The following is a 54,508-nucleotide window of genomic DNA, read 5'->3' as shown; positions in this document are numbered from 1 at the left end:
CAGGAGACAAAACATGGCAATTGATCTGCCACCGGTAATCCCGCCCGCTGCAGCCAGCGCGGATGCTGTGATAGAAGCCCGCCGCAATGAAGGCGGTGTTCAGGCCACCATCGATGGCGTAGCCGTCAAGGTGTATGGCAACCAATACCTCAGCGACAGCGATCTGGTTGCGGTACTGGAAAGCGCCGCCACACCGGCGGAAGCGGTCATTAAACTGGCCAAGCGTTACTACGAAGACGGCCACCTGCTGGTCAGCGTGAACTATGCCCGCCTGCTCGACAGCATCGCCATCATCGTCCACCAGAAATCCCTGAACCAGGTAGTTGGTGCAGAAGAGCTTTCAAGCTATTTCAAAGGCCTGGAAGGCGACAGCGATCTGAAGATGAGTGAATTTCATCGCGCCAAGGTTCTGGCAGATCTGCGCAGCCGCCGCGCTGGCTACAACTACGAAATCAGCTACACCGAGCAGGGGCTGAACGCGGTAGATATGGTCCTCACTCGCACAGCCGTAGAAAATCACAAGGCCACCGAGTTTATTGTTGAAGCCAACAACAAGGGCAGCCGCTTTTTGGGCCGCTACTTCGGCCTGGCTGGCGTGAAGCACAAAACGGAATCCGGTACGCAAATCAGCGCGTCATACCAGACCGCATTCACCGATCTGGGTGAATCCCGCGACGGTGAAGAGCTGAATCAAGTCAGCGTCAGCGTTGACCACCCCTTCGCACAGGGCCTGTATGGTATCGACCTGAACTATGTGGACTACCTGCGCGAACCCGAGGTGGCCACCGTACAAGCTGGTGACTGCTTCGACCTGCTGGGAATCCCGCTGTTCTGCCAGCCCAATCAGATCATCAATAAGGGTGTTGAACTGGACGCAGAAATTATCCAGGCCACCCTCCGCGGCGAGCAGGTACTTTACAGTACCCCCTGGAAACAGTTCAGCCTGACCCAGCGCATTGAGTTTGTGGATTCAACCATTGAGCGCAAAGACAGCGGCGAGATGATTCTGGATGAGAATTATCAGGTACTGGAACTCGGCGCGCGTTACAGCCAAAACCGTTACCAAAGCAAGGGACACAACGCATCGCGCTTTGCCGCGAACCTGCGTCTGCGTGGTGGCTTTGGGGATGGCGGTACGCTGGACAGCTTCGATGAATACCGCGAGCCCTTTGACACGGCAGGTGTTACGCCGCCTGACGTTGCCGCTGCGGCACGTACTGCAGAATTCATCGCACTGTTGCCCTCGGCCAGCTACGAACAACGCATTGCCGATGGTTTGACCTTCAAGGCCAACGCCCGTGGCCAGCTCAGCGACTCACAGCTGCCTCAGCAGCAGCAATTTGTATTGGGTGGCATGGATACCCTGAGCGCTTACCTGCCCGGCGTATTGATTGGTGACGAGGGTTACCACCTGAGCATGGCGCTGGATAAGGCCATCGGCGAACTGGCCGGTATCCGTATTACACCGTCGGTATTCGCCGAAATGGGTGCCAGCCGTTATCAAGACGCCAGCGGCGAGCTGGGCGACATGCAGTCACTGGCTGATGCGGGTCTTCGTGTGAAATTTGAATACGGCAAATGGCTGTACTCTGAAGTGGTTGCCGCGGCTCCCGTCTACGACGATGTTGCCGATGAAGACTTCATCGAGCGCCTGGAAGCCGACTTCTACTGGCGTCTGCGCATGACCTTTTAAATCGCCGCGCCCCGAATGGGGCAAAGCATTGTTTTCGAGCCGCCCTGCTCCGCAGTTGGCGGCTTTTTTTATTCCGTGGTGTCCAGCATGTAGCTGCGAAGCGGCGGAATGCCGTTGAACTCCACCGAGCTGTAGCTGGTGGTGTACGCGCCCGTCGACAGCCAGTACAGGCGATCCCCCTCCTGCAGGTTCAAGGGCAGGCGGTAGCGATGATCCTCGTAGAGAATATCCATGCTATCGCAGGTCGGCCCGGCGATAATCACTTCTTCATCCTCACCGCCCTCGCGATCCCAACGCAGCGGATACTGTATTGCTTCGCCAATGGCCTCTATCAGGCCACCGAACAAGCCCACGTCGAGATACACCCAGCGATCCAGGGAGTCCTGTGACTTGGTGGAAATCTGCACCACCTCACTCACCAGCACACCGGCCTCGGCAACAAGCGACCGACCCGGTTCGATAATCACCCGCGGCGGCGTGTCACCAAAGTCCTCCTCAAGGAAGCGTCGAATCGCGCTACCGTAGGCGTCGATATCCTGTTGTCGCTGCTTGTAATGCGCGGGCATCCCTCCGCCCATATTCATCATCTGCAGCTGGATACCCGCATCAGCCAACTGGTCAAAAATAAAACGGACCTTGCCAATCGCTGCGTCCCAGCTACTGATATCCCGCTGCTGCGAGCCGACATGAAAGGAAATGCCGTAGGGTTCCAGTCCCAGCTCCCGTGCCAGCAGTATCAGCTCCACGGCCATATCGCGCTGACAGCCAAATTTTCGCGACAGCGGCCAGTCGGCGGTTTCCGAGCCTTCCGTCAGTACCCGGATGTACACCTTGCTGCCTGGCGCGAACTTTGCAAGCTTTCTGATGTCTGACTCACAGTCACTGGCAAACAGCCGCAGTCCCTGCTCGTAGGCAAAGGCAATATCCGAGGCTTTCTTAATGGTATTGCCGTAGCTCATCCGCTCCGCGGGTATCCCCAGGGTTTGCAGCTTTTGCAGCTCGAAGATGGAAGCAATGTCGAAATTGGCTCCCAACGACGCCAGACAGCGAATCACCGCTTCATCGGGGTTCGCCTTTACGGCGTAGTAAATATCGGCGAACGGAAAGGCCCGCTCCAGCTCCGCATACTTCTCGCGCAGGGTTGGCAGATCAAAGATCAGGCAAGGCGTGGGCTTATCCGCCGAAAACTGGTGTATACGCTGCCAGGCAGCACTGGACAGCAAATCTTGTGACATGTCGTCGCCTCTATAGTGGCCGGGGCGAAAAAACGCGCAGTCTAGCGCAATGCGCAGTAATTTGCGCGGCTGTCACAAGCCTGCAATGCAGTAACGCCACTATTAACGGGCAAGAGGATACAGACAAAAGAGAAAACATCAGGAGATGTAACGTGCCAGCGGGCACGAAGGAGAAAAAGATGAACAATCAACAGACTGAAATTAACGTAAAAAATCTGTGCAGCCGCAAGCTGTGGGAACTACTGAAAAACGCCGAGTGGCAGACAGCCAGCGAGCGCTTCGCCATTGAACAGGAGCTGTCAGGGCGCCGCCACTACCTCGAAGAGCTGCAAACGCTCAGCGTGAAAGAAACCATGCATTAAGCAATACCAGATAGGGGATCAGTCCCAGCAGCGTATAGGGCAATATCGATGCCCAAAACTGCAACTGATCCTCGCAGGCACGGTGCAGGGCCAGACTCAAACTGGCCGGCACCTGCCGAGGCTCAAGACCGCTCTCCGGCACCGACAACGCCACCCCCGCCAAAATCCCGCTCTTCAGCAGCGCTGACGAGAAACTCTCTCCCCCATCCACAGCCCTCGACAATTTGTCGTAGCGAGGTTTGATCGGTGATTCCGGCATACGCCGGGCAGACTGTTTCAACGCCTGAGGCAGAGAGAACCCGGCTGCAAGACACTCGCCCAAATGATTGACGTAGTGATAGTGCTGATAGCGCTCCAACGCCCCCCCGATTCCCGGTACGGCGTACAACATATTTAGGGCTTTCTCCCGTCCGGCATTCCAGCGGTTAATCGCGGCCAGCACCACCGCCCCCAGTACTAGCGGCAGCATCCCCAGCACCGCAGACGTCAAGGCAGCAACCGCCGGCAGAAATCCGGTAAGAAACAGCACCAGTGGCACTAGCAGGGCAAAACCGACCACCAGGATCAGCGGTAAGCGGGCAGCCCGACGCAGTCGCTGTTGAAACTCCGTCTGCAGGCGATAGTGTTCAGCCAACCGCAGGTACACATTACCAAGCTTGCCGACCGCCAGGCCCAGCCGCATGAAACGCAATTCCCACTCGCGAAACAGTCCACCATCGCGCAGCTCGTCAAACAACAGCTGTTGACCGTCAGCGAACTGATTCGCCAGCGCATCCAGTTGCGCCCGCTGCGCGGCCAGCTCTCCCTTGCTGAGCAAGCCAATCAGTTGTTCCCAGTTGCTGCCCTCAGCCTGGCTGGCGTCATACAAGGACTGAAAAAGCACAAAGCGCTGGGCAGAGGAATCGGCAGCCATAGGTCTCCAAAAATCGGATATTGTCCGTGCCAGATGACAGTTTAGGTGGGGTTGGCGACGGGAAAGCCCTATACTCTAGCACAGCTTATTTGACTCACCGTACGCTCGCTGGAAACGTGTGTACGACTGCCGGAAGCCATCATGATCATCCGCCTGATAATTGCCGCCGCCGTTCTCTATGGCTTGTTCCGTTTCGTGAAATACGTGCAGAGCAAACCCGAAAACGAACGCCGTTCCTATTACATCACACTGCTGATTGGCCTTGCTGCCGCCGGTTTGGTACTGCTGTCTGTGACCGGCCGCGTGCACTGGCTGGCGGGCCTTATCGGCGGCGCTATGCCCTTCGTCCGCCAGTATGTAATGAATCATGTCTACAAAAAACTGAGCGCCTCGAATGGGAATGAGCAGCAGGAAGCGCCCCGCAAAGAAACTCCGGCGGTTGATATGAACGAATCTCAGGCCCTGGCAATACTCGGTCTGAAAGCCGGAGCAAGCGTCGACGATATTATCCGCGCCCACCGCAGTCTGATGCAGAAACTCCACCCGGATCGCGGCGGCAACGACTACCTGGCCAGCCAGCTCAATGCCGCCAAAGAACTGCTGCTGAAAAACCACGCCTGAGCCTCTTGCCCGTCCCCGAGAACAGGCTAAAATGCCGACATTGCCACAGTAGAGAGGCCTCATGAGTCAGGTATTTGTTATTCAGAATCAGCACGGACACTTCTTCGGCAAGCAGAAGGACTGGGTAGATGGCCGCGACCGTCGGCTGCTCTATCGCACACCTCATCGAGATGAAGCGGTCAATCACGTATTTGAGCAGAGCAGCAAGGATATCGAGCTGCGCGCCAGCGTGCTGGAGTGCGAACTGGACGACAATGCTCAGCCGCAGGTCGAGGCAGGGCCACCCCTGCTCAAGGAGGCGGAGGACAGCGTTGCTGACACGCCAGAAAGCCACGAGGAGAATTCCCCCGGCGCTTGAAACCTGGCGACAAAAGCCCCATCTAATACAACGATTCAATTACTCGGGACACCCTGAACATGATGCGCATTCTGCTTTTCCTGGCAACGAACTTGGCGGTTCTGGCCGTAGCCAGTGTCACCCTGAGCCTGCTGGGCGTCAGCAGTTACATGGCCAGCAACGGCGTTGATCTTGACCTGCGCGCCCTGCTGATTTTCTGTGCCGTTTTCGGCATGAGCGGCTCACTGATTTCGCTGCTGCTATCCAAGTGGATGGCCAAACGTGCCACCCGTACACAAATCATTACGCAGCCCCGCAATCAGCACGAGCGCTGGCTGATGGAGACCGTCGCGGAGCTTTCCCAGAAGGCTGGCATCAAAATGCCGGAAGTCGGCATCTTCCCGTCGCCAGCCGCCAACGCCTTCGCCACCGGCTGGAACAAAAATGCCGCGCTGGTCGCCGTGTCTGAGGGCTTGCTGCAACAAATGCGTCCCAATGAAGTAAAAGCGGTGCTCGGCCACGAAATCGGTCACGTTGCCAACGGCGATATGATTACCCTCAGCCTCGTTCAAGGGGTGGTCAACACCTTCGTGATGTTCTTCGCCCGAATCATCGGTCACACCGTTGATCGCGTCGTATTCAAAACCGAGCGCGGACACGGCATCGGCTTCTATATCACCACGTTTATCGCTGAAATGGTGCTGGGCCTGCTGGCGTCAATGATCGTTATGTGGTTCTCCCGCTTCCGGGAATTCCGCGCGGATGCGGCCGGTGCCAGCCTGACCAGCAAGGGCGATATGATTGCCGCCCTGCAGCGTCTGCAAGCCCAGCAGGGGCTTCCCAATGACATGCCAGACGAATTGACCGCCTTCGGTATTCGCACCGGGCAGAAGCGCGACTTCGCCGCGCTGTTCAGCTCGCACCCGCCGCTGGAGAAACGCATCCAGGCGCTGCGCGAAGGCCAATGAGCCGACAGGCTGCCGCGACCGATCTGCTGCGCACCCTCCACGATATGGGGGCGGCGCAGCTCAGCCCCGGTGCCTCCGGCAACATCTCTGTGCGTGTCGAGGGCGGCATGCTGATCAGTGCCAGCGGCGCGGTGGCCGCCACTGCCAGCAACGACGACCTTGCCTTTGTCCCCACCCACTGCCGCTCTCTCGAGCACTGGCCTGACGATCAACCCCGCCCATCCAGTGAGTGGCGTATGCACCAGGCCCTGTACAGCAGCCACCCAGAGGCCATGGCCGTGGTTCACTGCCACTCCCTTCACGCCACTGCGCTTGCCTGTCAGCGACGCCGTATCCCGCCCTTTCACTATATGGTTTCTATTGCCGGCGGCGACGATATTCCCTGCGCCGACTACGCCTTATTCGGCAGCGAGGAACTCAGTCAGATTGTCTGCAAGACCCTGCAACAACGACGCGCCTGCCTCATGGCCAACCACGGCCAGATCTGCATCGGCGACTCCCCGGCAACCGCCCTCGCCCTCGCCAGAGAAGTGGAGTCACTGGCGGCCTGTTACCTCGCCAGCCTCCAAAATGGCGAACCGGTTTTGCTCACCCCGCAAGAAATGGCCGACGTCTATCAGGCCTTCTCCCATTACGGCCTGCGCCTCAAAGACTAAAGACCGGCTCCACCCTGAAAAACGTAACTATTAGCCACGCATTATGTCGACTGCCGCTATTGTCCGTCACGAAAACAATGGTAATCTCTGGTGCAACGCACTAATTGCGTGCAACAGCCGCACTGTAATAATGCGTTAACGGCGAAGCCGTTATAACAACAAGGATCTTTTAAACAGTTTGCCCAGAGCGGGCACTATGGAAATTTCGGGGAAAAGCTATGAAGAAAACGATTCTCGCCATCGCCGTTGCTGCTGCCAGCGCCGCCGCTACAGCCGACTACCAAGGTGAAGTGGGTGTTGCTTACGGACAGGGTGAAGCAAACTCAACAGACAACGACGTAGTTGCTTTTGGCGGACGCTACAACTTTGAAATGGTCGACACCAGCAAAGGCCCTCAAGCGGAAGCCGCCTTTCTGGACAAGAGCTCTTCAGCAGGTCTTTACTACCTGAGCACTGAACCAGATGCAGCCGGCGCTGACGATGAAGATGACATCGGAGTGGATGTCCGTGTAGTAACTGCCGACAACCTGATTATAGAAGCAGCCTACAGCCAGTTTGACGATGGCAGCGACGACGCTGACACCGTCTCTATCGGTGTGGGTACCTATCTGAACGACACGACAGATATTGTTGTGACTTACTCAACGACTGATGCAGATCTTGTTGACATCGATGCTTTAAACTTGGACCTGCATAGCGTTATGAAGCTGCAAGGTACTGCCAGCTTGGCTTATGATTTGGGAGCGTCTTATATCGACGCTGAAGATGACGATGGCTATACATTGGCTGCAGGCGCTACCTACTACATCGACAACAACCTGGGTTTCAGCTTGGCTTACGACATTTTGGATGTTGACGTTTACGACACCAACACGCTGTCTATCGGTGTTAGTTACTTCCCCATGCCCGAAGTTGAGCTGGAAATTAACTACTTCGATCAAGGTGGTGATGATGAAGCTGACGGTATCCTGCTGGGTGCCGCTGTACGCTTCTAAGCACTTGCCAAGAAATATGTCGTAAAACGCAAAAGGGCCGCTATAGCGGCCCTTTTTTATTGTCTGCCACCCGTCAATCCACAGCGGGATAGTCGGTGTACCCCTCCGGGCCGGGCGTATACAAGGTGCTGAGATTGATCTCTGTCAGCGGCAGCCCCTGTTTGAAGCGCTTTGGCAAATCCGGGTTAGCAATAAACGCTCGCCCAAAAGATACGGCCGCGATCGCAGCGCCATCAATCGCCTGCTCGGCCTCGTCGAGTGAATAACTGTCATTCACCATCAGCGGCCCATCAAAATGCGCTTTGGCCAGCGCAATATTGTCCTGCAAGGCCGGCATGCGAATAACATGGAGATACGCCAGCCCCATAGGGCTGACAGCCTCCAGTAAGGCCCCAAACGTTTCTGCCGGATCGTCATCATGCAGATCGTTGAAGGGATTACCCGGACAGATACGCATTCCGACCCGATCCGCGCCATCGACAGCCGCCATTGCCGCCAGCAGTTCCAGTACAAAACGCAGGCGATTCTCAAGACTCCCGCCGTAACGGTCGTCACGCTGGTTGGTGCCTGTCGACAGAAACTGGGCAGGCAGATAGCCGCTGGTGCAGTGCAGCTCAACACCATCGAAACCCGCGGCATAAGCGCGGCGTGTCGCGTCGGCATAGTCGGCGATGGTTTGCTGAATATCGGCCTCGGTCATGGCTTCAGGCTCTGCAAACCCCTGCATGCCGCCTTCCGTGTATATCTTGCCCTTGGCCGCAATAGCCGACGGTGCGACAGTTCTCGCCCCCTCCGCCTTGTTGTCAGGGTGAGCAACGCGCCCACAGTGCATCAACTGTAAGACGATCTTGCCGCCACGCTGATGAACGGAATCACAGATATCGGCCCAGGCCGCCTGCTGCGCATCGGTGTACAGGCCCGGCGTTCGGCAATAACCTTTGCCTTCCGCATTCGGATGCGTGCCTTCGGTAATAATCAGCCCAGCCGACGCCCGCTGAGTGTAGTACTCGCGCATCAGGGCATTGGGCATATCACTGTCCGGCTCCGCCCGCGAGCGCGTCATCGGCGCCATAACAATACGATTGTCCAACACCAGGCGCCCCAGTGTGACCGGTTCAAATAACGTCATCAGCGCACCCGAATTCGTGGCGCGGGGGTACCCCGGCGCATACATTTTAAAAACTCATCTACCGGCGCAGGCGCTGCCACTTCCGGCAAGCCCTCGGGGCGTTGTTGCCAGAACTCCTGCCAGCTTGGAAAGAGATCGTGAAAGGCACCGTGATACGGTTCCCGTCCGGGCCACCGCATCTTCATGTCGCCGATTGGGGGCTTGTTCAGATCGGTGGCATACCAATAACACGGCAGGCGACGGCGGAAATACCAGCGGCCATCAATGCGCTCGTAATCGTCCCAGTACAGCATCTGCATGATCACCCATTCACCGCCGCACTCGTGTTCATTTTTGGAATACACCACGCCCACCGCGTGATCGGCATCCTCAAACTCAATAATGTGATTACCAAGATGGTGAGACGTACCGGTAAATTGCAGACGCAGCGTATCGTCAAGCCAGGCTTTCAGGTGGGCACGCCCACTCTGTTCACGACTGACTTTGATATCCGCAGCAAAGAGGTTCACATGAGCATCGAGATCACGCATGTCCAGCGACAGCGCATACTTGGCGACGAGCTGACGAATCTCATCCAGTGACTCGAGGCGGTCAATTCGGGCTTCCAGTATCTCGCTCACGCCTTGTCCTCCCAGCGTGCACTGCCGGTGTTCAACTCGGCCATGCGTCCGCCATCCACATTCAGCTCTGTGCCGGTAATGTAGGAAGCCTCATCGCTCGCCAAAAACAGAATCGCATTGGCGCACTCGCGCGGGTCGCCGATTCGACCCAGCGGAATGGTCTTACCGGTGGCATCCTGTGCCTCTTTATCCGGATTGACGCTTTCCAGCGCGGGCGTCAGAAAGGCCCCCGGCAATACCGTATTCACCCGAATGTTCGGCGCCCATTCAATTGCCGCACTTTTGCTCAATGCGATCACAGCTGCCTTGGAGGCACTGTAAGCGGCCGTGGCCACGGCCCCGGCCAGTGCACAGACGGAGGAGACATTCACCACCGCGCCGCGATTTTTCTTCAATTCTGGATAGGCCTCTCGCATCAGAAACATCGCACCATCGAGAGACACCGAGAAATTTTGACGCCAGGCTTTCGTGCTGTGACTCGACAGCATACCCGGCACCATAAGCACAGCGTTGTTCACGACAATATCGAGACGGCCGTATGCAGCCAGCGTCTCGGCCACCAGCGCTTTAACGGCCTCTTCATCGCTGACGTCGACAGACAGGGGCAGACATTCCCCCCCCTGCGCCCGTATCGCCTGCGCAACACCCTCCAGCGGCTCCATGCGGCGGCTGCAAATCACCACCTTCGCCCCTTCTTCGGCAAAGCGCATGGCTGTTGCCGCGCCAATCCCCTGTCCGCCACCCGTCACAATGGCCACTTTCCCATCCAAGCGTTTGTTCATTGTCTCTCCTGATTTATTCCGTCAGTTCGCAGTCGTCACGCCCGCGCTGGTACACGCAGCGACCGCCTATCCAGGTTCGCTCCACCTTGAATGCCAGCAGTGCCTCGGCCCCCTCGGTGGGGTCGCGATCCAGTTGCACAAGGTCGGCTTGCTTACCCACTTCCAGCGAGCCCAGTCGCAGCTCCTCAAAACTTTGCCAAGCCGCATCAATGGTGACCGACCTCAGCGCCTGCCAAATATCCACCCGTTGCTCTTCACCCAAAACGGCGCCACTGCGCGTCTGACGGGTGGTCGCCGACCACAGCAATCGCCCGATATCCATCGGCACCACCGGCGAGTCCAAGTGCACAGTAAAACGCAGATCTTCATCCAACGCGTCCTGCAAAGGGCTTATGCGCGAGGCGCGCGCCGGTCCGAGGAATCGGTCGCGATGACGATCCCCCCAGAAAAAGGTATGAGCCACAAAGAAGCTGGGCGTCATCCCCAGAGCCTTCATGCGCTGCAATTGGGCTGGCGTCGCCGTTTGTGCGTGGACGACAATCGCCCTTGGGTCATCGCGGGGACAGCGCTGCTGCGCCTCGGCAAAGGCGTTCAGAATGCTTTCTATCGCCTCGTCACCGTTCCCGTGAATGGCAAGCTGATAAGCCTCGCAGTGGTATTTCACCAGTTGCTCAGTCAGCGACTGATCAGAAAGCCGCGGAAAGCCGCGAAAGCTCGGGTCGGGATGCCGGTAATACGGCTGATGCAGATGCGCGGTGTATCCCTGAATAGAACCATCGGCAATCAGTTTCACCGCCTTCATATCAAAGCGCGCCGTGTGCAGGGATTCGGCATTGAGCAGACCGCTGTCCAAATCTTCTGCCGACTTGTCCGCCAACGGCCAGACAATCAATCGCTGAGGAATGCGTCCCAAATCAGACAGCAGTTTGAGTCCGCGCAAAAAACGCGTATCCACGCCACCGCTCTGCGCCGTCGTCACCCCGGCCGCCAGATACTGCTGCGCAGCGAGATCACTCATTGTAATAAAATCGAAAAAGGAAAAGTCCATCGCCAGCGGCGCAACCAGATCCGTGGCATGCTCAAGCAGCAGCCCGGTCGCCATGCCGTCAGCATCACGTACGATCTCGCCGCCCTCCGGGTCTGGCGTATCGAGCGTAATCCCCGCCGCGTTCAAGCCAGCCGTATTGCTCATACCCAGATGACCAGAGCTGTGCATCAAATAAATCGGCCGCGTTGCCGAGACCGCATCGAGTTCTTCGCGTGTGGGGTGCCGCTGTTCAGCCAGCAGAGAGTCATCGTAGCCAAAGCCGAACAGCCACGCCCCCTCGTCAAGCGCTGATTCCGCCTGACGTAACTGCGCCTGCAAATCGGCGATACGTCGTACTGAGCCAATCGGCGGGCTGCTCAGGTCCACACCTCTTGCGGCGAGGCCGGTGCCGGGAAAATGACCGTGAGCGTCAATAAACCCAGGCAAGAGTGTCTTCCCCTTAAGGTCGATCACTACCGCATTCTCGTCCGCCAATGCTCGCAGGCGATCCCCATCACCCACAGCGGCAATCTGCTCACCCTCCAACAACAGCGCATTCACCACGCGGTTGTCGCTATCCATCGTCAGAATTCGACCGTTGACGAACAACTGCTGCGTCGGCAGGGCTGGCCGAAACTCATACAGCGAGAACCACAGCCCTCCTGCTAGCAACAGTGCCAGGACCACCAGCACAGCAACACTTTTGAAAATCAGGCGCATTCCGCCCTCCCGTCGTTATTGTTATTCAGAGCGTCGCTGCCAGTGCCCGCGCACTGTGTATTGCCCCTTCGATGTAAGCAATCTCGGCGCTGTCACCAATGTTATGGACGCTCAGCCCTTTTTCCTCCAATTGCCGCTGGAGCGATGTACTGGGAACGGCGCCCTGGGCAATGATCACATTGTCCGCGTGCACCCGCTGCGAGGTCTCCCCATGTTCGTAGTGAACCCCTTGGGCATCGATACGGCTCACCGTCGCCTTGTTAATCAAGGCAACAGAATGCGAGCGCAAACCATGCAGCACACGCCAGCGGCGAACAACACTCAGCTCGGCACCAAAATCGCGTCCCGGTTCCAGCACGCTGACCTCGCGCCCCCGCTCAGCGAGAAGCTCGGCCACCTCAAGCCCCACCAGACCGCCACCGATAATCACGATGCGCTTGCCCAATGGCATATACAGCTTGCTGAGCATCCGCATGCGATCAATATTGCGGTTTATGCCCAAGCCGTTCATCAGTTTCAGCAGCACACGCTGAACAACGCCCAGCTTTCCTCGTGCATCGCCCTTGAACAGCATATCGCGCAGTTCTTCGCCATCCAGCACATGAGGCAACTCTTTACCGGGCAGCGCCGGGGCACGGCGATCAGCGCCCAGTGCCAGCACGACGTCATCGCACCCCGCATTAACCAGCGCCTCAACGGTGGCTTCGCGCTCCAGGCATACCTCGACACCGGCAGCGTAAAGCCCCTGCTCAAGGTAGGAAATCAAACGCCCATTGGGCTCGTAAGCCAGAGCCGCAACCCGCAGCGTACCGCCTAACTGGGGCTCTCGCTCCCACAATTGAACGCGATGCCCTCGCTCGGCCAGGACTCGTGCCGCTTCCATCCCCGCCGGACCACCGCCGACAACCAGAATCCGCTTGGGATTTTCCGCCATCGGCAGGTGACGCTGATCCTGCTCGTAGCCTGTCTCGGGATTCACCGCGCAGCGCAGTGATTTATTGATAAAAATCTGGCTGACACAGACATAGCAATAGATACAGGGCCGGATCGTCTCCGCGCGCCCGTCCTTCAACTTATTCGGTAAATCCGGATCAGCCAGCAGCTTGCGGCCCATGGCCAGAAAGTCGAAATCGCCATGCGCAATATGACGCTCGGCCACGTCCGGCTCGATGCGCCCCACCGCAATGACAGGAATCGACACGGCCGCCTTGATCGCCTTGGCAAAATCGATATAGCCACCGGGCTGATGTACCAGCGGCCCCTCGGTAAAACCAATAGCGCTGTTGTTGGAATAGGCGCTCACATCAATGGCGTGACACCCAGCTTGCTCCAAGAGCACCGCCACCCGCACCGCGTCATTGAGGGTAATTCCACCCTCAGTGCGATATTCATGTGCATCGAGGCGAACGACAATCGGAAAGTCGTCGCCGATTTCCCGCTTGATCGCCGCCACGACATTGAGAAGCAGCCGTGCACGGTTTTCAAGATTACCGCCGTAGTCATCGTCGCGACGGTTCGCATACGGCGACAGGAAGGAGGACAACAGATAGCCGTGTCCAGCGTGCAGTTCAATGGCATCGAAGCCCGCCTCCATCACCCGCCGGGCGGCTGACGCAAAGCAATCCACCACCCAGTCGATGTCGCTCTGCTCCATTTCCTTGAAGCGCGGCCCTTTGCCGTCCGGACCCGCTGAGCGCACGAAATTTGCCATCTCGGCCATGGTCAGGCCATCGCCCATATCATTGGCAGCACGCTTGGGCAGCGACGGCACCAACAATGTCCGGCCCTCGGCAACATCATGGGCAGACACCTTGCCGCTATGATTCAACTGCGCGGCAATACGGCAGCCGTGCTGCTGCACCCGCTCAGCCAGTCGCTTCAGTCCCGGAATATAATCGTCGGAAGAAAGCCCCAGCATTCTTGGCATCGACATCCCGAAGGGCCAGGCGATGGAACTGGTTTCCAGCACGATCATGCCCGCACCACCGGCAGCACGCGCTTCGTAGTAGGCGATCGCCCGATCGCCGATACTGCCATCCTCTTCGACATACTCGGTGCCCATCGCCGCCAGCAGCGTGCGATTACGCAGGGTCAGATTGCCGATTCGCCCCGGCGACATCAGGGCGGGATGACGGCAGTCTCGCACTTCTTTAACGGCGATCATCAACCTGTCCCTCAATCAGAAACTGGCCGTACCAGCGACGAAATTTCGCAAAGGGACCATCGCCATCACAGAGCATCGGCTTTTCCAGGTAGCGTTTGCGCGCCCAGATAATGCGGTCCTCTTCCATCTGCTGGCGAATGTCATCAATAATCGCCTGCGCCACACGCCCCACCGACTTGCCATTCGCATCCCGCTGAATAAACGCGTACATGGCGCGGGTATTGTGTTCATCGATAGGCGTCAGATTGGCCATCAATACCGTATCGCAGATGCCGCTGAAGCGCACCGTGGCAATCCCCGGCCCGACACTGCTGTTTTCAATACGGCCCTCTACCCGCCCTTTGGGTGTGTCCATCGGCGATTCCAGCAGGCCAAAACGGCAGTGCTCCTCGAACCGCATCACCGTGGGCTCGGGGACTTGAGGGGTGCCGTGCACAAACTGGAAGTGGGCAGCATCGACCGCATTTTCCCCAATTTCCTGAGGATGAGTAGCGATGTCCCACTGGTAAACTTTCAGCTCGCCCCAGTCGCCATTGCCCGGCACCGCTTCGTCAATCACCGGCGGCTCGAACAAGGGCTCGATATTTTCCGGGTGATACCACACGTAAATACACTGGTTCTGTTCGCGCACTTCCCAGGACGGAATGACCTGCTCACAGCGCTCAACTTTCGGGGGGTTGCGCTGTGCGTAGGGAATCCCGGTACACTGCCCGTCACCATTGAACTGCCAGCCGTGAAACGGACAGACAATGCTGTCACCCACCACTCGCGAGCCACCACCGGCATGATCGCGAATTCCGTAGCCAAGGTGCGCGCCCATGTGCGGACAGTAAGCATCCAGCACTTTGGCCTCGCCCTGCTCGGTGCGGAAAATCACCAGTTCCTGACCGAAATATTCCAGCGGCAGCGACTGACCTGCGGCCAGCTCGTGAGAATACAAAACCTGAAACCAGCCGTAGGGCATAGGCAGGTCAACACGGGGTTTTCGGGTAGATGCAATGATCGACATACGACTTATCCTCTTACCGCACCGCCACCGTCTACCGACAGCAGCTGGCCGGTAATGAACGAGGCTTTCTCTGACAGGAGAAACGCCACCGCATTGGCAATCTCCGCGGGTTCACCCAGGCGCTGCATGGGCGCCACCTTGCGCAACTGCTCCGCCATTTTGGGCTGCTCTTCAAAATACTTTTCCAGACCCGGTGTCCGGATCACACCGGGAGAGACAGCGTTGATACGAATGCCTTTAGCGGCATATTCGGTCGACGCACTCTTGGTGAGAATGTTCACCCCGCCCTTCGCCGTGGCATAGGCGGTGTTGAACGCCTGACCGCGGAGCGAAGCATTCGACGAAATGTTAACGATGGCACCACCGCCCTGCGCCAACATCGCGGCAATCTCATACTTCATGCACAACCAGGTGTTGGTCAGGCACAGTTCCAGCGTCTGATCGAATACCTCGCGACTGAACTCGTGGATAGGCCCGTTACCGCGACTCACCGCCGCGTTATTGCAGGCAATATCCAGGCGTCCAAAATGCGTAGTCACCGCATTTACTGCCGCTTTGACGACGTCTTCCTTGCTGACATCACAGTGCAGATAAAACGTATCGGCGCCGCTGGCATTGAGCTCGCTGACCAGCGACTGTCCGGCGTCATCATTGATATCCAGTACCGCCACCTTCGCCTCCTGGCGAACCAGCTCTTCGGTAATCGCACGACCGATACCCGTCGCGCCACCGGTGACCAGCGCCACCTTGTTATGCAGTTCTCCGCTCACACAAGCTCTCCTTCTTTTTTCTCTTTAATTCGGCGCACCGGATGCATGGCAAACAGAATCACCACAGGTACCACTGCCACCGACAGCAATCCGGTGTAAACACTTTTCAACACGGTAAATTCATAGGGCGAATAGCTCTGCGCGCCCATCAGCGAGAACACCAACCACAACAACGGTAGAGACGCCACGACCGCCGTCAGTGCCAGCAACAGCGACTTCACGCTGTCGCGATACCCGGCGGCCCAACCCAGATAGCGGATGAATGCGAACGGAGGCTGAACAACGGTGGAGGCTTTGGCGAATTTTCGGCGCTGCAGCGGCAGAACAATCAAACTCAACAGGAAAACAAGAATCAGTGCGGTGAACAGAAAGTCGACGACCATTCCCTTCTCCCCCCAGACCAGTAGCTGCTCTTTATCGCGACTCAGATACCAGGCAAAGGCGCCATTGATCAGTCCATTAACGACTCCACTACCCAGGGCCTCCTTAGCGATATACCCACGGCTATTCACGTTCATCACTACTCCAATTGCGTCATTGCTTTTAATTATTTGAACTCACATATTAGTCACCACAATAAATCGCTAAAGCACATAAACTTTCAGAATTGCCGACATTTAGCATCAGGCAATCACTCAATAGAACGCATCGCCATGACTACAGCCAAGCCCGATATCCAGCATGAAATCCCCGTCCGAAAATTTTTGCGGCTGCTGGATTATCTGGAGAAAGTCGGTATAGAACCGGCCCCGATTGCCAAGCGCGGCGGCCTCGATATGAATCGCCTGATACAGGAAGACCCGGATACGCTGCTGCCGGGCTACCGCTATTCCAGCCTGTATGAGCTGGCCGCCGAAGAAATGCAGAAACTGAATGTGGCGGTTCCCTGGGGAGCCGGAATCGGCAGCGATATTTTTCACTTCATGTGCTACAGCATTATCAACTGCCAGACATTGGAGGAGGCCCTGCGCCGCGCCGAGCGCTATCAGCGCATGGTGTATCCAATGACCGGCTACCACATCATTCTGAGCGTCGACGGGGACACTGCCGAGCTGCGCTATCACTTCGATAACAACACCATCAAACCGCAATTCATGCCGGACAGTTGGGATCGCGTAGAATTTTCAGACACCGTGGCCAAGGCCTCGGGACTCCGGGTCTGGCATGCCTTCATGGGGTGGCTGGTCGGCCGAGATATCGATCTGATTGACGTACAGATCTCCGCACCGGAGTTCTCTACCGCCTATACCAACAGCGTCAACACAGTGATGGGCGCCACACCCAGCTACGACGCCGACTACACGGCCATGCGCTTTCACGCTGACTGTCTGCGCTATCGCACCGTACATACCTCGGAATCGCTGGAAGCCTTCCTGCGAAATGCGGTTTACGCGCTGATCGCTCAGGACTCCCGTCCCGCCAGTACCGGCGCCGCCATTCGCTCACTGCTCGCCAAAAGCGGCGCCGGCAGCCTCCCCAGTTTCGAAGACATGGCGGAAAACCTGCACATGTCACCGTCGAGCTTGCGCCGCCGCCTGCAGAGCGAGGGCACCAGCTATCAGGAGCTGAAGGACCACTATCGACGCGATATCGCCATGCGCCACCTCCGTGAAAACACGCTGAAAATTCATGAGATTGGTGAACTGCTGGGCTTTCTTGAGTCGAGCTCCTTTATCCGCTCTTTCCGCAACTGGACCGGGCTTACCCCCAAGCAGTACCGCTCGGAATTTTTCGACGACTGAACCCTGGCGAAACCGGAGAAACGGGCACAAAAAAGGCGGGCCTGAGCCCGCCGGAATGCTGGGGGGAGAGCCCGAGCGAATCAGTAGCGGTAACGCAGCTCCAGACCGTAGGTCCGCGGCGCACCGTATTGTTCAGTTTCGAGCCCCAGACCCTGGAAGTTAATACCGTACGCCGGGTAGTCGTCGTCGGTCAGATTGTTCCCCCACAGCGACACCATCAGCTCACCTTTTTCCACCGGGATATTGCTCAGACTGATACGCGCGTTCACCACGGTGCGCTCATCCATGGACCGCACGGGGAAGGAATAGACACCCTGGCCACCCATACCGTCAGAGATAACCGCCGGGGCCAGACTGACCTGCTCCCAAGTATCCTGCCAGTTCGCATCAACAAACAGGTTGAAGTCACCGATGGCGGTGCTGGCAAAGGTGTAGTCAAGGCTCAGATTCACTTTATTGCTCGGTGAATTACCGCGCTTTGATTCCTTGTAGCCCTTGATACACTCGCCGTTAAAGCAGGTGCTCGGATACTCGGCAAAGTCACCGTGGATGTAGGAATACGCCAGACTGACGACCATTGCTTCAACAGGCGCTACCGAGATTTCGAGCTCGCTGCCCCAGCGCTCGGCCACACCGGCATTGATGATCGCCGACGCCGCCGTCCCCGAGGTGGTGTCAATCACACTGGTTTGCAGGTCATCGTATTTATAGGCATACACACCGGCATTGACGCGCAGTCGCTTATCCAGCCAATCCGACTTCACCCCCACTTCCACCTGCTCAATGGTCTCCTCATCGAAGCCATTGGCAAAGATTTCGCCGTTGAAACCACCTGAACGATAGCCGGTGGCGTAGCGCAGGAAGGCATTGATATTGTCAGCCACATCGTAGGCCACGGTCGCGTTGTAGCTGAAGTTGTAGAAGTTGTTATCCAGGTCTGTAGATCGCGCCGGCGTCACGCCGAAGGGGCTGACCACCCTGCCGAAGTTATAGGCTACCGCCTTTTTCTCTTCGGTGTAGCGCATACCGATGGTCAGCGCCAGCCGGTCCTCGAGTTGCGCAAAGCGATAGGTCCCCTGACCGTACAGCGCCAAGGCATCCGTGTTCAGCGTGTATTTTTCAGCCTGACGGCCGGCCAGCGGCAAGGCAAAAGCGGCCTTGCGGTCGTAGTTGGACTCGTCCTCGAACCAGAACAAACCCAGGGTGTAATCCAGTTGCGCGGTTGCCCCCGTGAGCTGGAACTCCTGAGAAAACTGCTCATAGGCAGAGCTGGTGTCCTGCAGGCTGTGTCCCGCCCCCAAGGTGTCGACCGCATTCCACACACCGTCGGCGCCAGCACCACCAAATTGACCATAGATCTGCAGCAATGCCAGGTGGAGATTGTCGTTGTAGGCACCGATGCCGTTGGCATCCAGGCTGCTGTCAATATCCTCGAGATCGCCAAAGACATAGGTTTCAATTTCGCGGTAAGCCGTAATCGACTTCAGCGTGACTTCACCCAGTACACCGCGCTCACCCAGGAACCACTCGGCAGTAATAGCGTGACCGTCAGACTCGTTCTCGCTGACCGGGGGATTATCCGCCCAGCCGCCTTTCGGCCGCCCTTCACCTCTGGCCAATACCTGTTCGTAGGCATCGATGGTTTTCTGAATAGAGGGAATCCAGCGGCTGGCGATACGGCCATCGGCACCCGGCGCCATCGCCAGACCCTGAGCACTGGGCAATACGGTGTTCTTCAGAAAATCCAGTCGGCTGGTGCCCTGAGTATTCAGGGCAGTAAAGCCCACGGCTTTCTGGAGCGTACCCACCTCATCCAACTCACTGTGATCGTAGATGTAGTCCACTGTGATATTTTCGCGGGGCTCCCAGCGCAGCGCAGCGCGCCAGGCCAGTCGATCCAGATTGTCGAAGTCCTCGCCACCGGAGTAATTCTCGTAGAAGCCGTCGCGGTCTTTGCTCAGGAAATTCAATGCCGCACTGAGTCTGCCGGCCCCTTCGCCGACCTCACCGATCGCATCAAAGTCCACGCTGCCCTTCAAGGTGCGCAGTCCGTAGTTGCCGAGTCCCGCGGTCAGATCGGCGGCAAACTCGCCCAGTGGTTTACGCGAAATCACGTTAATCGCACCGGCCGTTGAGTTCCGGCCATAAAGGGTGCCCTGCGGACCACGGAGAATTTCAATGCGCTCGATCTGCGCAACATCCATGGCTGTGCCGAGCATTTTGCCGACGTAGACACCATCCACATACATCCCGACAGCCGGGTCCAGTGAAATATTTGAGCCCACGCCACCGGAAATACCGCGAATACTCAGACTGGTTGCACCGCGCGAACCGGGCGCGGAATAGCCGCCCATACCCGGCATCGACGCGAACATATCGTCGGTGTTGGTAATGCCGCGCTTATCAATCCCCTCACTGTTCAGCGCGGTAATCGATATGGGCGTGTCCTGCAGCGATTCGACACGACGCTCTGCGGTAACCAGAACCTCTTCAAGGGCCTGTGCCGACGCGTTTGACACCAGGGTAGGCAGCGAAAGCAGTGATATCGCCAAGGGCAATACCTTCAGCCGTGCACCTGCAGTGAATGGATAATTCTTCATGCCATAACTCCGTTTTCATTATTGAGGTTAAGAATGGCGGTCTCTCAACCGTTAGCATTAGTTATCTGGCTGACGGAAAGCTGAGAATGCAGGCAACAGCAGGCCGTCAACGGCTCGCCCGATGGCAGGCCGCTTGAGTCAAAAAGTGGGAAGGTATCTCCGGCGGAAAACCCCGGACGCTTCGCTACGGAATGATGTCGTTATCGTCCTTCATTGCCTGTGCCCATTCATGTCGTTATCAGTATTTTGGTAGGCGGAGAGAGGAGGTATTGGCAGCAATGGCGCAACAGCCCCTCACTCGTCTTAGCGAAAATCTTACGCCCCAGCGGATAAAAAACGATGACAAAAACAGCCATAAAAATGCGCGGAAACGCTCATCTTGAATCTTTAAGTAGCCAAGGCGTTCACGGCTGCAGATTCAGTTCAGACTCTATGCGCCGACTGTCTTCATCGGGCCGCTCCAGATCGTCGATATGGGCAATGCCGTTCACCGCCTGCCGGGTAGCGGCCGCGCTTTCATCGTCTTGAAAGAACTGCTTGTACCACTGACGTCCGCGCCCGAAAGGGCCGTCCGACTTCAATTGCAGTACACGAATTGCCGAGCCCTTGTGTTTCCAGACGGCAAAATCCGAGGCCAGTGAGTCCAGCGCTCCGGCTTGTAACGCCGCCGCCTGCTCCCGCTCATCGTCTCCGGGCTTGTCGACCTGGCTGTTCACCAGCAAGCCGTGCCAGAGTCGACAAACACCGTCTTCCACGGGTGTATTGGCGATCAGCTCAATACTTTCCACGTCGCCAAACAACTGGTGCGACAGCAACACACCGGGCCCGGTATACCAGGTCACCGTTTTCAGCATGGCCTGGTATTCCTGATGGAAGCCGCCCTGACGCTGGATATAAATATGGTCGCGCCACTCATTCTCAAAGTACTCACAGGGCGCGCCGTGGGTGGGACCGAGATGGCGCGCATCGGCCATATTGTCGATCACTTCCTGGGGATTGACCGGTAACTCACCCAGGTGATCCATGCGCCAGTGAATCCATTGCGGCTGATGCCACTGCGCCAGATCCGGCGCGGGGTAGGCGGGTTCGCCACCATCGGGATCAAACCACATCCAGATGCCCCCCAACTGCTCCACCACCGGATAACTGGTGAGCTTTGCCGAGCGGGGTTTGGGGCCGTCATGATAGGGAATATCATCACAGACGCCGTCGGGACCGAAACGCCAGCCGTGATAGGGGCAGCGAATAGACGAACCTTCGATCTGCGCCCCCTCGCGGGCAATCACCGCCGAATCGCTGGCCGCAATATGGCACTGCATATGCGGACAATAGGCGTCCAGCAGCACCGGCCACCCCTCTTCACTGCGGTACAGCGCGAAGTCTCTCGCAAAATAACGCAGTGGAACGGGACGATCTTCCAACTCGCAGGATTCCGCAATCAGAAACCAGCCTCTGGGAAAGGTATTGGGCCCCAAGCCATAGTCTTCTGCCTTTGCCATACACGCGCTCCTTAAATGACATCCGGCCGAAACATGGCATCGTGACCGCCATCCACGTACAGCAGGGAACCGCAAACAAAAGCGGCCTCGCGGCTGAGCAGAAAGCCAATCGCATTGGCAATATCGCTTGCCTCACCCGCACGTCCCAAGGGGATGCTCTCCAAAAATTCTTTTATTGCCGCGGCATAGTCCGGGTGATTTTCTGTCTCGGCCGTCATCGCTGTGCGCGTGTAGCCCGGCGCCACGGCGTTCAGGCGCACACCTTTGCGCGCATAATCTGGCGCCTGGCGCCGCATCCAACGGGCGATTGCCTGTTTCGAGCCACTATAAGCCTGATGACCGCTGAGTTCGGGCAGTCGCTCAGCAAGCAGTTCCCGGTTACCGTCAATCAACGCCTGCATATACTGTTCGTCACTGGGATGCGGCGCGGAGTTCGAGGACACAAACACAGCGCTGCCCCGACGCGAGGCCAGGCTGTCCGCCAAGCCCTCAAGCAATGCAGTCGAGCCGAAAAAATTCACTTCAGGAATCAGCGACGTCAGCGGATGCGTTCCCCCCACGCCCGCGCAACACACCAAACCATCCAGCCCCTCCGGGCAGGCATTCAGACACTGCTCGACGCCCCCCTGTCGACCGGATACGGTCGACAGATCGGCAATGATGTCGGCATCCTGGCGATCGAGCCCAATCACCTTTTCGCCATCAGCTTGAAGGCGCGCAACCACGGCCGCACCAATACCTGATGCCGCTCCCGTAACGATATAACTGCCCATCATGTTCTCCTTATTTCTCTCAGCCCAGACTGGCCTGACCGCCATCCAGCGCAATGCTCTGGCCGTTAACATAACGGCAGGACTCGCTGCACAAGGTGGCCACAAACTCACCAATATCTTCTTTACACTCGCCAATACGACGCATGGGGATCGACGCCACAAACTCTGCCGCTTCGTCCGGACGCGTTTCCGTCCACCACTTCAGCGACGGCGACATGGCATGCGGCAGAATCACATTGGTTCGAATGCCCTCAGGCGCCCACTCACAGGCCGCTGCCCGGCTCAGAGAACGAATCGCTTCCTTTACCGCTGCATAGGCCCCGTAGCCAGACATGTCCCAGCGCATGGCCGCCGACGACGCCAGGTTCACGATCACACCATCGCCCTTCAGGTGCGGATAACACAGGCGCATCAGACGGAATGTCGCCACCGGACCTGACTGCCAGCCCGCCTCAATCGCGTCTTCCTTCAGATCCAGCAAATTACCCAGTGGAACTTCCTGCGCGTTATTCACCAGAATATTCAGGCCACCAAAATGCGAGACGCTTGCCTCAACAGCGGCAGCCAGCTCGTCGGCGCTCTTTACGTTGGCGGCAACGGCCAGTGCTTTTCCACCGGCGGCCTGGATCAGGTCACGCGTTGTTTCCAGCTTATCGAGACTGCGGCCGAGCAAAGCCACGGCGGCGCCGCGCTCGGCGAGCGCCAGTGCAATACCCTGTCCGACGCCTTGCCCTGCGCCACTTACCAGTGCCGTTTTTCCTTCCAGATAACGCTCAGTCATAGTTCCTCCTGATTATTGTGAAGTGATGGTAGCGAGCCGCCGTGGTAAACCCGACGACAAAAACAACTATTTTTATGCACATTTCCGACTGCTCTTGCCTTCGCTATCGGGCTGGTTGTTTTTGTTGGCAAAGTTGATGGGAAATGTCCTGAGCAAAGCGGCGACAGGCCGCTAGCATGGTCGCGAATTCCTGAATCGACCCAACGGTCGACAGTCCGCACTATGGAGTCGCGATGAAATTCAGCTACAGCCCCAGCATGTGTCCACCTGATCAATACCTGCCTCTGGCAAACGCCGCCGAGGAGCTGGGCTTCAATAGCATGGCGCTGCCAGACAGCCTCTGTTATCCCGAGCACGCCTCAGCCAACTATCCGTACAACGGCGACGGCTCTCGCGAGTTTCTCAAAGACCAGCCCTTTGTCGAGCCGTTAGTCGCCATTCCGTACCTGGCCGGACAAACAAAACGCCTGCGGTTTATTACGGCAGTCTATAAACTCGCTGTTCGCCAGCCGCTGGTCGTCGCCAAACAGCTTTCCACCCTGTCGGCACTGTGCGGAGACCGGCTCGATTTCGGCGTGGGTATCAGCCCCTGGCCCGAGGATTTTGAAGGTTGCCAAATTCCTTGGGAGAAACGCGGCGCACGACTGGATGATCAGATCGCCATTATTCGCGGCCTGTTAACGGGCGAGTTTTTTACGCACGACGGCAAACAGATTCAGCTCGCCAGCATGCAGCTCTGCCCGGCCGGAAGCCCTCAACCCATTTTGATCGGCGGTCACTCCGATGCGGCTCTGAAACGCGCGGCGCGTGCCGGTGACGGCTGGATCGGCGCAGGCGGCAGCCTTGAGGACTACCGGATACTGATCGACAAGCTCAACAGCTATCGCAAAGCATTTGAGCGCGACCATCTGCCCTTCCGCATTCAGGTCAGCAGCGCCGATGCATTCAGTGCCAAGGGGCAGGACGCACTGCGCGACATGGGCGTGGACGAATGCCATATTGCCTTCCGCAACCCCTACACCGATGGCGTCGATCAGAGCAGCATCGACCAGAAAACCGATCAGATGGCGACATTCGCCGCCCGCTTTATTCGCTAGCTCGAACGCAACACCCAGGTAATCACCCGCTTGCCGGCTTCATGCCGGCTTTTTTTTGCCCGCCGAAAACCAACACAAATTTAATTTTAAGACAGTTGACTCAAACGTCTGGCAGGGCATAGGCTAGCCCGATGAAAACGGAAACAAGCAAGACAAACCGAAGCCCGGCCGCGCAAAAGATGTTGCGGGTCGCTGAGCGCCTGATTGCCGAAAAAGGCATAGACGGCGTATCCAGCCGTGAGCTGGCGCGTGAAGCCGGACAGAAGAACCACTCTGCGGTGAATTACCACTTTGGCTCCTTCGACGGTCTGGTGAACGCGATTATTGACGAGCGCGCCGGAAACATTAATGCGCAGCGCGAAAGCCTGTTGGCGGCGATTGACGTGCGCGGCGGAGCGGCCTCACCCCGAGCCCTGCTCGACGCCATGATTCGCCCCCTGGCCGAAGAACTGCTGCGCGGCGATGGCAACAGCCGTTACCTGAACCTGTTGGGGCAGCTACTCAGCCGCCCTCGCTGGCAGAGGCTGTTCTTCGAAAACCGCGCCCGTTCGCAAGCGCTGTTGCGTATTTCAGCCTTGCTGAGCGCACAGCTGCCGGCAGATATGCCCGAGGCCATTCGCCACTCCCGGCAGGCCCTCATGGGCCGACATATTATTCACAGCGTCGCCTACTGGGATGAACTGCAACACAGCGGCTCGGTGAAGATGGACGAGCAGGAGCTGGAGTGGCGCATACAGGATCTTATTAATTATTCACTGGCCGGTCTGATGGCCCCGCACCGCACTGAATCCGCATAACAAGAGGATAATAATCGTGGACCCGATGCCCAACGTCACCCTGTTCATTCTTGGCTTGTTTCTGTTTGCCTTTGCCACCGAGCTGTTCGGTGGTCGACTGAAACGCTCACCGCGCCCCTGGCGGGATGTGCTGTTTATGCTGTTTGGATTCGGCTCGAATGTCTTGCTCGCGGGTGCACTGATAGGCAGTGCGATTGGCTGGGCGCTCACCCATTGGCTGCCGGCACACGCAGGCAGTCTGGCAGGCACGGCGTTCTGGCTGGCGTTTCCCCTTATTTTTGTCACTGAGGAATTCGCCCACTACTGCTTGCACCGGGCCGCCCACGAATGGCGCTGGCTGTGGAAAGTGCACCGTACGCACCACAGCGCCCAGCATCTGAACGTCTCGGTGGTCTACCGCTACAACTTCTTTTGGGTCTTCATGCTGCCACAAACCTGGATGGGCGCCATTGCGGTGTACTACGGCCTGACCGCGCCCTTCCTCGCGGCGGTGCTGACCACGTACATTGTGAATCTCGGCACGCACAGCAGCTACCGCTGGGATCTGTGGTTGCGAGAGAAGCTGCCCGCTTCAGAGCCTGTATGGAAAGTGCTGGAGCGCATCATCACACTGCCCGACACCCATCACGCCCACCATGCCTACGGCAGCAAAAATGCCCACCCCAACGGCAATTACGCCGTGACCATCTTTCTGTTCGATGTGTTGTTTGGCACCGCCAAAATCCCCAACAGTCGGCAGGAAAAATTCGGTCTCCCCATTTCCCCGCGCCTGCACTGGGCCGAAGAACTGCTGTGGCCGGTCGTGAAAAAACCGCTGTTGCCCAAACCGGAAACCGCCACCCTCACAACGGTACCGGAGAAGCCCGCAGGCTAATCCGGTCTATGTCCCCTGCCGCTGCTGGCGTGCCTTGGTATAGGCCGTAGCCGTTGCCGACAGCGGATCGTCGGGCCAGGGGTGCTTGGGATAGCGCCCCTTCATCTCTTTTTTCACGTCGTGATAGGCATTGCGCCAGAAACCCGCCAGATCGGCAGTCACCGCCAGCGGACGCTGCGCGGGCGACAGCAGGTGCACCAGCACGGTCTGCTGTCCCTCCGCCACCTGCGGTGAGGCTTCACAGCCGAACATCTCCTGCAGCTTTACCGCCAGTACCGGTGGCGACTCCCGGTAATCCAGCCGAATCTGCGACCCGGAAGGCACGGCCAAACGCTCCGGCACCTGTTTTTGCAGCGCCTGCTGCTGAGGCCAATCCAACGTCGCCATCAGAATGTTGTGCATATCCAATGCCTGAAGGTCTCGCAAATTTTTAACCCCGGTCAGATACGGCAGCAGCCAGTCCTCAATACGGTCCAGCAAGGACTCATCATCCAGCACAGGCCAGCCGCCGGGGGCACAGTCGTAGCGGCGCATCAACGCGACCCGCCCCCGCAACTGTTCGGCGGAATCACTCCAATTCAGCAGGCTCAGCCCCCGCCGACGCAACAGCCCCAGCAAGGCGCTCGTCCGCTGCGCCGCATTGAGCTGGGGTTGAGGCTGGCGATCCAGTATCAGCTTGCCGATCCAGCGCTGGCGTTCGGCGACAAATCGCCCGAGCTTTTCATCCCAGTCCGCCACCAACTGCTCGCTCACCAAGGCATCCAGCGCCGAGCTGAACAGCGCTGAATCCAGGCGGCAGGCCAGATGAATGCGGTCACTGCGCTGACCACTGTGTCCTCCCAGGTCCAGCACCAGCAGGTAGGGGCTGCCCCGCAGACTGTCGTGCTCGGCCAACACCGCTCGGCGACCATTACTGAGCTGATAATCGGTGCCGCCATCACTCTGGGCGCGGGCAATACGGTCGGGAAAAGCCAGCGCCGCGGCAACCATCAGGGCCGTTTCATCAACTTCCTCACGGCTTACACGAGGCAACAAACGACGATACTGCCTGGCCTGCTGGGCGATGCGCCCATAGCGCTTGTCGCCGCGCGCAATGGCCAGCAAACGCGGATGAATATCGGCGCCACGGTCCATTTCCGGGTCGCGTTCACCCAGCAGTGCGGCCAGTGCGGCGGCGTCCTCGACACAGCCCAGTTGCTCGCTGCTCAGCAGCAACGCGGCCAGCCGGGGCGGTAGAGGCAGTGCCGCCATGGCCCGACCGCGCGCACTGAGCTGCGCGCCGTTTTCTATCGCGCCGAGCGTCATGAGCAGGTCCATCGCCTGACGGCAATGCGCCGCTGGCGGCGGATCCAGCCAGCGCAGCCCCTCGGGCTCACTGCCCCATTGCAGGCACTGCAGACACAGCGCCCCCAGATCGCTGTCGAGAATTTCAGGACGCCCCTGCTCAGGTAGCTCACTCTGCTCGCTCTCGGTCCACAGTCGATAGCAATGTCCCGGCCCCAGGCGCCCGGCGCGCCCGGCGCGCTGGGCCGCCGACGCGGCGGAGATACGCTGGGTGGCCAGGCGACTGGTCGCGCTGCGGGGATCGAAGCTCATGCGGCGCTCCAAGCCACTGTCGATCACCACCTCAATACCGTCAATGGTCAGGCTGCTCTCGGCGATATTGGTGGCCAGCACCACTTTTCTTCGCCCCTCCGGCGAGGCGGCAATCGCGAGGCGCTGGGCGTCGAGACTCAGATTGCCGTACAGCGGGGCAATGTCGGTGGAGGCATCGAGCTGGCCCTCTAGCTGCGCTGCGCAGCGTCGAATCTCGCCCTGTCCGGGCAGAAACACCAACAAGCTGCCAGCGTGCACATTGCAGGCCGCCTGCACCGCCGCACAAACCTCTGTGACGATATCCTTGGCACCCTGTCGCCCTCGGGCGGGTTGCCGCTGATAGTGCAGCGTTACCGGGTACTGTCGCCCCTCGCTGCTGAGCAGCGGCGCGTCATCCAGAAACGCGCACAGTGCTTCACCGTTGAGGGTGGCGGACATCAGCAGGATTTTCAGTGGCGTGTCGCGAAGCTCGCCGAACAGGCGCCGTCCTTCCAGCGCCAATGCCAGGCCGAGGTCGGCGTCGAGACTGCGCTCGTGGAATTCGTCAAAAATCAGCAGGCCCACCCCCTCCAGACTCGGGTCGTCCTGCAACAGGCGGGTGAGAATCCCCTCGGTTATCACCTCAATGCGGGTCTGCGCCGACACCTTGCTTTCGAGGCGAACGCGATAGCCCACCGTCTGGCCCACGGGCTCGCCCAACAGTGCGGCCATGCGCTCCGCCGCCCCTCTCGCGGCCAGGCGGCGGGGTTCCAACATCAGCACTTTCTGACCGCGCAACCACGGAGCATCGAGCAGCGCCAGCTGCACCTGCGTGGTTTTACCGGCGCCGGGCGGCGCTTCCAGAACCAGTTCATCGCGGGTGTCGAGCTGCGCCCGCAGCGCGGGAAGCAGCTCGACAATGGGCAGGTCTTGCGTCATGCGCTTAGTCAATAAAGTCCTTCAGGTCGCGCAGGAAATCGTCGAGTTTATCGTGGTGGACCCAGTGGCTGGCGCCCGGATAGCGCTTGATAAACGCATCCTGAAAATAGCTCATACGGCCACTCTCTTCCGGGTCTTCCACAAAGGTTTCGGTACCCCAGGCGAGAAAGGTCGGGCACTCGATATTGGAGTAGATTTCGCGCACTTCGGTCTCACCGCTTTCGAGTCGGTTGTGCTTGCGGGTGTAGTTGTCGAATTTCCAACTGTAGGTGCCGTCTTCGTTCTGGCTGGCACCGTGATAGGTCAGGTGCCGCGCCTGTGCTTCAGTGAGATGCGGGTTTTCATCGCGCATCCGCTGAAAGGCATCGTTGATCGTGGCGTAACGGCGGGGTTGTCGCGCCGACATGCTCTGGCGCACCCCGACCCATTCACGCATGGTCTGCCGGTAGCTCATGTTCTCGCAGGCCAGCGCATCGGCAATATTCGGAAAAATCCCCTCAATACACACCAGTTTTTTGACGTTCTCGGGGTAGACCGAGGCGTAGCGGGCAGAAATATTCCCGCCCATGGAGTGACCAACGATAGTGGCTGGCCCCAGCTTCTTCTGATTGATCAACTGGGCAATATCACAGACATAGGCTTCAAAGCTGTACTGGCCATCGGGCGACCAGGCGCTGTCGCCATGCCCGCGCAGATCCGGCGCAATAATGTGCCAGTCGTGGCGCAATTCCTGTGCGATCCAGTCCCAATTGCGGCAGTGGTCCTGGTTGCCGTGAATCAAAATCAACGGCGGTGCGCCGGGGTTGCCCCAATCGACATAATGCAGTCGCAAACGCTGGGAAATGTAGATGTGTGAACTGGGACCGGTTAGCTCCAGGCTCATTCGATGTCTCCTCAACAAGCGCCCGACACTGGGCGGCATTTCATCCTTCCAATGATGGCCCCTCAACGGTGGCAGCACCATCCTTCATTTCACAGAACGCAGCGCAGTTAATCATGCCGTGTTCATCCACTGCCTCCGATTGTACGTAGACTTAATTATTGTCACCACATCGACAACGCCGGAGATCACCATGCTCGACCCGATTACCCTTGCCGAAAAAGGTCTGATTCCAGACACCCTGATCCGTCGTGGCATTCGCCGACAACTGCAGGAACGCTTGGAACAGGAGGGTCGTGACGACCTCAATGCCAGCGAGCGCCGCCGCCGTGAATTCCGGCAGGCCCTGCGCCAATCTGAAATCGCCGTCAATACCGACGACGCCAACAGCCAGCACTACGAAGTGCCCGCCGGACTGTTTGAGCTGATGCTGGGCCGCCGTCTGAAATACTCCAGTTGCTGGTGGGACGACAACTGCAACTCACTGGACCAGTCCGAAGACGCGATGCTGGCGATGTATGTGCAACGCGCCCAATTGCAGGACGGACAGCGGATTCTGGAGCTGGGCTGCGGCTGGGGCAGCTTCTGTCTTTGGGCAGCCGAGCAGTTCCCCAACGCCGAAATTACCGCGGTTTCCAACTCTCATGGCCAACGGGAGTTTATCGAAGCCAAGGCCCTGGAACGCGGCCTGAAGAATCTGGAAGTGATCACCTGCAACGTGGCGGAACTGCAACTAAGCAAGCGCTTCGACCGCATTGTCAGCATTGAGATGCTTGAGCATGTGCGCAACTACCGGGAGCTGCTGAAGAACGTATCGCAGTGGCTGGAGCCCGAGGGCCTGATGTTTGTGCATATTTTCTGTCATGCACATCTGCACTACCCCTTCGACGGCGGCTGGATGACCGACAACTTCTTTGCCGGCGGCCAGATGCCCGCCTTCGACACCCTGATGCATTTCTCCGAGCATATGCGCATCGTCGATAGCTGGCGAGTCAATGGCGTGCACTACGCCAAAACGCTGGAAGCCTGGCTGGAGAAGCTGGACAGTCAACGCAGCGAGGCCCTGAAGGTCTTGGCCGATGCGCCCAACCCTCGGGTGCAGCTCAATCGCTGGCGCATGTTCCTGCTTGCCTGCGCCGAGCTGTTTGCCTATGACGGCGGCAAGGAGTGGTTTGTGGGCCACTACCTGCTCACGCCCGGACAAATCGCAGACTGATACACTGCCGCAACGGTGCACTTAGTCGCCGTTGCGGGCTTCCTCTTCCGCACGCTGACGCAGGACAAAGCGCTGGATCTTGCCGCTGGAGGTCTTCGGCAGTTCCTCGACAAACGCGATCTCACGGGGATAGGAGTGCGTGGACAGGCGCTGGCGGACATGGTGTTGCAGGCGCTCAATCATTTCTGGTGTGGGCTCATGGGCATCGCCCAATACCACATAGGCCTTCACAATGGTGCCACGCTTGGGGTGGGGTTTGCCGACCACACCGCTCTCGATTACCGCCTCGTGTTCCAGCAGACTGCTTTCCACCTCGGCAGGCCCGATGCGGTAGCCCGCCGACGCGATAATGTCGTCGTCGCGCCCGGTGTATGAGTGCGAACCGTCGCCGTTGCTGACCACCAGATCGCCGGTTAAATAGTATTTGCCGTGATACGGTTTTTTCTCACCACCCAGATAGCCCGGAAAGAAGAACAGCGGTGACTGCTCCATATCCACCGCCAGCTCCCCGGTCTCTCCCGCGCCCACCTCATTGAAGTCACTGTCCAGCGCCACCAGGCGGTAGCCGGGAATCGCGTAACCCATGCTCGCGTCGCGAAAGGGGTGCTCCAGCTCGTGGAAATTGCCGGACGTCATGCCGGTTTCAGTCTGGCCGTACTGGTCGTACACCTGACAATCGAACAGGCGGCGCATCCAGCTCACCACTTCCGGGTTCAGCGGTTCTCCGGCACTGCTGGCCCGATCCAGAGAAATCTCCGGATACTGGGCGATCAGCTCTTCATTCGCCATCAGCAACCGATAAGCGGTGGGGGCCGCCGCCAGGTTGTTGATCTGATTGCGACGCAGAAACTCCAGCGTATTCTCGGCGGTAAATCCGGCCTCGTTAAAGTGGGTGGTACAGCCCAGCAACAGCGGCCCGACAATGCCGTAGTAAAGCCCGTAGGCCCAGCCGGGATCCGCCACATTCCAGAAGCGGTCACTCTGGCGCAAGCCCACGGCATAATGCATGTACATGTAGAAGGCCATCAGCGCCTTCAGTGGTACGGCGACCCCTTTGGCCTTGCCCGTCGTGCCGGAAGTAAACATTTGCAGGAAGGGATCATCCTCGCCCAGCAGCACCGGCTCAAACACCTCGGATTGGGCATCCAGTGACGGGTAAAATAGCGCACCGGCCTGCGCCGCCTCCGCTGCGTCGGCCTCCGCCAGCAGCAGCGTATCGGGCAGCTCGGCCACCTCACTGAGTTTCGGCCACTGCTCGGTGTTGGTCACCACCAGCTTGGTACCGGCTTTTTGCAGTCGATACTCAATAGCCCCGGCACCGAATGCGGTAAACAGCGGCTGGTATACCGCCCCGGCACGCAGCGCGCCCATGACACAAATCAGCAGCTCTGGGGTACGCGGCAACAAGCCCGCTACCCGGTCACCCCGACCAATGCCCAGGCTGGTCAAATAGTTGGCAAACTGCGCCGAACGACGCTGAAGCTCAGCAAAACTCAGCTCTCCCCTGCTGCCGTCAATACGCTCGTAACGCAGCGCAATGCGGGCCTTGTCATCCGCCCATCGGTCGCATAACTCCACACAGCCATTAATACCGTCGTTAAAATTGCCCACGAAATTCTGTATGATCTGATCCACAGAAAAGCCGTCTGCGAAATCCTGGTAGCTGGTCGCTTTCATAGTTCTGCCTGTATCTAGTCGGGGTCGTTATAACTATTGTTGCCGCAGCGCGAGAATGTTGCCGCGGGAGAGAAAGCGTCAGGGTAAGCAATGCTCCCGGGCAACAGAATGACAAGTTGCAGCAGATAATTTGACAAGTTTTGCGCCGGCCGGGTTCATGAAGCATCTCACCTTCTCATCGCACTACGCTCGTGCCGTTGTCTGGGGCATGACACAGCGCGGCCTCGACTGCGACAGCCTGTTGCGGGAGCGCGGTATCGACCCGCAATTGCTGCATCAGCCCAAAGCGCGGATTCCCACCGACCAGTTTATTCGCCTGTTCCGGCTCTGCTGGAAAGTCCTCGACGACGAATTTATGGGCCGCAGCAGCCATCCCTGCCGCGTCGGCCACTTTCATTTGATGGGCGCACTGGTCGTCCACGCGCCCAATATGAGCGAGGTGCTGCGCCAGAGCATTCGCGCCTACGGCCTGTTTTCTGATGACCTGCGTTTCTCCCTGCGCTACCACAACGACGAAGTAGAGCTGAGTCTGGAACACCGACACCCCGAACTCGATCCCGACAGCTTTCTCGTGGAGTGGCTGCTGATGGTCTGGCACCGACTGATCGGCTGGATGATCGGTCGCAAAATCGTACTCAGCCAGGCGACCTTCCAGCACAGCCTGCCCTCACATTTCGATGAATACCGCTTTGTATTTCCCTGCGAATGCCACTTCGACCGGGAGCGTAACAGCCTGTTCTTCAGCAAGAACTACATGAGCATGCCGGTGACTCGCAGCGCCGCAGAGATCAATGAGTTCGTGCTCAACTCGCCCCGCGACCTGCTGATCTGGACCGACGAGGACAACAGCCTCAGCACACAGATTCGGCAATTGCTGGAGGCTCAGGACGAAGCCCGGCTGCCCACTCTCGCCTGGGTCGCCGAGCATATGCACATGACGTCTTACACCCTGTGCCGCAAGCTCAAGTCAGAAGGAAATTCCTACCAGAAGATCAAAGACAATCTGCGCCGCGATCAGGCCATTGTCATGCTCACCAAACAAAACCTCAGCGTCGCCGATATCTCCACCCGACTGGGCTTTGCCGAGCCGGGGGCCTTCTCCCGCGCCTTTAAAAACTGGACCGGACTCAGCCCGCTGAGCTACCGCAAGCAGGACCATTGAGCGGCCAGCACCGCCTCGTCGCCCCCCGCAGATTTACTCCCCACAGCCCCAACATTCGGTGTAGTCACCGCTGCCCCTCGCTTGCCAGTACGGCAAGTTGGAATCAGCGCGATTCGGGTCCCCGGTATGCACAAAGGCCTTGAGCCTAGTCGCCATGACCTTATGCAAGGCTTCGCGCTCCCGCCGGTTTTCCGGCGTCCAGGCAAATCGCATATACATCTCTCGGTCATTAATGAAATTCCCGAAGATGAACGGGATATCCAGACTGTGAAACGCACCGAAATCGACTTTCCAGGGATTGGGGTAGTTCTCCCAGACAAAGCGATAGGCATACACGGCGGGAAGCCTCTCTGAATACTCCTGCTCGACACTGCGCAGTTTCTTCCTGACAGCGCTTTCTGCAAGCGCAATGCTGATATTGCGTATCGGGCCGTTCCACAGTCCCAGCGCCTGATTCACCGTTTCCTCACGGGGCTCTCCGTTAAACAGCGGCCACAACTTTTCCGGGCTTCGTCCCTTCCCTTTAATGCGAATCAGGGTGCTCATTTCGTTGCGCACCTTGCCGATCATCAGCGGTACATGACTGACCACCTCGGCGCCGATGCCATCGGCCTTGTCCTTGCTCATCAGCACATGTCCGTCGGCAAGCGGCAAGGGCACCAGGCCGTAGCCGGATGCCTCCAGCAACACTTCTGCGGATTGATGATACAAGTACTGCCGCCGCGCCTCAGCAGACATCGCCGCCCATTTCTTCCGAGCCGCTCTCCGGCTCTGTGCATCGCCATTGTCGATAAGCAACTCTGCGACAAAGCCTCCGGTGCGCTCTTGAGCCTGATTGCTCGACGAGGAAAATGGCAGGCCGGAGAAGCTGATCGCACCGTGAAACTTGCCTGCGGCCAAGGGCGACCGCAACAGCGCCAACACGGAAACGGCACCGGCCGACTGCCCTGAAATGGTCAGCCGGTTTTCATCACAGGCGAATGCCGAACAGTTTTCATGCAGCCAGTCCAGCACCCGAATCATATCCAGCAAATAGAAGCTGCCGGCGTCTTCCGCCGGGTCGCCGGTCTGCAAAGCCGGACTTTGCAGTGAGCCCAACACGCCCAGCCGATAGTTTGCGGTCACCACTACCGCGTCGAGTTCCCGGGCCAAACGCTCGCCATCGTAGAGTGGATGCGCCGCATTGCCAAAGATGCCCGAACCCCCGTGAAAGAACAGCAGCACCGGGCGGCGCTGTCCGTCGGCCTCAGGCGCCCACACATTCAGATACAGGCAGTCTTCCGAGCCATAAACCTGTTCAAATGTGCTCTCGTCAGCGCTCGCATAGAAATTTCCGATTTGGGCACAGGCAGGTGCAGGTCGCTTCGCGGGTCGTACGCCCACCCAGCGCTCTGCCGGAACCGGCGCACGCCAGCGTCGCTCACCTACCGGCGGGGCGGCGTAAGGCACGCCCAGGTATCGGTCGACACCGTCATGCGTCGTTCCCTCGATGCTGCCGGAGCGGATCTCCACCACACGGGCATCTGCCACTGACGCGGCAACAACAAGCAGTAAAACTATCGCGGCGGTCTTCAAGCGCTCTCCGGACTTAATCGCACAGTTAGATCTGTCGACCAATCTAGCACAGAGAAATTCCGGTATTTGCTAATCGATCAGCAAATGCCCCAGATAGGCGAAAATGCCAATCATGACACCGGTGAATAACTGGGCGTGAACAAGGTAGGAGAATTTTCTGATTTGTGTGGGGGTGTATCGCCAGGTAATAAACAGGCCAAACAGTCCCTGCCATACCACCAGCGCCAGCACTGCGGGGAAAAACAGTATCTCCATGGGAACCCCCATCAGTGCAATGTGCAGCAGGATGGCCGCCACAGCGGTAATACCGACGTAGATATGCGTGCGATCGAGAAAGCGTATGGCTTGCGCCAGAGGGCTCAGATTCACTGCTGGTGAGTAGTCGGGCAGCAGTCGGCGCGCGATGGCGCCTTTGCCCAGCGTCAGTTTCGCAGCGGTCCTCAGGTAGATAAAGCACAGCAACCACAGGCCCAGTTCACCGAAGGCCTCTCCTATTTCCGCAAGAAAGGTCTCGCTTTCTTTAACCGGCGTGTAGTGGAAATAGGCATAGAGATAATAGGCTACCGAGACCGCCATCACGCCGGCCGTAAAAAGGGCAAGGCGCTGTAATCCCGGTGATAAGGCCCGCATGACACTCTCCCGCTCTGCAAATCAGCAACAGCAGAAAGCATAGCGCCGCCTACCACCGGGCGAACCGCGTCAGATCAAGATATCGTCACAAAGTATTTGCTGCCGACAGGGCTCGATGACTGGCAAACAAGGAGGACTACACTGTTGCATCGTCGGCAGCCGGAGGCTCTGCTTTCTGAACAGAGGGCAGCACAATCACGGCGCAAGGCGCATTCACCGAGACGTACTCAACCGTCGCTTTGCGCAGCGGCCAGTGTGCGCTCGTGCCACGAGACACGAGCATAATCAGATCGGCGCCCAACTGCCCCGCCAAATCAACCAACTTCTCGCCAGCGCTGCCCGCCAGCGCGTGGAGACTGGCACTGCGGTTAATGGGCAGGTATTTGCGCACCAGCAAGTCGAGCGTGCTTCTCACCTCAGCCTCTTTGTCCTCCGGTGACTCCTCGGTGACATGGGGAAAAAAGCCGCCCCCGCCGGGGTTGTAGGCACTGGCCAGGTGCAGTTCTCCGTCGTCGTCGAGCAGCGTCATTGCCGCCTCCAACGCCCGTTTTGCTTCACCATCGTCGTCCGGATCAATGGCGATCAACAGTTTCCGATACATAGTCGTTCTCCTGTTTGGATTCAGCTTCGGCTTCGACTTCAGGAAAAGCCCGCCCTTTGACCAACTCATCCATGCTGTAACCGCGATAATCCGCGTGTAAGGCTCTGAACAGCGCTACCGCCATAAAAACCAGCAAAATACAGAACGGCAGTCCCAATGTGGTAATGACATTCTGCAGCGCATCCAGTCCACCCGCGAGCAACAGTGTTGCCGCAATCATCCCCTGCGCTGCCGCCCAGAAAATGCGCTGCCGTACCAGCGAAGGCTGGTCGTCACGGCGGGTTAACATATCGATCACCAGTGAGGCAGAGTCTGAGGACGTCGTGAAGAAAATGACGATGATTACCACGCTCAATGCCGAGGAAAACGCCGCCAGCGGAAAGCGTTCCAAAAAGGCAAAAATCGCGACTGACGGGTCCTGCTGTACCTGCTCAGCCAATCCAATCTGGCCGCCCATTTCCACATGGATCGCCGACAGTCCGAAGATGCCAAACCAGATCAAGGTGAAGGCAGTCGGTGCAAACAGCACCCCGGCAATAAACTCCCGAATGGTGCGTCCTCTGGAGATTCGCGCAATGAAAATCCCCACGTAGGGCGCCCATGAAATGGTCCAGGCCCAGTAGAACAGCGTCCAGCGCCGCTGCCAGTCTGAATCGTTGAAGGTCTCTGTCCAGAATGATAGCCATGGCAAAGCATTAAGGTACTCACCCACGCTTTGCACCATGCCCTCGGCAATAAACACCGAAGGCCCCACCACCAGCACAAAACCCAGCAGAGCCATCGCCAGCACCACATTAAGCTGCGACAAGCGGCGTACCCCCTTATCCAGGCCCAATGCCACAGAGGTCGCCGCGATACTGCTGATCACCACAATGAGCAGCACCTGCACCCAGCCCGTCACCGGCGTGCCAAACAGGTAATGCAGACCGCTGTTTAACTGCAGGGTACCCAGCCCCAGCGACGTCGCCACCCCGAACAAAGTGCCCAGTACCGCAATCACATCAATCGCCCAGCCCAACGGCCCGAACGTGCGCGCGCCAAGAATGGGGTAAAACAGACTGCTGATTCGCATCGGCAAATCGTGGCGATAGGCAAAATAGCCGATCGCCAAGCCCGGCATCGCAAAAATCGTCCAGGTGTGCAAACCAAAGTGGTACAGGGCAATGGTCATGGCATCGCCTGCCGCCCGTTCGGAGTAGGGTTCGACACCCTCGAAGGGAGGCTGCGCAAAATGCGACACCGGCTCGGCCACGCCCCAGAACATCAGAATAGTGCCGATTCCGGCGGCAAACAGCATGGTGAACCAAGTCAGGTTCGAATAGTCGGGATGGCTGTCATCCGCCCCCAGACGGATATTCCCGAAGCGGCTGACAGCCAGACCCAGCAGGAAAACCAGCAAGGCACTCACCGAGAAGATATAAAACCAGCCGAGGTTTTGAGCGACCCAGCCAGCGATCTGGCCAAAGCGCTCGGCAAGCTCCGCGCCGTACAGCACGGCCATCACCGCAAATATCAGGGCGATGCCCGCCGAGGTAAAAAACACCCCCGGTATTGTCTGCAGCCCCAATCGGCGTTGCAGTTGCTCCAGCACAACCGCCTCCGTTTTCTCGTTCCGTGAACCTCCACCCTACCGGCTGCGGCTCAGAGATCAAGACGAGGCGATCAATTCCCGTGAATACCTATCCTCAGGTCAGCAGGTAAGGCAGAAAAATCAGCACGCCAATCACAAACGCGCCTGCGGCGCTGATCAGTACCGATGCGGCGGCCACATCTTTGGATTTTTTTATCAAAGGGTGAAAGTCCGCTGAGACTAGGTTGCAGAGAAACTCCAGTGCGGTATTCAACGCCTCGGCAATCCAGACCAGCATCATCGCCAACAGCAGCGCGCACCACTCCATACGCGTCACGCCAAGGCTCAGGCCGACGATGACCACCAGCAGGGACGCGAAGAGATGAACACGGGCGTTGTGCTGACTGCGCAGCAGCTCAGCAAGACCGCTGAAGGCATAGCGGAAACTGCGCGCTCGCTCAACGAGAGAAAAAGGCTTTTCCATTGACGGTATCACCCTGAGAAGAAGCTAAGATTTTTACGCCAATAACAGCGCCTTGCAACGCGAGGGCTTGCTACATTGTCGCGGCGATTCAGGAAGCCGTATGTTCTCGCGGTGTATCGTCGTCGGCCTCACAGTTCACCAGCCGCACAAACGCCGCATCAATTACCTTCGAGGGATTCATCCCGAAGATTTCTGTGAATGCCCGGTCGACATGCGCCAGATCGTGAAAACCGGCCTCCAGAGCGAGGTCGGTAAATTTCAAACCGCGCTGCCAAAGCAACGACGCCCGCCACACCGCGCGCCAGCGAGCGTACTGACCAATGGTGAATCCCGTCTGCTTTTTGAACAGCTCTCGCAGCCGCGACGGCGACAGATGCACCTGCTCGGCCAGTGACTCCAGCCGGACTTCATTCAGCGGCGTGTCGTCGAGAATTTCTCTGGCCCGAACAATGCGATTATCCACGGGTACGCTGACCTCACCGGTCTCGCCGGTAATCGCCCTGACCACATCCTTCACCAAACCCTTGATCGCTTCCGGTGACAGCGTCTCGACCATGGCTTTGCGGATCGTCGGCACAAAGGCCTCTACATCGTCAAAGGGCAGATCGATGATCTTCTGTTTACCGAGCTTTTTCTTCAGCGCGGCGTACTCGGGCATATCAATGGGAATATAAAACAGCGCGATATCACTGTTCACCGCCGTGACGCGTTTACGCCCGGCACGGGGCGCCACCAGTGAGGCGCGGGTCTGTAGGGTTTTGCCCTCCACTTCAATCGTATAGGGCTCGTTACAGGCGATTCTGAGGGTGGCGCAGAGCGGGCTGGCGGGGCGGTCCAGCAACAGCGAGGGCGCGAGCAACACCAGGCTGCACGACCAGTAATAGATCGTGACGCCCGCTTCCGCAGGGTGCGCAATCTTGTTGTTATTATCGTTTTGCGATGAAGCCATTATCGCCAGTTTTATACAAAGACCGTCATTTCATACAAGCGGGATACTACGTTGAGGCGGCACCGTAGGCAACATTATAAAAAGATGCCCGAGACCATAAAAAATGATGAGAGAGAATCCATTCATCCCCGTCTTTTCAGCCGCTCCCGCGGCGGTGTGGCAACGATTATCTGTCGCGCCATAAGCGGCAACACGCCACAGCAATAAGACCGCGCTAACGCGCCCCCTTGATACACCCGACATCGCACATCGGCGCTATGCGTCGCGGGTGGCGCTCGCCTGTAAAACCTTGCAGCGAGCGATTGTGTGACAGGAGAGACCATGAACAAGCAGCTTATTATCGGCCTGTTTCTGCTGCTGGCCGCCTGCGGTGGCGGTGGCGGAGCCGCAGGCAACGATACGGCACCCTCGCCATCGGAGCCCGACCGTGAAGGCCCGCCGCCATTGATTCCCGATACTCCCCAGGCGGAAGTGCCGCCGGTGTCGGCCAAAGGTTGGCAGTTTTATGAGCCCGGCACCCTGGTCGAAACCCACGAGGCCGACGACTTCCTCCGCCTCGACGGCGCGGCGCGTACGCTGTTCGTGCGCTACACCACCGTGGATGTATTGGGTAATCCCGCGTTGGCATCAGGCCTGGTGATGCTCCCCGAGCAGCCGCAATTCGCCGAGGGTGAATGGCCGCTGGTGATCTACGGGCACATGACGACCGGTGCCGCCGATGCCTGCGCGCCTTCCCACGCCTCTGCCGACTCGACCGAGTTGCAGAAAATACAGCAGGGCGACGAAATCGCCCGCAAGCTGCTGAGCAGGGGCGTGGTTGTTGCCCGCCCCGATTATGAAGGGCTTGGCGAGTCAGGCCCGCACCCCTATCTTCGCGGCGACTCACTGGCGCAGGCCATGCGCGACATGGCGTCGGCGGTGGCGGGCCACTGGGATGAAGTGGGCGATTACTGGGTGGCCGCGGGACACTCGGAAGGCGGTGTAGCCGCCCTCAACAGTGGCAGCCGCCTGCACCCCGAAGCCCGCGATCTGACGCTGGCGGGTGTAGTCTCGGTCACCCCGGTCACCCAACTGGAAAATCTGGTATTGATCGCCGAAGCACTGCCCATCACCGGTCTGGGAATTAACGAAGCCGTCGCCCTGGCCGCGCTGGTCGCCCACGGCATTGCCACTGTCGACCCCGATTTCAAACGTCTGCTGCTGGAAGAAGGTGGCCTGTCAGAACGGGCGCTGGCGCTCTGGCCCGATCTGGAGCGCCTGTGCCTCGGCGATTTGTCGCGACCGGAATCCTGGGGTGGTCTGCCCCCTACCGAGCTCAAAGGACCCCGTGGCGACGAAGCCGCCGCCGAAATACGCCGCGCACTGGCGGCCGACGATGTGCGTCATTTGCCCATGCGTTTTGATGTTCCCATCCGCATCGATGTCGGCATTTTCGATCTGGTTGCCCACCTGCCCTATGCCGAACAACTGGTAGCGACCTACCGCGACAACGGCTACGACGTCGATTACTACCGCTGGCCCGCCGCCCATTCGCCCACCGCAGATATGGCCGCTGGCTCCATCGCCGATTGGATTCTCGAGAGATTTTACTGATGAACACCGTATTCACCCTCCCCCGTATTTTCGCGCTGTCACTGTTGCTGAGCCTGCTCGCAGGCTGCGGCGGCGACAGCCAGTCTCAATCCGCCGGTGGCGATAATGACGGCGGCGGCAGCGATGTACTGCTGCCCACAGAGCCGATGCACCCCGTACGCCTGCACAACTGGGTACAGGAACTGACCAGCTACGAACCCCGCTGGGCGGGCTATCCCGAAGAGCGTCTGGCCACCGAGTGGCTGGCAAAAGCGCTAGAGGACGCCGGGCTGGAGACGGAAATCGATCCCTACAGTTTCCGAAAGTGGCAGCTGGATGACTGGCAGGTGCAGCTCATCGAAGACGGGGTTCCCGTGGAGATCGACAGCTTTCCCGTGTGGTCAACCCGTGGCGGCACCGGCACCGCCGAACTGGTTGATGTGGGATTGGGCACCGAGCTGGAACTGATGGCACGCGATATCAGCGGTAAAGCCGTGGTGGTCACCGGGCGGGCCTTGCTCAACGTCTTTGCCACCTACCCCAATACCTACCACCGGGCCGCCGAGCTGGGCGCCGTTGCCATGTTTGTCAGCTCAGACGCCCCAGACAACCTGATCCGCCCCACCAGTTCCGGCAGCAACTTGCTGGACGACAACGCCATTCCCGCCTTCCAGCTTGGGGCGCAGGATCTGGCGAGGCTTCGCCGGGCAGCGCGAGACGGCGGCTCGATTTCCTGGCAACTCGACGCCCGACACGTTAACGGCACTACCCATGATGTGATCGGTCGCCTGCCCGGCTCCGGAGAATTGAGCGGCACCATTCTCGTCACCGCCCATTACGATGCCTGGTTCGCCGGTGCCCTGGACAACGCCACTGGCGTGGCCGGGCTGATCGGACTGGCGGAATACTTTGCCGCACTGACGCAGGCCGAACGGCCACGGGATATGCTGTTTCTCGGGGTGACCGGCCACGACGCAGGCTATCCCTATGGCGGCGTCAATCAATGGCTGGAGAAAAACCAGCACCCGGTCGATGAGCTGGAATTGTTTATGAACCTCGACCACCTGGCCGCCAAAGGCGAAGAGCACCTCGGCACCACCGGCATTATCGACATGCTCGGGCTGGTACTGGAACGTCCCGGCGACGAGGAACGCGCGCTATTCACCACCGCGCATCCGGCGCTTATCCGCAAATTCATGCCGCATATTCTTAAATTCACGCCGCTGACCGTGGTGTTACCAACCGTTCCCTCGGTGACTGCGAATGGCGATTTGGAAGGTGCAATGGGCGAACTCGGGGTGCCCAGCGTGAACCTGACGATGGCAACGCCGCACTACCACACCGAGGAAGACACTGCCGACCGCATTCCTGCTGAGCAACTTTCGCGGGCGGTGAAAGCGCACCGCGATTTTCTGTTGGATGTGTTGCCGATGACGCGAGGGCAGATACGCTCGCCGCTATAAGCCCCATCACGACCAAGGCGCGGGCGGCCCTGACAGGTCGTCTGCGGAATGATGGCGGCTTCGGGCTTCGGACTCACGCCAGCCTGAAATGCCGGGCGATCACCTCTTCCTCTTCAACATGAATCCATTGCAGCGGCAGGTCCAGCGCGTCTTTCATCGCCTGCAACAGGGTCTGTAACTCAAACAGCGCGGCCTCGCGCCGCTCGGGGGTCACCGACACCAGCACCCGCATTCCCTCCTCATGTTGCCCCGGCAGAAACTGCGCCTTGTCCTCCTCGCCGTCTGCCGACCAAAAGCCGTCGATGGCTTCGCAACAGGCGCCGGAAAACGCCTCGCCTAATTTGGGGCCAAGCCAATCCAGCACCGCCTCGTAGGGAAAGGCCGGCGAGGAGAAAATCACAGTGAATCGAATGCGCTTACTCATGATTACGATAGAAATACAGAGTGAGAAACAGCACCACTATAACAGTAAAGCCCAGCAGGTGTTCCGCCGACACCGCCTGGATCAGATCCAGCAGACCCACCGTTTCGTCGTGACTGACCTCGCCGCCCACCGCAATCAAATCCACGATCAGGCTGACCAGTCCGAGGGAACCCAGAAAGGCCAATAAGGTTTGAATACTGCGGTTTTGCTGACGGAGTTTGTTTTGCAGCAGACGGTCGAGGCGCGCCTGCGCCAGCGTCGTCAATTGGCTGAGCCGCTCCCGCTGCGCGTCGAAGCCCCAGGCCGCGCTGAACTGTTGCAGCAGCTCGCGCCGCCGCCCCTGTACGCCCGCCATCGCCGCCGACACCTGAATATTGATGTATTCAATGTGATCGTTGCGGTACTGCTGGTTGGCAAAGAAGGCACTCAACGGCGTGTGCTCGCCGTCCTCGTAATAGTTGCTGTTATAGCGGCGCAGGTTTTCTTTCAGCATCTCTTCAATACGCCCCATCAGCGCCGCATGAAACTGCGCCACCACCATAATGCGATGCACATCCGAAAAATACGCCGCGTCGGTCAGCAGGGAGTTGCCCGAACCTAACAACAGGTATTCGCTTTGCTCGTCCACGCTCTGCAGCCAGGGCAGGTAATGCTCCGGGCTTAATGCCTCGGCACAGCTCAGCATTCTGGCAACCCAGTGCGGCTTGCCGTGACACAGCGCGTCCTCGTCGCTGTCAAAAAACCGGTAGGCACGCGGATCAATCAAGGGTGCCTCGGGCTTGGCGCGATACAGGGCCCGCAACAAGGGTGACACATGCTGCTGCGACAGCGCCTCTATGCGCTGGGTAATCTCCAGATCGTCAATCTCGGCCAGATCCGCCACCACCGACAGGCGCACATGCAATACCGCCAGACAATTGTCGTAAACATACAAACACGCCTCTCGCACATCCGGCTCAGCCGACAATCCGGCAATGGTCACCACTGCCGAAGGCTGATAAATCAGGGGGAAATTATCATGTTCAAGCGAGCCATAACCCATCGGCCAGGGGTTTTCGCTGACGGTGACCGAGGCAAACTCCGCCAGCCGCTTTTTCAACAAGCGATAACGTTGATCGTTATCCACCACCCGCTCCGACTGCCAGCTCACCGGCACCGAGATCGGCGCGTAAATCTCAAAATCCAACATAGTTAAGGGACGTCACTCAAAGCCAAACCCACAACAGATGATCCTAGCAGAACCGACCGAGCCCCGAGCGATAAAACCTCAAGCTAAGCCTCTGGAGTCGACCCACCCGACTCCACAAAACGCTTCAGCGCCTCGTTTTCTGCCTGCATACCCTGCTGCAATGCCCGTCCCGTAAACAAGTGCGCCAGCCATGCCAGAGGCCCGGTCACCGGCAGCTCATTGCGGTAGCGCACACCGCCCGTTGCCAGTGGCTCAATCGTCCGACAGCGCTCGCCGTAAGCGGCCTTGGTAAACCAGCCCAGATCACACCAGCGCAGAAGTCTGCCTGGCACAGCCTCCAGTACCTTGTGCTGCACCGACATCACCCGTCGTCCAAGGCGTACGGTTACATCAACCAGCTCTCCCTCAGCACACACACCGCTGGCCTTAATCAACCAGGGATTCCATTGGGAGTAACTGTTGAAATCCGCAATCGCGGCATAGACCGCCTCGGCATCGGCGTTGATATCCAGCTCGGTGGTGTAGTGGAAGTTGGGGAACATAAAGAGCGCTCGTGGTAAGTAAATAACTTGGGGAAGTCCAACTAATTGAGATAAGCGTCTACTACTTGGGGCGAGGTTCCCCGGCGCCGCAAGGTGGGAACTGCCACAACTTGTTATTTATACTCACACTGACCTCAGCAAATCAGACACAGATGCATCCAGCACTTGCCAGGATGTTCGGCAAGTTGCCCCATCGAAGTCTGCACGAATTGACACTGCTTGCCACGGATGTACGACGTTTCGGGACTCACGCAGTGCATGACCAAACTTTCCCCTATCCGTTTTGATCCAGCCCACATCAGTCGCAACATCAATTAGCGCGTTAAGGGTCCAATCTGGAATTGCGATTGCTTTACCATTCTTGTCTTTCGGAGCTCGACGTGACTGGTAAGCAATAGACGCCGAGAGTTGAGCTCTAGCGAGCAATAAGCCCTCCAAGATGCTACCCATAAGAATGACGGCAGAGGTAAAGGCCTCTACGTGAACGCACTTTTGGGCCTCAAGCCAGCGTCTATTGATTTCTTCTGTAAGCCCTGGCAACGACGACGTCAGCGCAGAAAAATCTGGGGGGCCATGGATGATTTTTTTAGGCTTCTCGAAAGCGCCGGTGTCAGTGAATTTGATTGCACTCTTAACATAGCCCGCCAAGGCCTCTAGCCTTACACGTCGACTGTTTGCTTGGAAATCGAGGTCGTTGGACATCGAGCCGAGCAATGATGCCGGTAGCCCCTCGATACCTTCTAGGATCATGCGCACCTCTCGGATCTTTGCATCGACCTCGCGAAGTCCAGAGAAGTCGTCAGTTCTGGCGAATCCTCGACTGTCCGATATCTCCGCTAAGGCCCCTGTTAGAAGATTAAGTGCTTGTCCTTTTTCCATGGTATCGGTGGTACCCCTTTATGGAGCTAACGTCTGTAGCTGCGGCAAATTGCAAGCACAGCGAGTAATTTGTCAGAAAGCTTACATTTGTTAGACTTTTTCATTTTCTAAATCCGGGTGATTGAGAGTTTCTTCTAGGCCGTCATCTGATGACGGCAATGGCTCTTCGTTAACATCCTCACTATCAGGCACATCTTCTTTATCAATTTGCTCTATTGATTTTGGGGGGTAACCAAAGACCTCATTGAAGGCTTCTGCAAACTCTGCGGTGGACCGGAATTCCTTAAAACAAGGCCACTCAGCATAATCCACTTCAGAAACACTGCCAGAACTTCCTATTCTCAACATCAATTTCTTTGCGTCATCAAAGTCGTCTCTTAATACTGATACACACAAATTGTAATTATCACCACAAGCCGACCAGTCTTCAGTATCAAGTATTTCTTGACAGCGATCATTATCTCCGGAGAATTTGTAAGCGAGCGCTCGATTAACAACGTAAACTAATCTATCCCCTTCAGACCCCCACTTCTTAAGTGTGCAGCAAGCAAAATCTAAAAGATTTTTTGCTAGCCGATAGTTTTCTTCAATCAAAAGTTCATATGTAAAATGAGAGAGACTTGATTCAGCTTTTTTTATATCGGCAGGGCTAAGCTTTCGCCAAAGTACTTGAGAAAGTTTAAGCCCTATTTCATACAACACCTCAAACGATTGCCGAAGGTATTTTTTGTCGACCTTTAATTTTTTTCTTACACAAATATCACTACCTAAAACCACTTTATTATTCTTGCAGACATTAATATATTGATCTGATACCACTCCGTCGCAGTGAACAAACAGATTTCTTCTCTCCGTCAACTCAATAAATGACGGCCACGACTCAAGTCCTTTGGTCAATGGAATAGAAAAAACTCTTTCCATCCATAAAAACTGATCGGAATGACTAGATCTCAGAATAGACTCCACCTCCTTTGCAAATATTTTTTCTCGCGCGGCATTCACGCTTCCAAGGTTTACCAACTCAGAAAGGGATATGTTTTTTTCTTCAGAATTGATAATTTCTGGCTTATATCTAAGTATCTGGGTAATTAATTTACCCAAGTAAGAATCGTATTCAGAGACGAACGAGACCACAAAATTCCTAGGAAGCAATTCTAAAACTGTCTTTGCTCGATCGCTACGATGTCCGAGCCTTGAAGATCGTTTTACATCTTTGAAGTCGAGCTTATATGAAGTACTTCCTTCGGTCTCTTCAATTTTTTCTGCTTTCTCGTCTAGGAATGCCTTGTGTTTTTTTGCTGAATCCTGGGCCACAACTGATGCCATGGCCATTTGATAGGGGACAACTTCATGAAGCGCAACAAGCTTATGAAGATAGTTATCAACAATCTCATGGAGTTCTAGATCTTCTGACATCGGAATCTCAGTAATTAATTCATCAAACCTTATTAGTATCGTTCCAATAGCCTGCCAATGAAGACACCGTCCTCATTATAATTACTATCGGGAAGTCACGACAATCATGTCGCCCGCCGCAACCCCCTTAAATAAAAAGTAAATCCTAACCCCAAAATTCACCACCAAAAATGCCGCGAAACACTCACGATAAGTTCTCGGCGACAGACATACTAGACGCATTCTGGCAGTTCGCCGCGCTGCTTCGAAAAATGCGGTCAAATACATCGGGAAATTATTTAAGACACCAGCAGCACGCGCCCCGAGACGAGGCCTTGCGCTGTAATTTTGAGGTAGGCGTTTTGTCATTCTGCCTCAATTCCCTATGTGGCGGTGTTACTGACTGCGGCTTAATCGATACCGCTATCCGCGTATCGCGTTAAATGAGCATAAAGTCTGTCGTCATAAAAATATAGTGGATTTTCAGCGGCTGTCATTACGCCATTCAGACGGGTATGGATACGCGCATAAAAAAAGGCCTCTCAATGAGAGGCCTTCTCGGGTGTGGGATACCGGTTGGCGTACCGCCGGATAGACGGTGCTTAGAGCAGCTCTATCGCAACCGCGGTGCCTTCCCCGCCGCCAATGCACAGCGAGGCGATGCCGCGTTTCAGGCCGCGCTGTTTGAGGGCATGGATGAGGGTGACGAGTATCCGCGAACCCGAGGAACCGATGGGGTGACCGAGGGCGCAGGCGCCGCCGTGGACGTTGACTTTGTCAGCGTCCAGGCCCAGTTCCTGTATCGCCAGCAGGGTCACCACGGCGAAGGCTTCGTTGATTTCGAAAAGGTCGACGTCGTCTTTGCTCCAACCCGCCTTTTCGAGCACTTTGTTGATCGCGCCAATGGGCGCCAGGGTGAACTCGGCGGGCAATTGGGCGTGGCTGGCGTGAGCGACGATACGCGCAATGGGCGTGACGCCCGCCGCCGTGGCCGCACCTTCTGAGGCCAATACCAGTGCCGAGGCGCCATCACTGATGGAGCTGGAGTTGGCGGCGGTCACGCTGCCGTCTTTGGCAAAGGCGGGTTTGAGGCTGGGAATTTTTTCCGGCTTGGCCTTGGGCGGCTGTTCGTCGGCGCAGACAACGGTGTCGCCACCGCGACCGGACACGGTTACCGGGACGATTTCATCGTCGAAGGCGCCACTTTCCATGGCAGCAACGGCTTTGCTCAGCGAGGCGATGGCAAAGTCGTCCATGGTTTCGCGGCTGATCTGGTAATCGTCAGCGCTGCGCTGGGCGAAGACACCCATCAGACCGCCCTCGTAGGCATCCTGCAGGCCGTCGAACAGCATGGAATCGAGAACTTCGCCGTGGCCCATACGCATACCGGCGCGGGCTTTGGGCAACAGGTAGGGCGCCAGACTCATGTTCTCCATCCCACCGGCCACCATTACGCCGTTGCTGCCCGCTTTAATGGAATCATGGGCCGCAATCACCGCCTGCATCCCCGAACCGCACATTTTGTTGACGGTAGTACAGGGCGTGGCATCGGGCAGACCGGCGCCGCGCGAGGCCTGTCTGGCAGGTGCCTGTCCCAAGCCGGCGGGCAATACGCAGCCCATAATCACTTCCTGTACCTGCTCCGGTTTTAGCCCGGCGCGCTGCACGGCGGCGGCAATGCTCGCCGCGCCCAGTTGCGGCGACGGTACGGTGCTCAGGCTGCCCATCAGGCCGCCCATGGCGGTGCGGGCGGCGCCCAGAATAACGACGTTCTCGGTCATGTTAATGACTCCTTTTCTTTCCGTATTGGATTGCCCGCTCAGCCTCGGCCCAGCAGAGAACGCGCAATAACTTCTTTCATCACTTCCGAGGTGCCGCCGTAGATGCGCTGTACGCGGGCATCGGTGAAGGCACGGGAAACCGGATACTCGGTGGTGTAACCATAGCCGCCGAACAGTTGCAGACAGCCGTCGGCCACCCGGCACTGCATTTCGGTGGCACTGAATTTGGCCATGGAGGCGGTCGCCGCATCCAGTTCGCCGCGCTTATAGCGCTGCACGCACTGCTCAACAAAGGCGGCATTCACCTGCGCATCGGTTTCCATTTCGGCGATGCGGAAGCGGGTGTTCTGCAATTGCTTGAGCTTCTGACCGAACAGCTCGCGCTCGTTGGCGTAGTCGATGGTCAAATCCAGTACACCGCGCGCGGCGCCACAGGCGATGACGCCAATCACCAGACGTTCGCGGGGCAGTTCCTGCATCAGGTAGGCGAAGCCCTCGCCTTCCCTGCCCAGCAAGGCGGAGGCAGGCAGGCGCACATCTTCAAAGAACAGCTCCGAGGTATCGCCACAGTGCTGACCGATTTTGCCGAGATTGCGACCGCGCTGGAAACCCGGCAGCGAGGTATCGACCAGAAACAGGCTGATGCCGCGAGCACCGGCGTTGGGGTCGGTTTTCGCCGCCACAATCACCATATTGGCGTGCTGGCCGTTGGTGATAAAGGTTTTGGAGCCGTTGAGAATATAGTCGTCGCCGTCTTTTTTGGCGCTGGTGCGCATGGCCTGCAGGTCGCTGCCCGCGCCCGGTTCGGTCATGGCGATGGCGCCCACCACCTCGCCGCTGACCATCTTGGGCAGCCAATATTGCCGCTGTTCCTCGTTGGCGAGGTGGCTGATATACGGCGCGACAATATCGGAGTGCACCATCACATTGGTCGCCAGCGCGCCGTAGCCTAGACGGGCAATTTCACCGGCCACCAGCGTGGAGTATTCAAAGGGCACGCCGCAGCCACCGTTGTCTTCGTCAACGTCGACGCAGAGCAGCCCGGCGTCGCCCAGGGTATTCCACAGCTCGCGGGGCATAATGCCCTGCTCGTCCCACTGCTCGTAGTGCGGAGCCACTTCGGCCTCCATCACTTTGAGCAGCATATCGCGGAACATCTCCAGTTCTTCTCGGTTCACCTCGGTCATTGGCTTGTCTCCTGATCAGCGGGGCGCCATGCGCAGCGCGCAGTCCAGACGAATGGTTTCGCCGTTAAGAATGGGGTTCTTCACAATCTGCTCGACCAGCAGGCCGTATTCAGAAGGCTTGCCCAAACGCTGCGGGAACGGCAGTGTGGCGGCGAGGCTGTCCTGCACGTCCTGTGTAAAGCCCGCCATCATCGGTGTCATAAACAGACCGGGGGCAATGGTATTCACGCGAATGCCGTCGCGCGCCAGTTCACGAGCCGCCTGCAGGGTCATCGAGACCACGCCGCCTTTGGAAGCACTGTACGCCACCTGACCGATCTGGCCTTCAAACGCCGCCACCGAGGCCGTGGAGACAATCACACCGCGCTCACCGTCGGCATTGGCCTCGCGGGTCGCCATGTCGGCGGCCGCCAGACGCATAATGTTAAAGCTGCCGACCAGATTGACCTGAATCACCTTGTCGAAGTTTTCCAGTGGCATGGGGCCGTTCTTGCCAAGAATTCGCGAGCCGGGGGCGATCCCCGCGCAGTTCACGGCAATCCCGCAGGGGCCGTGGGCCTCGCGCGCGGCGGCGAAAGCGGCTTCGGCACTCTCGGCTGAGGACACATCGCAACGCACAAACAGACCACCCAGTTCGGCCGCCACCTCACGGCCACGCGCTTCCTGAAGATCAAAAATCGCGACCTTGCACCCGGCAGCGGCCAGCGCTCTTGCGGCCCCCTCACCCAGCCCGGAGGCTCCACCGGTTACGATGGCTGCTACGCCCTTGGCTTCCATATTGCTCTCTCCCATGCAGTGGTTGCGGCGCAGACTTTGTGCACCGTCATAACATTGGGCAGAGAGTGTGTCTCAGGCCTGATCTGCAAGCCATGACATATTGCCGCAGGAATTTTGTTAAAAACTGCGCCCTCCCCCTTTCGCGGGGTAGCGGCCGCGTACCGCATTGCGATACCCTCTAAGTCGCATATATGCAAATTTTGAGACTTAGCCATGTGGCCGTGATCTCTGTGCAGGTATTCCCCTCGCACAGTACTGCCGCACAGCCAAAGCGACGGTGCATGATTCCGGCTTTCAGTATTAACGACATCATTTATGGCGTAGAGAACAGGGAATTTCTGCTCCGCTACCGACCGCAGGTGAACGCCGCCAGCGGTCAACTTCACGCCCTGGATACCAAGCTGCTGTGGCACAGCAGCAAATTCGGCTCTCAGCACGGTGAGCAGTTTTTGCATGCGCTGGAGGAGCGGGGCAAGCACCTTAATTTCCTGCTGTTCTACCTGATTCGCAGCCTGCGTGCCCGCCAGCAGCTTCGCAACGCGGGCTATTCACTGCCGCTGGCAATATCGCTGCGCCTTCACGATCTGCAGGACCCGGCTCTGGTCGACGCGCTGATGCGGGTATTTCGCGACAGTGGCGACAACCCCGACGGGCTGACCCTGATTCTCCCCTCGCGCCTGCTCGATGATTTTTATCAGCACATCAGACCGCTGAGCCAACTGGTAGACAACGGTTTTCATCTGGCGGTGAGCAATTTCTATCAAAGCCCCGACAGCTTGGGAGATACCTGCTGCGACATGCTCAGTGAAATCCGCCTGCCGCCCCGTCTCGGCACCAGTCTCACCGACAAGCAAGTGCGGCAACGGCAATTGTCTCAGGCAGTGGAAGCCGCTCAGCGCCACCAGTGGAGCTGCATCGTGACCGGCGTTGAGAACCAGCAAGATATTCAGGAGGCGCTGGCAATGGGCGCAAGCCTTGTGCAGGGCCATGGCGTGGGCGATGATCTGAGCGCCAGCGAGTTGGCGACGATGCTGGCGAGGGTCAAGCAACCCCGCCAGATACCACGGCGTTAGCCCGCCGTGTGCCTTATCAGAAACTCGCTTTCAGACTGACACCCATCTGGCGCGGCTCGTTGAGATAGGCATTATACGAGCCCTCCTGCACCGGCATCGCGAAATAGATAGTGCGATAGGTCACGTCAGTACAGTTTTTACAGAACAGACTCAGGTCGTAGTCAAACCGCCCCATAAAACGCATCCCCAAACTCAAATCCCACAGAGTATACGGACCCTGCGTCGGCTCATCTGCGGTGTCGGGGCTGGCCCAGTGCTCACCACTGTAGGAACCCGACACGCGGCCATAGGCCATCAGCGACTGACTGAGCGGCTGCTCGTAGGTCAGTGCCATCACCCCGGAAAGATCCGGCGCACGCGGCGTTTGCCGACCGTCGAGATGCTGAATGGTATCGGGGGCGTTACCCAAATCGGAGAATTCGGCCTCCAGCCAGGTGACGCTCAGCTCGGCGCGCAGGGCGTCGGTGAGCTGCACGGTATTTTCCAGTTCAATGCCGCGTGAGATCGCTTCCCCGGTGTTGCGGGTGAAGAAATTGAAGCCATTGAAGAAGTTGATTTGCAGGTTCTCATACACCGTGTCGAACAGGGCAATATTGGTTTGCGCGCGGCCATCCCAGTAGCGGCTTTTCAGCCCCAGCTCCCAGCTGGTCGCATACTCGGGCGCATAGGTGGTGTTGTTGAAGTTGGCGGCTTCCTGGAACAGATTAACGGCGCCGGATTTGTAACCGCGACTGTAGGTGAGGTAGGTCATCACATCGTCATTGAAGGCGTACTGCAGCGACGCAGTGCTGGTAAGGACGCCCTTTTCATACTCGTCATAGAAGCTCGGCGAATTATAGATACCGAACAGGTCCAGCGCGTTTCGTGGTGTACTTGCATCGCCTGACGGTACAGGGCCGAGCAAGCCGGTGTTGATGATCAGGCGCGACAGCAGAGAGTCATACCAGTAAAGCTGATCGTAGCCGCCCTCTTTCTCATCGCGGCTGTAGCGCAGACCGGCAATGGCGGTCCAGCCTGCCCCCAGGTCTGCCTGCGCGTGAACAAAGGCAGCGGCACTGGTGGCATCCTGATAGTAATTGTCTTCAATGATTTTCTCGCCACCGGCGGGAAACAGGTCAAAGGCACCGATTCCCAACGGCCCCAGCAAACCGCTCAGCAAGGTGGTACAGCCGAGGGTCATCCCCGGCGGACGACAGAGCGGCGCGGTATCCACGCTCAGGCCGAGCAGCTCGGGAATAGCCATGGTGGTGCGGAAGCTGGCGTAGTTGTTGGCGTCGGTATCGGCCACAAAGTTGCGGTAGCTGCTGTACTCCTCTTTAGAGAAGTACAGACCGGCAATCAGATCCACCGGGCCAAAGCTGGTGGAGAGGTTAATTTCCTGCGAGAAGAAGTCGATCTGCGTGGGCTCGTTCAACTGCAGAATATGCGCCGGGCCAAAGTCCGCGTCGCCGTTAACCTGCTCGTCTTTAAAGCGCCGCAAGCCGGTCACCGACTTGATGTCCATATTCTCCAGCGCCCAGTTCAGGGTCCAGCTCAGGCCCATGTCGTCACGCAGTTCGGAGGAGCGGGAATTGTTATTGGTCAGACGCTGATCTTCCGCGTTGCGGTCGGTGTAGAAATCCAGCCCGCGCAGATTCGCATAGTAGATCAGATCGTCGGTCAGCGGCCCGCTCAGCACCTGCACACTGCCCCAGCAGCAACCGGCATCGGCGGTGGAGTAATCGAGAATCAGGTGAGACTCCAGCGAATCGCTGATATCAAACAGCCACTGCACTTTGGCGCTCAGGCGGTCGGTTTGATTATAGGTGCGGCCGTCCTGCTGGCGGCTGCGCAGAAAGCCATCCTGCCGATTGGAAATGGCCGACACTCGTAGGGCGTGACGGTCGGTCAGTGGCAGGTTGAGCGCCAGCGAAATCAGCTCTTTGTTGTAGTTGCCGAGCAAGACTTCGGCATTGCCGGATACGCCATCAAAGTTGGGGCGCGTGCTGTTCAGCGACAGGGCCCCCGCTACGGTGTTTTTCCCAAACAATGTGCCTTGCGGCCCGCGCAGCAATTCCAGCGAGCCAATGTCATTCATATCCTGCAGCGCCATGCCGGAGCGCGAGCGGTACACGCCATCAATGAATACGCCCACCGCCCCTTCAAAGGTGCGGCCGTTGCCGACGGTGCCGATGCCGCGAATCTTCAGGCTGGAGTTCTGCGAGCTTTGCCCCACATCGAAACTGATACTGGGGTTGATATCGGTGAGGTCGGCAATGTCGGTCACGCCGGCGGCGCGCATGGCTTCTGCCGACATGGCGGTAATGGCAATGGGAACATCCTGCGCGCTCTGCTCACGCTTCTGCGCGGTGACGAAAACTTCTTCCAGCATCGGCGCGGCGACAAGCCACGATGAGAAACACAGCAGCAGTACGGCTGACAGCAACACGGATAGGCGTTTCATTAGGGACCGTCCTTGTGAGGGAATCGTTATTTTTTTGTTATCACAGGGACGAATAGTATCTGGATTACACAAGACAGCTATTCTGCGTCACGCCACTTTTGGCCTGGGGCGCCACCGTCGGCGCCCCGGAACATAGAGAAGAAAACGCTAGCCGATGGCCTGCATGGATACACGGTAGCGGCCGGGCGCTTTACCAAACCAGCGTTTGAACGCCTTCTGGAAAGCACTCTGATCGCTGAAACCCAGCTCCGCCGAGATATCCAGCAGGCCAACACTGGAGTCAACAATCAGCTTGCGGGACTGCTCCTTGCGCGCATCGTCCACCAGGCATTTGAAGTTGGTGTTGATGTAGCTGAGCCTG

Annotated in this window: 49 protein-coding genes; 16 read left to right on the top strand and 33 right to left on the bottom strand. The window is 58.0% G+C overall.

Annotated features, from left to right (window positions below):
• Nucleotides 1-13: 13 nt before the first annotated feature.
• Complete coding sequence (locus AC5DB9_RS10495) at nt 14-1,693, top strand: ShlB/FhaC/HecB family hemolysin secretion/activation protein (RefSeq protein WP_272994176.1); 1,680 nt, start codon at nt 14-16, stop codon at nt 1,691-1,693.
• 68 nt (nt 1,694-1,761) lie between these two features.
• Here the strand turns inward: AC5DB9_RS10495 and AC5DB9_RS10490 are convergent, their stop codons facing one another.
• Complete coding sequence (locus AC5DB9_RS10490) at nt 1,762-2,928, bottom strand: type III PLP-dependent enzyme (RefSeq protein ID WP_272994175.1); 1,167 nt, start codon at nt 2,926-2,928, stop codon at nt 1,762-1,764.
• A gap of 179 nt (nt 2,929-3,107) precedes the next feature.
• On the opposite strand from AC5DB9_RS10490, the gene AC5DB9_RS10485 reads away from it, so the two are divergent.
• The gene (locus tag AC5DB9_RS10485; RefSeq protein WP_022959866.1) at nt 3,108-3,290 is read left to right on the top strand and encodes a hypothetical protein; all 183 of its coding nucleotides are present in this window, start codon (nt 3,108-3,110) and stop codon (nt 3,288-3,290) included.
• On the opposite strand, the gene AC5DB9_RS10480 is transcribed toward AC5DB9_RS10485, so the two are convergent.
• A complete protein-coding gene (locus AC5DB9_RS10480) occupies nt 3,265-4,203 on the bottom strand; it encodes a type II secretion system F family protein (protein WP_272994174.1) in 939 nt (312 codons plus the stop codon). The genes AC5DB9_RS10485 and AC5DB9_RS10480 overlap by 26 nt on opposite strands.
• Nucleotides 4,204-4,344: 141 nt before the next feature.
• On the opposite strand from AC5DB9_RS10480, the gene AC5DB9_RS10475 reads away from it, so the two are divergent.
• The 5 genes from AC5DB9_RS10475 to AC5DB9_RS10455 all read left to right on the top strand — a co-directional run bounded on the left by AC5DB9_RS10475 (nt 4,345) and on the right by AC5DB9_RS10455 (nt 7,780).
• Entirely contained in the window at nt 4,345-4,824 is a 480-nt protein-coding gene (locus AC5DB9_RS10475; protein ID WP_272994173.1) for a J domain-containing protein, read from the top strand.
• A 61-nt stretch (nt 4,825-4,885) separates the two neighbouring features.
• Nucleotides 4,886-5,182, top strand: coding sequence for a hypothetical protein (locus AC5DB9_RS10470; RefSeq protein ID WP_022959869.1), 297 nt, complete (start codon nt 4,886-4,888; stop codon nt 5,180-5,182).
• 62 nt (nt 5,183-5,244) lie between these two features.
• On the top strand, nt 5,245-6,129 hold the full coding sequence (htpX, locus tag AC5DB9_RS10465) for a protease HtpX (protein ID WP_349676062.1): 885 nt from the start codon (nt 5,245-5,247) through the stop codon (nt 6,127-6,129).
• Nucleotides 6,126-6,785 carry a class II aldolase/adducin family protein gene (locus tag AC5DB9_RS10460; protein WP_272994171.1) on the top strand — a complete coding sequence of 220 codons (660 nt, stop codon included), beginning with the start codon at nt 6,126-6,128 and terminating at the stop codon, nt 6,783-6,785. The genes htpX and AC5DB9_RS10460 overlap by 4 nt, the downstream gene beginning before the upstream one ends.
• 218 nt (nt 6,786-7,003) lie before the next feature.
• The gene (locus AC5DB9_RS10455; RefSeq protein ID WP_272994170.1) at nt 7,004-7,780 is read left to right on the top strand and encodes a putative porin; all 777 of its coding nucleotides are present in this window, start codon (nt 7,004-7,006) and stop codon (nt 7,778-7,780) included.
• 73 nt (nt 7,781-7,853) lie between these two features.
• Here AC5DB9_RS10455 and AC5DB9_RS10450 read toward each other — a convergent pair whose 3' ends face one another.
• The 8 genes from AC5DB9_RS10450 to AC5DB9_RS10415 are packed head-to-tail and all read right to left on the bottom strand — an operon-like array spanning nt 7,854 to nt 16,519.
• Nucleotides 7,854-8,909 (bottom strand): alkene reductase, encoded by a 1,056-nt coding sequence (locus tag AC5DB9_RS10450; RefSeq protein WP_272994169.1) that lies wholly within the window; start codon nt 8,907-8,909, stop codon nt 7,854-7,856.
• Nucleotides 8,909-9,529 (bottom strand): nuclear transport factor 2 family protein, encoded by a 621-nt coding sequence (locus AC5DB9_RS10445; protein ID WP_272994168.1) that lies wholly within the window; start codon nt 9,527-9,529, stop codon nt 8,909-8,911. The genes AC5DB9_RS10450 and AC5DB9_RS10445 overlap by 1 nt, the downstream gene beginning before the upstream one ends.
• A complete protein-coding gene (locus AC5DB9_RS10440) occupies nt 9,526-10,311 on the bottom strand; it encodes an SDR family NAD(P)-dependent oxidoreductase (RefSeq protein ID WP_022959875.1) in 786 nt (261 codons plus the stop codon). The genes AC5DB9_RS10445 and AC5DB9_RS10440 overlap by 4 nt, the downstream gene beginning before the upstream one ends.
• A gap of 13 nt (nt 10,312-10,324) precedes the next feature.
• Nucleotides 10,325-12,058 (bottom strand): amidohydrolase, encoded by a 1,734-nt coding sequence (locus AC5DB9_RS10435; protein ID WP_272994167.1) that lies wholly within the window; start codon nt 12,056-12,058, stop codon nt 10,325-10,327.
• Nucleotides 12,059-12,083: 25 nt separating this feature from the next.
• A complete protein-coding gene (locus AC5DB9_RS10430; protein ID WP_272994166.1) occupies nt 12,084-14,222 on the bottom strand; it encodes an oxidoreductase in 2,139 nt (712 codons plus the stop codon).
• On the bottom strand, nt 14,209-15,231 hold the full coding sequence (locus tag AC5DB9_RS10425) for a Rieske 2Fe-2S domain-containing protein (protein WP_272994165.1): 1,023 nt from the start codon (nt 15,229-15,231) through the stop codon (nt 14,209-14,211). Before AC5DB9_RS10425 ends, AC5DB9_RS10430 begins: the two co-directional genes overlap by 14 nt.
• Before the next feature lie 5 nt (nt 15,232-15,236).
• Entirely contained in the window at nt 15,237-16,001 is a 765-nt protein-coding gene (locus AC5DB9_RS10420; RefSeq protein ID WP_272994164.1) for an SDR family NAD(P)-dependent oxidoreductase, read from the bottom strand.
• On the bottom strand, nt 15,998-16,519 hold the full coding sequence (locus AC5DB9_RS10415) for a hypothetical protein (RefSeq protein WP_022959880.1): 522 nt from the start codon (nt 16,517-16,519) through the stop codon (nt 15,998-16,000). Before AC5DB9_RS10415 ends, AC5DB9_RS10420 begins: the two co-directional genes overlap by 4 nt.
• Nucleotides 16,520-16,654: 135 nt before the next feature.
• Between AC5DB9_RS10415 and AC5DB9_RS10410 the strand changes: the two genes are divergently transcribed.
• Nucleotides 16,655-17,743: an AraC family transcriptional regulator gene (locus AC5DB9_RS10410; RefSeq protein ID WP_022959881.1), complete on the top strand. Its 1,089-nt coding sequence runs from the start codon at nt 16,655-16,657 to the stop codon at nt 17,741-17,743.
• 80 nt (nt 17,744-17,823) lie between these two features.
• On the opposite strand, the gene AC5DB9_RS10405 is transcribed toward AC5DB9_RS10410, so the two are convergent.
• From AC5DB9_RS10405 to AC5DB9_RS10390, 4 genes are all read right to left on the bottom strand, one after another.
• Nucleotides 17,824-20,343, bottom strand: a complete 2,520-nt coding sequence (locus AC5DB9_RS10405) for a TonB-dependent receptor (RefSeq protein ID WP_272994163.1) — start codon at nt 20,341-20,343, stop codon at nt 17,824-17,826.
• A 404-nt stretch (nt 20,344-20,747) separates the two neighbouring features.
• Nucleotides 20,748-21,842, bottom strand: coding sequence for a Rieske 2Fe-2S domain-containing protein (locus AC5DB9_RS10400; protein WP_272994162.1), 1,095 nt, complete (start codon nt 21,840-21,842; stop codon nt 20,748-20,750).
• 11 nt (nt 21,843-21,853) lie between these two features.
• Complete coding sequence (locus tag AC5DB9_RS10395) at nt 21,854-22,618, bottom strand: SDR family oxidoreductase (RefSeq protein WP_272994161.1); 765 nt, start codon at nt 22,616-22,618, stop codon at nt 21,854-21,856.
• 16 nt (nt 22,619-22,634) lie between these two features.
• Nucleotides 22,635-23,396 carry an SDR family NAD(P)-dependent oxidoreductase gene (locus tag AC5DB9_RS10390; protein WP_272994160.1) on the bottom strand — a complete coding sequence of 254 codons (762 nt, stop codon included), beginning with the start codon at nt 23,394-23,396 and terminating at the stop codon, nt 22,635-22,637.
• Nucleotides 23,397-23,629: 233 nt separating this feature from the next.
• Between AC5DB9_RS10390 and AC5DB9_RS10385 the strand changes: the two genes are divergently transcribed.
• From AC5DB9_RS10385 to AC5DB9_RS10375, 3 genes are all read left to right on the top strand, one after another.
• A complete protein-coding gene (locus AC5DB9_RS10385; protein ID WP_272994159.1) occupies nt 23,630-24,493 on the top strand; it encodes a TIGR03619 family F420-dependent LLM class oxidoreductase in 864 nt (287 codons plus the stop codon).
• A gap of 131 nt (nt 24,494-24,624) precedes the next feature.
• Complete coding sequence (locus AC5DB9_RS10380) at nt 24,625-25,290, top strand: TetR/AcrR family transcriptional regulator (RefSeq protein WP_272994158.1); 666 nt, start codon at nt 24,625-24,627, stop codon at nt 25,288-25,290.
• A gap of 25 nt (nt 25,291-25,315) precedes the next feature.
• Nucleotides 25,316-26,164, top strand: a complete 849-nt coding sequence (locus AC5DB9_RS10375) for a sterol desaturase family protein (RefSeq protein ID WP_272994182.1) — start codon at nt 25,316-25,318, stop codon at nt 26,162-26,164.
• Nucleotides 26,165-26,170: 6 nt separating this feature from the next.
• On the opposite strand, the gene hrpB is transcribed toward AC5DB9_RS10375, so the two are convergent.
• Nucleotides 26,171-28,690, bottom strand: a complete 2,520-nt coding sequence (gene hrpB, locus AC5DB9_RS10370) for an ATP-dependent helicase HrpB (RefSeq protein ID WP_272994157.1) — start codon at nt 28,688-28,690, stop codon at nt 26,171-26,173.
• Entirely contained in the window at nt 28,683-29,561 is an 879-nt protein-coding gene (locus tag AC5DB9_RS10365) for an alpha/beta fold hydrolase (RefSeq protein WP_022959890.1), read from the bottom strand. The genes hrpB and AC5DB9_RS10365 overlap by 8 nt, the downstream gene beginning before the upstream one ends.
• 190 nt (nt 29,562-29,751) lie before the next feature.
• Between AC5DB9_RS10365 and AC5DB9_RS10360 the strand changes: the two genes are divergently transcribed.
• Entirely contained in the window at nt 29,752-30,774 is a 1,023-nt protein-coding gene (locus tag AC5DB9_RS10360; RefSeq protein WP_272994156.1) for an SAM-dependent methyltransferase, read from the top strand.
• 21 nt (nt 30,775-30,795) lie between these two features.
• On the opposite strand, the gene AC5DB9_RS10355 is transcribed toward AC5DB9_RS10360, so the two are convergent.
• Complete coding sequence (locus AC5DB9_RS10355; RefSeq protein ID WP_272994155.1) at nt 30,796-32,451, bottom strand: AMP-binding protein; 1,656 nt, start codon at nt 32,449-32,451, stop codon at nt 30,796-30,798.
• Nucleotides 32,452-32,608: 157 nt separating this feature from the next.
• Here AC5DB9_RS10355 and AC5DB9_RS10350 point away from each other — a divergent pair, with 157 nt between their 5' ends.
• A complete protein-coding gene (locus AC5DB9_RS10350; protein WP_272994154.1) occupies nt 32,609-33,613 on the top strand; it encodes an AraC family transcriptional regulator in 1,005 nt (334 codons plus the stop codon).
• Between the two features lie 33 nt (nt 33,614-33,646).
• Here AC5DB9_RS10350 and AC5DB9_RS10345 read toward each other — a convergent pair whose 3' ends face one another.
• The 6 genes from AC5DB9_RS10345 to AC5DB9_RS10320 form a co-directional block, all read right to left on the bottom strand.
• Entirely contained in the window at nt 33,647-35,188 is a 1,542-nt protein-coding gene (locus AC5DB9_RS10345; protein WP_272994153.1) for a carboxylesterase/lipase family protein, read from the bottom strand.
• 69 nt (nt 35,189-35,257) lie between these two features.
• Complete coding sequence (locus AC5DB9_RS10340; protein ID WP_272994152.1) at nt 35,258-35,818, bottom strand: hypothetical protein; 561 nt, start codon at nt 35,816-35,818, stop codon at nt 35,258-35,260.
• Nucleotides 35,819-35,954: 136 nt separating this feature from the next.
• Entirely contained in the window at nt 35,955-36,419 is a 465-nt protein-coding gene (locus tag AC5DB9_RS10335; RefSeq protein ID WP_272994151.1) for a universal stress protein, read from the bottom strand.
• On the bottom strand, nt 36,391-38,010 hold the full coding sequence (locus AC5DB9_RS10330; protein ID WP_272994150.1) for a BCCT family transporter: 1,620 nt from the start codon (nt 38,008-38,010) through the stop codon (nt 36,391-36,393). Before AC5DB9_RS10330 ends, AC5DB9_RS10335 begins: the two co-directional genes overlap by 29 nt.
• Nucleotides 38,011-38,104: 94 nt before the next feature.
• A complete protein-coding gene (locus tag AC5DB9_RS10325) occupies nt 38,105-38,473 on the bottom strand; it encodes a diacylglycerol kinase family protein (RefSeq protein WP_272994149.1) in 369 nt (122 codons plus the stop codon).
• Nucleotides 38,474-38,561: 88 nt separating this feature from the next.
• Complete coding sequence (locus AC5DB9_RS10320) at nt 38,562-39,422, bottom strand: helix-turn-helix domain-containing protein (protein WP_272994148.1); 861 nt, start codon at nt 39,420-39,422, stop codon at nt 38,562-38,564.
• A gap of 321 nt (nt 39,423-39,743) precedes the next feature.
• Between AC5DB9_RS10320 and AC5DB9_RS10315 the strand changes: the two genes are divergently transcribed.
• Together AC5DB9_RS10315 and AC5DB9_RS10310 are read left to right on the top strand one after the other, a co-directional pair.
• A complete protein-coding gene (locus tag AC5DB9_RS10315) occupies nt 39,744-41,015 on the top strand; it encodes a lipase family protein (protein ID WP_272994147.1) in 1,272 nt (423 codons plus the stop codon).
• Complete coding sequence (locus tag AC5DB9_RS10310; RefSeq protein WP_273010028.1) at nt 41,015-42,457, top strand: M28 family peptidase; 1,443 nt, start codon at nt 41,015-41,017, stop codon at nt 42,455-42,457. The genes AC5DB9_RS10315 and AC5DB9_RS10310 overlap by 1 nt, the downstream gene beginning before the upstream one ends.
• A 73-nt stretch (nt 42,458-42,530) precedes the next feature.
• Here AC5DB9_RS10310 and AC5DB9_RS10305 read toward each other — a convergent pair whose 3' ends face one another.
• The 8 genes from AC5DB9_RS10305 to AC5DB9_RS10270 form a co-directional block, all read right to left on the bottom strand.
• Entirely contained in the window at nt 42,531-42,881 is a 351-nt protein-coding gene (locus AC5DB9_RS10305) for a hypothetical protein (RefSeq protein WP_272994144.1), read from the bottom strand.
• Nucleotides 42,874-44,070, bottom strand: a complete 1,197-nt coding sequence (locus AC5DB9_RS10300) for a hypothetical protein (RefSeq protein WP_272994143.1) — start codon at nt 44,068-44,070, stop codon at nt 42,874-42,876. Before AC5DB9_RS10300 ends, AC5DB9_RS10305 begins: the two co-directional genes overlap by 8 nt.
• Before the next feature lie 83 nt (nt 44,071-44,153).
• Nucleotides 44,154-44,612 carry an SRPBCC domain-containing protein gene (locus AC5DB9_RS10295; RefSeq protein WP_272991637.1) on the bottom strand — a complete coding sequence of 153 codons (459 nt, stop codon included), beginning with the start codon at nt 44,610-44,612 and terminating at the stop codon, nt 44,154-44,156.
• A 123-nt stretch (nt 44,613-44,735) separates the two neighbouring features.
• Entirely contained in the window at nt 44,736-45,491 is a 756-nt protein-coding gene (locus tag AC5DB9_RS10290) for a hypothetical protein (RefSeq protein ID WP_272991640.1), read from the bottom strand.
• A gap of 90 nt (nt 45,492-45,581) precedes the next feature.
• Nucleotides 45,582-46,907, bottom strand: coding sequence for a hypothetical protein (locus AC5DB9_RS10285; protein WP_272991642.1), 1,326 nt, complete (start codon nt 46,905-46,907; stop codon nt 45,582-45,584).
• A gap of 581 nt (nt 46,908-47,488) precedes the next feature.
• Entirely contained in the window at nt 47,489-48,667 is a 1,179-nt protein-coding gene (locus AC5DB9_RS10280; protein ID WP_272991645.1) for a thiolase family protein, read from the bottom strand.
• A gap of 38 nt (nt 48,668-48,705) precedes the next feature.
• The gene (locus AC5DB9_RS10275) at nt 48,706-49,854 is read right to left on the bottom strand and encodes an acyl-CoA dehydrogenase family protein (RefSeq protein WP_272991648.1); all 1,149 of its coding nucleotides are present in this window, start codon (nt 49,852-49,854) and stop codon (nt 48,706-48,708) included.
• Between the two features lie 15 nt (nt 49,855-49,869).
• Nucleotides 49,870-50,646, bottom strand: a complete 777-nt coding sequence (locus AC5DB9_RS10270) for an SDR family NAD(P)-dependent oxidoreductase (RefSeq protein ID WP_273010029.1) — start codon at nt 50,644-50,646, stop codon at nt 49,870-49,872.
• A gap of 266 nt (nt 50,647-50,912) precedes the next feature.
• Between AC5DB9_RS10270 and AC5DB9_RS10265 the strand changes: the two genes are divergently transcribed.
• On the top strand, nt 50,913-51,704 hold the full coding sequence (locus tag AC5DB9_RS10265) for an EAL domain-containing protein (protein WP_272991653.1): 792 nt from the start codon (nt 50,913-50,915) through the stop codon (nt 51,702-51,704).
• Nucleotides 51,705-51,720: 16 nt separating this feature from the next.
• On the opposite strand, the gene AC5DB9_RS10260 is transcribed toward AC5DB9_RS10265, so the two are convergent.
• Both AC5DB9_RS10260 and AC5DB9_RS10255 read right to left on the bottom strand, forming a co-directional pair.
• Nucleotides 51,721-54,147, bottom strand: a complete 2,427-nt coding sequence (locus AC5DB9_RS10260; RefSeq protein ID WP_272991655.1) for a TonB-dependent receptor — start codon at nt 54,145-54,147, stop codon at nt 51,721-51,723.
• Between the two features lie 147 nt (nt 54,148-54,294).
• A partial coding sequence (locus AC5DB9_RS10255; protein WP_491732051.1) for a helix-turn-helix domain-containing protein occupies nt 54,295-54,508 on the bottom strand: 214 nt, incomplete at its 5' end.

This window comes from Spongiibacter sp. (assembly GCF_984394615.1).
Note: the sequence above shows the minus strand (reverse complement) of the source record. Positions and strands in the feature narration are given on the sequence as shown.

Coding starts and splice junctions, on each gene's coding strand:
- AC5DB9_RS10340 (WP_272994152.1), bottom strand. CDS start 35,818: ATGCGGGCCTTATCACCGGGATTACAGCGCCTTGCCCTTTTTACGGCC.
- AC5DB9_RS10365 (WP_022959890.1), bottom strand. CDS start 29,561: ATGAGCCTGGAGCTAACCGGTCCCAGTTCACACATCTACATTTCCCAG.
- AC5DB9_RS10385 (WP_272994159.1), top strand. CDS start 23,630: ATGAAATTCAGCTACAGCCCCAGCATGTGTCCACCTGATCAATACCTG.
- AC5DB9_RS10275 (WP_272991648.1), bottom strand. CDS start 49,854: ATGACCGAGGTGAACCGAGAAGAACTGGAGATGTTCCGCGATATGCTG.
- AC5DB9_RS10260 (WP_272991655.1), bottom strand. CDS start 54,147: ATGAAACGCCTATCCGTGTTGCTGTCAGCCGTACTGCTGCTGTGTTTC.
- AC5DB9_RS10460 (WP_272994171.1), top strand. CDS start 6,126: ATGAGCCGACAGGCTGCCGCGACCGATCTGCTGCGCACCCTCCACGAT.
- AC5DB9_RS10380 (WP_272994158.1), top strand. CDS start 24,625: ATGAAAACGGAAACAAGCAAGACAAACCGAAGCCCGGCCGCGCAAAAG.
- AC5DB9_RS10360 (WP_272994156.1), top strand. CDS start 29,752: ATGCTCGACCCGATTACCCTTGCCGAAAAAGGTCTGATTCCAGACACC.
- AC5DB9_RS10280 (WP_272991645.1), bottom strand. CDS start 48,667: ATGACCGAGAACGTCGTTATTCTGGGCGCCGCCCGCACCGCCATGGGC.
- AC5DB9_RS10455 (WP_272994170.1), top strand. CDS start 7,004: ATGAAGAAAACGATTCTCGCCATCGCCGTTGCTGCTGCCAGCGCCGCC.
- AC5DB9_RS10440 (WP_022959875.1), bottom strand. CDS start 10,311: ATGAACAAACGCTTGGATGGGAAAGTGGCCATTGTGACGGGTGGCGGA.
- AC5DB9_RS10400 (WP_272994162.1), bottom strand. CDS start 21,842: ATGGCAAAGGCAGAAGACTATGGCTTGGGGCCCAATACCTTTCCCAGA.
- AC5DB9_RS10355 (WP_272994155.1), bottom strand. CDS start 32,451: ATGAAAGCGACCAGCTACCAGGATTTCGCAGACGGCTTTTCTGTGGAT.
- AC5DB9_RS10335 (WP_272994151.1), bottom strand. CDS start 36,419: ATGTATCGGAAACTGTTGATCGCCATTGATCCGGACGACGATGGTGAA.
- htpX (WP_349676062.1), top strand. CDS start 5,245: ATGCGCATTCTGCTTTTCCTGGCAACGAACTTGGCGGTTCTGGCCGTA.
- AC5DB9_RS10430 (WP_272994166.1), bottom strand. CDS start 14,222: ATGATCGCCGTTAAAGAAGTGCGAGACTGCCGTCATCCCGCCCTGATG.
- AC5DB9_RS10270 (WP_273010029.1), bottom strand. CDS start 50,646: ATGGGAGAGAGCAATATGGAAGCCAAGGGCGTAGCAGCCATCGTAACC.
- AC5DB9_RS10350 (WP_272994154.1), top strand. CDS start 32,609: ATGAAGCATCTCACCTTCTCATCGCACTACGCTCGTGCCGTTGTCTGG.
- AC5DB9_RS10490 (WP_272994175.1), bottom strand. CDS start 2,928: ATGTCACAAGATTTGCTGTCCAGTGCTGCCTGGCAGCGTATACACCAG.
- AC5DB9_RS10375 (WP_272994182.1), top strand. CDS start 25,316: ATGCCCAACGTCACCCTGTTCATTCTTGGCTTGTTTCTGTTTGCCTTT.
- AC5DB9_RS10475 (WP_272994173.1), top strand. CDS start 4,345: ATGATCATCCGCCTGATAATTGCCGCCGCCGTTCTCTATGGCTTGTTC.
- AC5DB9_RS10305 (WP_272994144.1), bottom strand. CDS start 42,881: ATGAGTAAGCGCATTCGATTCACTGTGATTTTCTCCTCGCCGGCCTTT.
- AC5DB9_RS10435 (WP_272994167.1), bottom strand. CDS start 12,058: ATGCGCCTGATTTTCAAAAGTGTTGCTGTGCTGGTGGTCCTGGCACTG.
- AC5DB9_RS10450 (WP_272994169.1), bottom strand. CDS start 8,909: ATGACGTTATTTGAACCGGTCACACTGGGGCGCCTGGTGTTGGACAAT.
- AC5DB9_RS10410 (WP_022959881.1), top strand. CDS start 16,655: ATGACTACAGCCAAGCCCGATATCCAGCATGAAATCCCCGTCCGAAAA.
- AC5DB9_RS10395 (WP_272994161.1), bottom strand. CDS start 22,618: ATGATGGGCAGTTATATCGTTACGGGAGCGGCATCAGGTATTGGTGCG.
- AC5DB9_RS10485 (WP_022959866.1), top strand. CDS start 3,108: ATGAACAATCAACAGACTGAAATTAACGTAAAAAATCTGTGCAGCCGC.
- AC5DB9_RS10405 (WP_272994163.1), bottom strand. CDS start 20,343: ATGAAGAATTATCCATTCACTGCAGGTGCACGGCTGAAGGTATTGCCC.
- AC5DB9_RS10390 (WP_272994160.1), bottom strand. CDS start 23,396: ATGACTGAGCGTTATCTGGAAGGAAAAACGGCACTGGTAAGTGGCGCA.
- AC5DB9_RS10290 (WP_272991640.1), bottom strand. CDS start 45,491: ATGGAAAAAGGACAAGCACTTAATCTTCTAACAGGGGCCTTAGCGGAG.
- AC5DB9_RS10295 (WP_272991637.1), bottom strand. CDS start 44,612: ATGTTCCCCAACTTCCACTACACCACCGAGCTGGATATCAACGCCGAT.
- AC5DB9_RS10470 (WP_022959869.1), top strand. CDS start 4,886: ATGAGTCAGGTATTTGTTATTCAGAATCAGCACGGACACTTCTTCGGC.
- AC5DB9_RS10415 (WP_022959880.1), bottom strand. CDS start 16,519: ATGAACGTGAATAGCCGTGGGTATATCGCTAAGGAGGCCCTGGGTAGT.
- AC5DB9_RS10425 (WP_272994165.1), bottom strand. CDS start 15,231: ATGTCGATCATTGCATCTACCCGAAAACCCCGTGTTGACCTGCCTATG.
- AC5DB9_RS10285 (WP_272991642.1), bottom strand. CDS start 46,907: ATGTCAGAAGATCTAGAACTCCATGAGATTGTTGATAACTATCTTCAT.
- AC5DB9_RS10320 (WP_272994148.1), bottom strand. CDS start 39,422: ATGGCTTCATCGCAAAACGATAATAACAACAAGATTGCGCACCCTGCG.
- AC5DB9_RS10300 (WP_272994143.1), bottom strand. CDS start 44,070: ATGTTGGATTTTGAGATTTACGCGCCGATCTCGGTGCCGGTGAGCTGG.
- AC5DB9_RS10315 (WP_272994147.1), top strand. CDS start 39,744: ATGAACAAGCAGCTTATTATCGGCCTGTTTCTGCTGCTGGCCGCCTGC.
- AC5DB9_RS10310 (WP_273010028.1), top strand. CDS start 41,015: ATGAACACCGTATTCACCCTCCCCCGTATTTTCGCGCTGTCACTGTTG.
- AC5DB9_RS10265 (WP_272991653.1), top strand. CDS start 50,913: ATGATTCCGGCTTTCAGTATTAACGACATCATTTATGGCGTAGAGAAC.
- AC5DB9_RS10495 (WP_272994176.1), top strand. CDS start 14: ATGGCAATTGATCTGCCACCGGTAATCCCGCCCGCTGCAGCCAGCGCG.
- AC5DB9_RS10480 (WP_272994174.1), bottom strand. CDS start 4,203: ATGGCTGCCGATTCCTCTGCCCAGCGCTTTGTGCTTTTTCAGTCCTTG.
- AC5DB9_RS10325 (WP_272994149.1), bottom strand. CDS start 38,473: ATGGAAAAGCCTTTTTCTCTCGTTGAGCGAGCGCGCAGTTTCCGCTAT.